The following is a 42,236-nucleotide window of genomic DNA, read 5'->3' on the forward strand; positions in this document are numbered from 1 at the left end:
GTCTGGGAAGGTTGCGCCGCGTTCTGCGCAGCGGTGACGGGCAACCTCAAGAAGGGCAACGGGAACGTCGGCCTCAGCTGGTCCGGCAACGCCTCGGACGCCGCCCGGGTCTACTTCGACGAGTTCGCCGGGAAGCTCGCCGAGATCCAGGAGACCTTCGACTCCCTGCGGACTTGCTACAAGCAGGCCGCGCAGATGGCCTTCCAGTTCGGCGAGTTCCTCAAGTCGTTCATGGTCATGTTCTGTGACGCCCTGGTCATCTGGCTGGTGAACCTGGCCGCCGCCCAGGCCGCCAACCTGATCCCGGTCGGCGGTCAGGTGGCGTCGGCCGCCATGTTCGCCCTGGCGGCGGCGCAGGCGCTGCGGATCATGGCGATGTGGGCCGAGGCGTCGAAGGCGTTCGACGCGATGGCCTCCGCCCTGAGCGCCATCGCCCTGACGCTGTCCACGGCGGTGAACGGCTTCTCCGCGGCGGACGGCTTCCCCGAGGTGGCCTCCAGCGGCTACGACCACCAAGCGGTCTAGGAAGGAGTGGTCCGCATGTTCCCGTACGACAACATCGACCACCTCGAGACGTTCCTGTCGAAGGTCCGCCTCGGAACCCTCATGACCGTCCCCGCGTACCTGGCGCTGCTGCTGTTCCTCACCAGTGAGGAGGGCTGGCACTGGAGCTTCCTCGTGTTCTGCGTGCTGCCGCCGCTGACGGCGTTCCTGGGCTTCACGGCCAAGCGGGACATCCGTCCGGGGCTCGGGATGGCGGCCCTCGCTCTGGCCGTCGCACCCCTGCCCCTGGTCGGCGCCGTCGAGCTCCTCTAGCCCCGGTACGCCGGCCCGTCACACCTCGACGCGCAGCTCCCGCAGCCCGCGGATGACGAACCCCGGCTTCCACTCCGGCTCCCCGGCCAGCCGCAGGCCCGGTGCGCGGCGCAGCAACTCGCTGAAGGACGAGGCCAGTTCGAGCCGGGCGAGCGGCGCGCCCAGGCAGTAGTGGATGCCCGCGCCCAGCGACACGTGCGGGTTGTCCGGCCGGGCGAGGTCGAACGCCTCGGGCCGGGCGAAGGCCGCCGGGTCCCGGTTCGCCGAACCGAACAGCAGCGCCACCTCCGAGCCGCGCGGGATGACCGTCCCGCCGACCTCGATGTCGTCCAGCACCCAGCGCTCGAAGAGCTGGAGCGGAGTGTCGTAACGGAGCAACTCCTCGACAGCGGTGGGGAGAAGACCGTGGTCGGCGCGCAGCGCCGCCAGCTGCTCCGGGTGGCGCAGCAGCGTCCACCAGCCGTTGGCCGTGGTGTTCACCGTCGCCTCGTGGCCCGCGTTCAGCAGCAGGACGCACGTCGAGATCATCTCCTGCTCGCTGAGCCGGTCGCCGCCCTCGTCGTGTGCGGCGATCAGCGCCGAGATCAGGTCCTGGCCCGGGTCGGCGCGGCGTACGGCGATCAACTCCCGCAGGTACGCCGAGAATTCCACGGAGGCGCGGACCGCGCGCCGCGCGGTCTCCTCCGGCGGGTTCAGCTCGTACATTCCGCAGATGTCCGCCGACCAGGGCCGCAGGAGCGCCCGGTCCGGCTCCGGGATGCCGAGCATCTCCGCGATGACCGCGACCGGGAGCGGCTCGGCGACGGCGGTCAGCAGGTCGCCGCCGCCCTCCGCGACGAACGCCCCGGCCAGTTCCGCCGCCAGCCGCCGCACCGTCGGCGCCAGCCGCTCGACGGTGCGCGGCGTGAACGCCTTGGAGACGAGCCGGCGGATGCGCGTGTGGTCCGGGGCTTCGAGGTCCAGCATGCCGTGGTCGTTCAGCACGTGGAACGGCTCGTGGCCCGGGGGCGGCGGCGTACGGCCGAACTCCTCGTGCGTGAAGCGGTGCAGGTACGTACGGCCGAGCCGGCGGTCGCGCAGCAGGGCGGAGACGTCGGCGTGGTGCGGGATCAGCCACTGCCTTGTGGGCTCGTACCAGTGGGCACGGCCCCCGGCGCGCAGCTCGGCGTAGGCGGGGTACGGGTCGGCGACGAAGGAGGGCGACCAGGGATCGAACGTCTCTGCCATGGGGAGACGCTAGCGGACGTGTCCAGGGCCCGTTCGGACCGGCTTCCCTCCCCGCTCGCCCGGTGAGTGACCGGTCACCCGGGCGTCACCAGCCGCGCCTCGTACGCGAAGACCGCCGCCTGGGTGCGGTCCCGCAGGCCGAGCTTGACCAGGACCCGGCTGACGTGCGTCTTGATCGTGGACTCGGCCACCACCAGGTGCGCGGCGATCTCCGCGTTGGACAGCCCCTGGGCGATGAGGACCAGCACCTCCGTCTCGCGTTCCGTCAGGTCGCCGACCTGGGCGAGCGCGGGCGGGCGCGGGGCCTCCGACAGCTTCGAGAACTCCGAGATCAGGCGCTTGGTGACGGTCGGGGCGAGCAGCGCCTCGCCGGACGCCACCACCCGTATGCCGTCGGCGAGCTGGCGCGCCGAGGCGTCCTTGAGCAGGAAGCCCGACGCGCCGGCCCGCAGCGCCTGGTAGACGTACTCGTCCAGGTCGAACGTCGTCAGGACCAGCACCTTGGCGTCCGCGTCGGCGGCCACGATCTCGCGGGTGGCGTCGATGCCGTTCAGCTCCGGCATGCGGATGTCCATCAGGACCACGTCCGGGCGCAGGGCCGCGACCTGCGCGATCGCCTCGCGGCCGTTCACCGCCTCGCCCACGACCTCGATCTCGGGCATCGCGTTGAGGAGGACCGTGAAGCCCTCGCGGACCATGATCTGGTCGTCGACGATCAGTACCCGGATGCTCATGACGCCGTCTCCGGGGCGACGGCGGGTTCGGCCGCCGGGACCGGGATGAACGCCACCACCTCGTAGCCGCCGTCGCCGGTCGCCTCGGCCGTCATCTCGCCGTTCAGCATCGAGACCCGCTCGCGCATCCCCGTGATCCCGTGCCCGGCCCCGGGCGACGGCTTGACCGGGCCCTGCGGCGCGCTGTTCACGATCCGCAGGCCCAGGCCGCCGAGCACGTACGACACCTCCACCTTGGCGGTGGAGCCCGGCGCGTGGCGCAGCGTGTTGCTCAGGGCCTCCTGGATGATCCGGTACGCCGAGAGCTCCACACCCTGCGGGAGTTCACGCACGGACCCCGTCACCGTCCGGTCCACCGTCAGGCCCGCGTCCCGGACGTTGGTGATCAGCCCGTCCAGATCGGCCAGCGTCGGCTGGGGCGCGTCGGGCGCCGCGTAGTCCTCGGCCCGTACGACGCCCAGCACGCGGCGCAGCTCCGTGAGCGCGGCCACCGCGTTCTCGCGGATCGTGACGAACGCCTGCTCCAGCTCGGGCGGCGGGTTCTCGACCCGGTACGGGGCGGCCTCCGCCTGGATGGCGACCACCGACATGTGGTGCGCGACGACGTCGTGCAGCTCGCGGGCGATGGTCGTCCGCTCCTCCAGCAGCGTGCGCCGGTCGCGCTCGACGGCGGTCACGGTCTTCTGGACGGTGACTTCCTCCTTCGCCTCCCGGCGGATGTGCAGCACCGTGACGATCAGCAGCGCGAAGAGGGACACGAAGGCCATCGCCCCGGTGTCGTCGGAGCCCCCGTAACCGTTGCTGGACAGCATGAGCCCGAAGACCAGCGTCAGAACCCACATCCAGGCCGCCGTGCGCGGCCTGGTCCTGGCCGCCACCACGACCATGACCACCAGGTGGCCCACGAAGGCGCTCTCGACCCACGGGTACGTGTCGCCGTAGCCACCCGCCAGACCGGCCGACAGCAGCGTGGCCACGATCGACAGCCACCACGCCAGGACCGGACGGAACAGCGTCATGACCACCGGCACGGCCGACAGGGCGCCCACCACCAGCAGCATGGCGCCGGAGAAGATCCCGCTCGCCCCCACGGTGGTGCCCGCCAGCACGGTGATCAGGGCGAAGCCCAGCACCGTGGCGTGCGGCGCCCACCCCGCGTACCGCCTCGCGCGGGCCGGAAGCTTGCGGGTGAAGACACCGTCCGTACGCATCCGCGGCAGGGGGCGGTAGGTCACCATCCCCTCGATCAGGTCCTTGCGCAGGCCACTCAGCGCCCCCATGGCCAGGCGTAGCTCGGGGCTGCGGTTCTCTGTTTCGGTCACGTCCGAAACGGTAGGCGAGGCGGCAGCCGCGGTCGTCAGCCGCGATGGGGATCCTCCCGCGTCCGTCGCAGGTACTACGCCGCCGCCCGGGTCAGCCGCGCGACCGGAAGACCTCCGCGTGCTCCGCCGCCCACTGGGCGAAGGTGCGCGCCGGGCGCCCGGTGACCCGCTCGACCGTGTCCACCACGGTCCGGCCGATCTCCGGGGTGTTCCCGTACACGTCCAGCAGGAAGTCGACGGTCTCCCGGCCCATGCCCGCGCCCTGCCACCGCTCGGTCGCCTGCGCCGGGGTCAGCTCGGTCAGGGCGATCTCGCGGCCGCGTGCCGCCGCCAGGGTCCGGACCTTGTCGCGCACGGTCAGCGTCCGGGGGCCGGTGAGCGTGTACGTACGCCCGGCGTGCCCGTCCTCCGTCAGCGCCACCGCCGCGACGGCGCCGATGTCGGCCTCGTGGACCATGGCGCTCAGCCGGTCCACGAAGGGTTCCTCGACCGTGTCGCGCGTACGGACGCCCTCGGCCCACTCCAGCGCGTTCGCCATGAACTCGACCGGCATCAGCAGCGTCCAGTCCACGTCACCGGCCTGCACCGCGTCCTGGACGTCGCTCGGCCCGCCGCCGTTGAGGACCGTGATGCGCCGCACCCCGGCCTTCGCCGCCAGGGCCACGATCTCGGCGCCGGTGGTCAGGGGAGCGAAGTACTCGCCCCCGAAGGTGATCAGGTGCAGGGCGCTCACACCGTCGAACGCGGGACCCAGCGTCGCGGGATCCGTCAGGTCTGCGCGCACGGTCTCGACGCCGGCCGGGAGTCCGGCCCTCGCCGGGTCCCGGGTCAGCGCCCGGACCCGCTCGCCCCTGCGGACCAGCTCGGCGACCACCTGACGTCCGACGGTTCCTGTCGCTCCGGTCACGAGAACGGTCATGTACGGGCTCCTTCGCTCGGCTTGTGCCACCACCGTAGGAACCCTTGCGGACAACCTCTGTCCGCGATGGAGCCGCTGCCGTACGAGGACCGGCGTTCAGTACGCGAGCTGTTCGATCTCCTGCGCGACCACCGCGCACGCGTCCGCCGCCGGGTCGATCAGGGGGAAGTGGCCGACGTCCTCAAGCAGCGTCAGCCAGACCGGCTCGCCGGCCTTCGCCGCCGCGTCGGTGTAGGACTCGGCGACCGCCTGCGGCACGACGATGTCGGTACGGCCCTGCACCAGGACGGTGGCGATACCCGTCGGCAGCAGCGCGGCCGGATCGGCGTACGGCCGGCGCTCGTCGAAGCGCTCCGCGCCGCCGAGCAGCTGGGCGGTCGCGCCCCCGCACACCCCCAGCTCGTCGGCGGCCGTGAAGTCCGCGATCGGCGCCAGCGCGACGACGCCGCGCAGCGCGGGCGCCGCCGGCAGGTGCCACGGAGCGTCCGGCGTCAGGACGTGCCGGGCGGCGGCCCACAGCGCGAGGTGGCCGCCGGCCGAGTGGCCGGTGAGGACGACGCGCCGCGTGTCCGCGCCCGGCAGCGCCTCCCGGGCGAGGCCGGGGAGCAGGTCCATCGCCGCGGCCACGTCGTCGAACGTCTCCGGCCACCGTCCCGCCACCGGATCCGTGCCCCGCTGCTGGGGCAGTTCACCGCCCCGCCGGTACTCGACGCTGGCGACGGCGAAGCCCCGGCGGGCCAGGAAGTCCGCGAAGGGCGAGATGTGCTGCCGGTCGTACGGGGCCCGCCAGGCGCCGCCGTGCAGCACGACGATCAGCGGGGCCCGGTCCCGGCCGTCGCGCGGCGCGAAGAAGTCGACCACCTGGTCGGGGTGTTCCCCGTACGCCGCGGTGGCGTCCGGTGCGACGGCCGGGTGAGAGAAGGCCGACTCCGCCTCGACAGCGTCCCGTTCGGCTGAGGGGTCCGGCATGCGGGGACCAACCCTTCGGTACGTACCGCCAATTGATCTAGCTGTCGGGACGCTACCAGCCCAGGGGCCGGCCGGGCCGCCGGGTCCGGCCCCGGCGGCCCGCCTCCGTGGCCCGCTCCGGACCTGCCTGGTTCCCGCTCAGCTCCCGGCCATGACGTCGCCCAGGACGCGCGCCGCCCGCTCCGCGTCCGCGAAGCCGACGTAGAGCGGGGTGAAGCCGAACCGGAGCACGTCGGGGCGGCGGAAGTCGCCCACCACACCGCGTGCGATCAGCTCCCGCATCACCGCGTCCGCGTCGTCCCCCGCCTCGCACCGCAGCGAGACCTGGCTGCCCCGCTCCGCGTGCGCGGCCGGGGTCACCGAGGTGACCCGGCCGGGGGCGACGTACGTCTCCACGCACTCCAGGAAGAAGTCCGTCAGGGCGAGTGACTTCTCGCGTACGTCTTCGATCCGGACCCCGTCCCACACGTCGAGCGCGGCTTCGAGCGCCAGCATCGACAGGATGTCGGGGGTGCCGACCCGGCCCCGCGCCGCGCCGTCGGCCGGCGCGTAGCCGGGCGTCATGCCGAAGGGGTCGCTGTGCGAGTTCCAGCCCGGCAGCGGGGAGTCGAAGGCTCCCTGGTGGCGTTCGGCGACGTACAGGTAGGCGGGCGAACCGGGGCCGCCGTTCAGGTACTTGTACGTGCAGCCGACGGCGAAGTCGACGCCGTGGTCGTCGAGCCCGACCGGCAGCGCGCCCGCGCTGTGGCACAGGTCCCAGACGGCCAGCGCCCCGGCCTCGTGGGCGGCGGCGGTGAGGCCGGGCAGGTCGTGCCGGCGGCCGGTGCGATAGTCGACGTGGTTGACGAGCGCCACGGCGGTACGCGGGCCGAGGGCGGCGCGCAGGTCTCCGGGGGCGACGGAGACGATCCGGCGGCCCGTCATCCGGGCGGCGGACTCGGCGATGTAACCGTCCGTCGGGAAGGTCGAGGCGTCGACGAGGATCTCGTCCCGGGACTCGGGCGCCAGCCGGGCCGCGCCCACGACCGCCTTGAACACGTTGACGCTGGTCGAGTCGCCCACCACGACCTGGCCCGGGGCGGCGCCCACGAGCGGGGCGATCCGGTCGCCGATCCGCTCCGGCGCGGTCCACCAGCCGCTCACGCCCCAGGAGCGGATGCGCAGCTCGCCCCACTGGCGGGTGACGACGTCGGCTATTCGCTCCGGTACGTGGCGGGGCAGGGCGCCGAGCGAGTTGCCGTCCAGGTACACGGTGTCGGCGTCGTCGAGCGCGAACAGGTCGCGGTGCTTGGCGAGCGCGTCGGCGGCGTCGAGCGCGGCGGCGCGGCGCTGCAGATCGTTCAGGACGTCAGACATGGCTGCGCGCCGTCCACAGCTCGGGGAAGACGTTCTTGGTGGCGCGCTTCTCCAGCCAGGCCACGCCGGCGGAGCCGCCGGTGCCGACCTTGGAGCCCATGGCGCGGCGGGTCGCGACGAGGTGGTCGTTGCGCCAGCGCCACACCAGCTCGCCGACGTCGGTCAGCAGCTCGCCCAGGCGCACGAGTTCAGCGTTCTGGTCGCCCTGGTACAGCTCGGTCCAGACCGCCTCGACCTCGGCGGAGGGCTCGTACTTCTGGGACAGGTCGCGGTCCAGCACGGACGCGGGCACCGGCAGGCCGCGCCGGGCGAGCAGCCGCAGCGTCTCGTCGTACAGGCTCGGCTCGTGCAGCGCCTTCTCCAGCTCGGCGTACACGCGCGGGGCGCCGCGGTGCGGGACGAGCATCGAGGCGGACTTGTCGCCGAGCAGGAACTCCATCCGCCGGTACATCGCGGACTGGAAGCCGGAGCCCTCGCCGAGCGCGCTGCGGTACGAGTTGAACTGGGCGGGGGTGAGGTGGGCGAGCGGCCGCCAGGAGGCGTTGAGCGCCTCCAGTTCGCGCAGGGAACGCTTGAGCGCGTCCGTCGCGACCGTCAGGTCGTCCTCGCGGAGCGCCTTCGCGGCGGTCTCCCACTCATGGACGATGACGGTGAACCACAGCTCCATGACCTGGGTCGTCACCAGGAACACCATCTCTCCCGGATCGTCCGAGAGGGTGTGCTGGAGGTGGGTGAGGACGTCCGCCTGGACGTAGTCCTCGTAGGGAGTGGTGCCCGCGAAGTCGAGGTTCGGGGTGTCCGAACCTGCACCGGGGGCATCGGGGTGTTGCGACATCGCTGTCTCCTCGACACGAGCTTGCAGGTAGCGGTCCGCCCCTTCCTTGTGGCTACGGAGCCCCGGTCCCTTCCCGGCATCATAAGAGGTCGTCGCGCGACGCGGGAGGCCCGTGCCGTGTGGCACGGGCCTCCCACCCCTGTGACCTGCGCCGGCTCAGCCGAGGGTGTCGGCCGCCGCGGGGGACGAGTCCCGCAGGAACGTCGAGCAGCGCTCGTACTCCTCCTGCTCGCCGATCGACTGCGCGGCGCGGGCGAGCGCGTGCAGCGCGCGCAGGAATCCGCGGTTCGGCTCGTGCTCCCACGGCACGGGGCCGTGGCCCTTCCAGCCTGCGCGGCGCAGAGCGTCCAGGCCGCGGTGGTAGCCGGTGCGGGCGTAGGCGTACGACTCGATCACCCGGCCGTTCTCGAACGCCTCGTCGGCGAGCTGGGCCCAGGCGAGCGAGGACGAGGGGTACTTCGCGGCGACGTCGGTCGGCGCGGTGCCGTGTCCGAGCAGCTCGCGCGGCTCCGGGTCGTCGGGCAGGTGGGTCGGGGGCGGTCCCCCGAGCAGGTCTTTGTGAATGGCCATGCCCCAAGTCTGCCCCCTCCCCGGGGTCCGGGCGGCACGTTGGGGCGGCACGCGGGGGGCGGGCGGCCCGGGGCGGGTGGTTCGGGGCGCCCGGGGGCGGGTGGTCCGGGCGCCCCGGGGGCCGGGTGGTCCGGGCGGCGCACCGGATGGCGAACCCCGAGCGGCCGGGGAGCGGGCCGGGTTCCCGGGACGCGGGGCTTCTCCGTCACGCCTCGCCGCGGGCCTTCCCGTACGCCTCCCCGCGGCCCTCCACCGGTTCCTCCAGCGGCGGCGCGGACAGCGGGCAGTTGACGCGGGACTGCGGGGCGCAGGCGTCGGGCCGGGGCGAGCGCACCGTCGCCCAGGCGATCACCGCGCCGAGCACCAGCACGCCCGCGCACATCGGCAGCGCCCGGCGGAACGTCGCCCCGAACTCCGCCGCCGACCGGTACGCTTCCGGGCCCATCCCCGCCAGCAGCGGCAACGCCGCCACCGCGACCAGGCCGGCCGCGCGCGCGGCCGCGTTGTTGATGCCGCTGGCCATCCCCGCCCGCCCGGTGTCCACGGACGCGAGGACCGTCGCCGTGAGCGGGGCGACCAGCGTCACCATGCCCGCGCCCATCACCAGCATCGCGGGCAGCACGTCGGCGACGTACGACGCTCCCTCCCCCACCCGCAGCATGAGCAGCGTCCCGGCCGCGCACAGCAGCGGCCCGACGGTGAGCGGCAGGCGCGGGCCGATCCGCCGGCCCAGTTCGCCGGACTTCGCGGACAGGAAGAGCATGAGCACGGTGGTGGGCAGCAGCGCCGTACCGGCCTGGAGGGCGGAGTAACCCACCACGACCTGCAACTGCAGGGCGGTGAGGAAGAAGAAGCCACTGAAGGCGGCGTAGACGCACAGCGTCACGGCGTTGACCGCGGTGAACTGCCGGGACGCGAACAGCGTCAGCGGCATCATCGGATCGGGCCGCCGCTTCTCGACGTACAGGAACAGCGCCCCGAGGACGACCCCGGCGACCGCGGAGCCGACCACCACCGCCGACGGGCCCTGCTCCGGCGCCGCGATCAGCGCGTACGTCACGAGCCCCAGGGCCGCCGCCGCGAGCACGGCGCCGAGCACGTCGAACCGGCCGTGCGCCCGCGGATCCCGCGACTCCGGTACGTGCCGCAGCGCGACGGGGACACAGAGCGCGGCCAGCGGCACGTTCAGCAGGAACACCCACCGCCAGCCCGGCCCGTCCACCAGCCAGCCGCCCAGGAAGGGCCCGGCGGCCGCGCCGACGCCGCCGAGCCCGGACCAGACCCCCACGGCCCGTGCCCGGTCGTCCGGGTGGAAGGACGCCTGGATGAGCGCGAGGGAGCCGGGCGTGAGGAGGGCCCCGCCGACGCCCTGGAGGGCGCGCGCGGCGATCAGGATCCCGGCGTTCGGCGCGAGACCGCACAGCAGCGAGGCCACCGCGAACCACACCACGCCGATCACGAAGACCTTCCGCCGCCCGAACCGGTCGCCGAGGGCGCCGCCGAGCAGAATCAGCCCGGCGAGCGTGAGCATGTAGGCGTTGACGATCCACTGCAGGGCCGCGAGGTCGGCGTCCAGGTCCTCCCCGATCCGCGGCAGGGCGACGTTGACGACGGTGGAGTCCAGCATCGCCATGGCGGACCCGAGCACGGTGGTGAGCACGACCCACCGGCCCCGGGCGGAGGACAGCCGAAGGTCCATGCGGGCATCCTCCCGGCTCGCGCCCCCGCGGGCTACTCGAGGAGGCGCGGGCGACCAGGCACCGCCCGGCCTGGCGGCGGAGCGCCGAGCCGGCCCCGCGGGCGGCCCACCGGGACGCGGCGGGCACGCGAAGGGCCCGCCACCGGATCCGGGGATCCGGCGGCGGGCCCTGGCGCGCGGTCCGGTGTTACTTGACCTTGGTGCCGGTCGAGCGCAGGTTCGCGCACGCCTCGGTCACGCGCTGGGCCATCGACGCCTCGGCCAGCTTGCCCCAGGTACGCGGGTCGTACGTCTTCTTCGAGCCGACCTCGCCGTCGACCTTCAGGACGCCGTCGTAGTTGCGGAACATGTGGTCCGCGATCGGGCGGGTGAAGGCGTACTGCGTGTCGGTGTCGAGGTTCATCTTCACGACGCCGTTCTCCAGCGCGGTGGCGATCTCCTCGGCCGTGGAGCCCGAGCCGCCGTGGAAGACGAAGTCGAACGGCGATGCCTTGCCGTACTTCTCGGCGACGCCCGCCTGGAGGTCCTTGAGCAGCTCGGGGCGGAGCACGACGTTGCCCGGCTTGTAGACGCCGTGCACGTTGCCGAACGAGGCGGCCAGCAGGTAGCGGCCCTTCTCGCCCAGGCCGAGGGCCTCGGCGGTGCGCAGCGCGTCGTCGACGGTCGTGTAGAGCTCGTCGTTGATCTCGTGCGAGACGCCGTCCTCCTCGCCGCCGGTGGGGGTGATCTCGACCTCGAGAATGATCTTCGCGGCGGCGGCCTTCGCGAGCAGCTCCTGGGCGATGGCCAGGTTGTCGGCGAGGGTCTCGGCCGAGCCGTCCCACATGTGGGACTGGAAGAGCGGGTTCTGACCCTTGGCGACGCGCTCGGCGGACACGTCGATCAGCGGACGTACGTACGTGTCCAGCTTGTCCTTGGGGCAGTGGTCCGTGTGCAGCGCGACGGTCACCGGGTACTTCTCGGCCACGATGTGGGCGAACTCCGCCAGGGCGACCGCGCCGGACACCATGTCCTTGGCGTACTGGCCACCGAGGAACTCGGCGCCGCCGGTGGAGATCTGGATGATGCCGTCGCTCTCGGCCTCCGCGAAACCGCGCAGTGCCGCGTGCAAGGTCTGGGTCGAGGTCACGTTGATGGCCGGGTAGGCGAACTTGCCTGCCTTCGCCCGGTCGAGCATCTCGTTGTAGACCTCGGGGGTTGCGATGGGCATCTGTCCGCTCCTTATGACGTGCGGGTGTGTGGTGCTGGGCCCTGACCTGGGGGCGACGTCATCGTCGCCCCCATCTTTCCAGATCCTCGCCGCGACTCCACAGGGCGCACGGCCCGTACCTGCGCGAAGGGCGGACTGTTTCACGTGAAACAGTCCGCCCTTGACGAAAGGCCCAGGTCAGCCCGGGTGCCCGCGCGTACTAGGCGAGGCCGAGCTCCTCCAGGGAGTAGGCATTGACGTACGTCAGCCCGGCCTCCGCGATCTTCGGAGCCGCGCCCCGCTCCACGATCACGGCGACGCCGACGACCTCGCCGCCCGCTTCACGGACCGCCTCGACGGCGGTCAGCGGCGAGCCGCCGGTGGTCGAGACATCCTCGACGACGAGGCAGCGGCGGCCCTTGACGTCGGCGCCCTCGATGCGGCGCTGCATGCCGTGCGCCTTGCCCGCCTTGCGTACGACGAAGGCGTCCAGCCGCTGACCCCGCGCGGCGGAGGCGTGCAGCATGGAGGTGGCCACCGGGTCGGCGCCCAGCGTCAGGCCGCCCACGCAGTCGTAGTCGAGATCGGCGGTGGCGTCGAGCATCACCTGGCCGACCATCGGCGCGGCCTCGCCGTCCAGCGTGATCCGGCGCAGGTCGATGTACCAGTCGGCCTCGATCCCCGAAGACAGGGTCACCTTGCCGTGCACCACGGCCTTGTCCTTGATCTGCTGGAGCAGCTCACCACGTACGTCAGTCATGCCATGAGCTTAAAGCCGCCGCCAGGTCCAGATGGTCTCGATCTCCAGCGGCTCGATGGGTGTCACGAACCGGGGCATCGTGTTGAGACCGTTGGGCGGCCCCGACTGCGGCTCCACGCACACCGCTTCGGCCTGCTCGTCGTACACCACGACCCACTCGGCGCGGCTGGTCACCTTCAGTTCGAGCTGCCCGGGCCAGGTGAGCGTGACGTCCACGCCGTCCGGCATCCCGAAGCAGTCGTCCCACGGGCCGGGGCGGGGAGGGACGCGCCGACCGGTCGGGAGGTGGTCGTCGCCCCGCTCCTCCTGCCAGGCCGGGACGAAGTCGATCACGACGTCCTGGTCGTCCGCGCCTCCGAGGTTGCGGAGGAACCAGGGGTGCCAGCCGGCCTGCGCGGGGAAGGAGTCGCCGTACGTCTCGATCCCCATTGTCAGGGTGAGGGAGTCCTCGGCGAGGCCGAACGCCTGGGTGACCCGGCCCGGGTACGGCCACGGGTCGGCGAGGTCGTACGTGAACGCGGCCTCGCTCTTCTCCACCCGTGCGGTGTGCCAGGCGGCGTCGCGGCCCGTGCCGTGGATGGCGTGGGGCGGCGAGTTGAGCGGCAGCTGATGCGTCGTCGCGCCGTTGAGGAACCTGCCGTGGTTCAGCCGGCCGCACCACGGCACCATCGGGAAGCAGCCGTACCGCTCCCCCTGACGCAGCAGTTCGGTGCCGCCGATGCTCAGGCCGGTGATGCGGCAGCCGTTGTCCTGGGCGATGGTCAGCTCGGCGTCGCCCGCCGCCAGACGTGTCTCTTGGGTGCTCACATGCCGACCCTACGGGTCCGCCGCCCGGCGGGGCGCGCACAAGGGGCGTCGCGGGGCGGGGACTCAGCGTCTGCGGCGCAGCACCCGGCCCACCACCACCGCCGACGCCAGCGCGAGCGCCGCCGCCGGGGCGATCCAGCGCAGCGTGTCGGTCGTCGACGTCGACTGCGGCGCGGGGACCGGGGCGTAACGCCCGCGCGGCGGCGCGTGATCGACCTCCTCTGCGCTGCGCCCGATCATCGTGCGCCGCGCGTGGGCCGCCTCGGCCGGCGGTTCCGTCGGCGAGGGCACCTCGGGCACGTCGGCCAGGTCGTCGGGGATCTCCGGCACCTCGGCCAGGGGGTCCAGCGACGGCGGCGGCACCTGCGTGTCGAAGACCGACTGCCGGGAGCCGTCAGCCGTTTCGGCCTCTTCGGCCCCGGCCTCGTCGTCCTCGGCCGCCGCGTCCGCCAGCCGGGTGGTGAAGCGCTCCAGCAGCCGCTGGGCCGCGGACAGCGTCGCCTGCGCGTCGAGCTCCGCGATGCGGCCCTCGCCGCTCGCCGTCCCCGTGTACGTCACCGTCGTACCGTCGTCGGTCTCCGTCAGGCGCACCGTCAGTGCCAGCTCCACCCCGCCGGAGCCGCGTGCCTCCGTGCTCTCGCCCGCCACGGCGAAGTCGCCGTCCGGCCGTCCGGTGATCCGGAGGGCGCCCCGGTAGGTGATGGTGTGACCGTCGATGCGGACCTTCAGCCGCCCGGCGAGCGGCCCGGACGCCTCGTCGGCATCCTGCTGGAGCCCGGGTACGCAGCGCGCCACCCGGGCGGGGTCCCCCAGCACGCGTCGGAGGGCCTCAGCCGGAACCGGAACGAACACCTCATGCTCCATGGGAACCGAGCCTACTCACGCACACCCGTCATGCACCCGTGTCTGCGAGGAATCGGCGCCGCGATCCGCCGCAGAATCTCAGGTGACGTCCGTCGGGGCGGGGTGCGCGGCGGGGCCGTCCCCGGGCTCAGTTCGTGTAGCGCGGATGCACCAGGGTCGACGGACGCACCCCCGCCAGCCGGGTCCCCTCCGCCGCCCGCTCGGCCGACCGCAGGACCGCCGGCGACAGGGACCGCAGCCGGGGCACGTCGGCCGCGAGCCCCAGACCGGGGAGCGCGTCCCGCGCGGCCAGTACGAAGCCCCAGTCGTGCGGCGCCCGGGACGCGCCCGACGCCCGGTCGGGCCCCGCCGTGAACCCGGAGAGGCGGCCCGTTGCACGGTAGGGACGCGTCCGCAGCCCCGCCGCCCGCAGCGTCGCCTCGACCGTCCAGTAGACCCTCGGCCGCGTCGCCTGCGGCCCCGCGTGTACGACCAGGCGCCCGCCGCCCGCGAGGACGCGCGAGGCCAGCCCGTAGAACTCCTGCGAGTACAGCTTGGTGCTCGGGGTGATGCCGGGGTCGGGCAGGTCCGAGATCACCACGTCGTACGGCCGCCCGCCCCGCCCCTGCTCGCGCAGCCAGGTGAACGCGTCGGCGGTGTCGACGCGCAGCCGGGGGTCGCGGTGCGCCCCGCCGTTGAGCGCCGTCAGGGCGGGGTCCGTACGGGCCAGCTCGACCACGGCCGGGTCCAGCTCGACCACCGTGACCGACTCCACCCCCGGATAGCGCAGCACCTCGCGGGCCGCGAGGCCGTCACCGCCGCCGAGGATCGCCACCCGCGCGTGGGGGCCGCGCATCGCGGGATGCACCAGCGCCTCGTGGTACCGGTGCTCGTCGCGGCCGCTCACCCGCAGCCGCCCGTCGAGGAAGAGATCGAGCGGACCGCCGGAAGCGCCGGTGACGACGATCTCCTGCAGGTCGGTCTGCACGGCGACCCGCACCCGCTCCCCGTACACCGCCCGCCGCGCCGCGCGCTCGAAGTCGCCGACGAGGGCGGTCGCGGTGGCGAGCAGCGCCAGCACCACCGCGTTCACCACCACCAGCAGCCACCGCTCGCGCCGGGTCAGCTCGCGCCGGAACAGCCACAGCACCAGCGCGCCGCCCGCCACCGCGTTGACCGCGCCGGTGAGCAGCGCACCCGTCAACTGGCCCAGCAGCGGCAGCAGGAGGAACGGGAACGCCAGCCCGCCGACCAGTGCCCCGACGTAGTCCGCGGCGAAGAGATCCGCCACGTCGCCGCTGGTGTCCCGGCGCTCCCCGCGCCGGGACACCCGCTGGATCAGCGTCATGAGCAGCGGGATCTCGGCGCCGATGAGCACGCCGATCGTCAGCGAGAAGCCGACCAGCGCGTACCGCGCGCCGCCGACCCAGGCGAACGTCGCGTAGAGCACCAGCGCCGAGCCGCCGCCCACCAGCGCCAGCGCGGCCTCCAGCAGGCCGAAACCCACGGCCGCGCGGCACCGCAGCCGCTTGGCGAGCAGCGACCCGAGACCCATCGCGAAGACCATCACGGACAGCACCACGGACGCCTGGGTGACCGAGTCGCCGATCAAGTACGAAGCGAGGGCGACCAGTTCCAGCTCGTACACGAGTCCGCACGCGGCGCAGACGAACACCACCCCGAGCACCAGGAACCGGCCGGTCCGCGGCCGCACGGGCAGGGCTGCCGGAGCTTCCGGAGCCGACAGCGACACAGGCGAATCGATCACCATGCGAACGCTACGTCACACAGGACGCACCATCCGTCACCCACACGGGTGCAACTAGCGGGCAACAGGCATACGCACGCCGACCCGTGATCGCGTAGCCACCAACTGCCCCTCCTGGGGGTACGCGTGCCAGGTGCGCCACCGCACCTGCCCCTCGCATCTCTGGGCCAGCATCGCGGTGAAGGCGTGCGGACTGCCCGGGAACGTTCCCGCCAGGCTGTTGGGGTGGTCGGCGACCAGGGCGAGCAGTTCCTGCGCCCGCCCAGCGAACTGGCCGCGCGTGAGCGTCTCGACCCGTGCGGCGAATTCGTACTCCCATTCGCCGAGCTTCTTCGCCACCCCGAGGGGCAGCGGCGTACTGCTCCCCGGCATACAGGCGACCGTCTCGGAGCAGAGGCTTTCACCCTCCTCGAGGAGCACTTGATGAGAGGCGCCGAGGAGCCTCAACTGGAGCGCGACACCGTCGAGTTGGAGATCGAGTACGGCCAGGGCCGGCAGCGGCTCGCGCCCCAGCGCCCAGGCGAGATCGGCGGCGCGCGTGTCGGTGTAGGCAGTCTTGATGGTCGTGAGCATGAGTGGGCTCCGCAGACAGGCGTTTGGAATGGTGGACCGGGGTCACCCGGGGGGTGGGGTCGAGGAGATTCGGGGACCGCCTGCTCGGGTCCACATGGGGGTACGAGGGCTGTTGTCTCGACAGCGAGGGAATCATGAAGCGCGCTGGACTCACAGCGTTTTTACCCAACTTGGAGTGGTTTCCATCCCCTCGGGGGCTGCACGGTTCACCTGTTCAACGACAATGCGCCCGACGGGAGTTAACCCGCCGGGCGCATGGTCCGGACGCGTGAAACGGTGCTGTTGTGACGCGCGGAAACGCGCCTCCCCGCGCGCCGCGCACCTACGGCGCCACTCTGCCGGGCGGGGGCGACTGCCCCGTGTCAGTCGCCCCCCCCGCCGCAGCCGCCACCGCCCCCGCAGGAGGAGCCGCCACCGCACGACGAGCCCGACGAGGAGGAAGAGCCGTGGTGGCTGCCCTCCCACCAGCTCCCCCCGCTCTTGCGGGTCCGCCGTCCGCCGCGGCTGCCCGCGAGCACCGTCAGCCCCACGATCACCAGTACCACCAGAGCGATCAGCACGAACGTCATGCCCCCCACCGTCCCTTTGTTCCCCCGAAGCGAGGTGCTCGCTTCTCGTGTGACTGGGGGATGCCCTCGGCCGTCGCAAACGAAAGCCGACTTGAGCAACTCCAGAGCTTCGGCCCAGGATGGCCGCCATGACGACGCCGCCAGAGCACGACGCCCCCGGCCGGGACGACCGCCCGGGCCCCGGCTCCCGCCCGCAGCCGCACCCCCGCCCCCTGCTCAACCGCAGGCTGGCGGAGTTCGGGACGACGATCTTCGCCGAGATGTCGGCGCTGGCCCAGAAGACCGGCGCGATCAACCTCGGGCAGGGCTTCCCCGACACCGACGGCCCCGAGGTGGTCAGGGAGGCGGCGGTCCGCGCGCTGCGCGACGGACGCGGCAACCAGTACCCGCCCGGCCCCGGCGTCCCCGAGCTGCGGACCGCCGTCGCCGAGCACCAGCTCGGCCGCTACGGCCTGTCGTACGACCCGGACACCGAGGTCCTCGTCACCGCCGGCGCCACCGAGTCGATCGCGGCGTCCCTCCTGGCCCTGCTGGAGCCCGGCGACGAGGTCGTCGCCCTGGAGCCGTACTACGACTCGTACGCCGCCTGCATCGCCCTCGCGGGCGGCACGCGCGTACCGGTGACGCTGCGCCCCCGCGCGGGCCGGTACGTGCTCGACCTCGACGAACTCCGCGCCGCCGTCACCCCTCGCACCCGCCTCATCCTCCTCAACACCCCGCACAACCCCACCGGCACCGTCCTCACCCGCGCGGAACTGGCCGCCGTCGCCGAGCTGGCGGTCGAGCGCGACCTGCTGGTCGTCACCGACGAGGTGTACGAGCACCTGGTCTTCGACGGCGAGCACCTGCCGCTCGCGTCGTTCCCGGGCATGCGGGAGCGCACGGTCACGATCTCCTCAGCGGGCAAGACGTTCTCCTTCACGGGGTGGAAGATCGGCTGGGTCACCGCGTCCCCCGCCCTGGTCACGGCCGTGCGCAGTGCGAAGCAGTACCTGACGTACGTGTCGGGCGGGCCCTTGCAGTACGCCGTCGCCGAGGCGCTGCGCCTGCCCGCCACGTACTTCACCGCCCTGCGCGAGGACCTGCGCGCCAAGCGGGACCTGCTGTCCGCGGGGCTCGCCGACGCCGGCTTCGAGGTCTACCGCCCGGCCGGCACGTACTTCGTCACCACGGACATCCGCCCGCTGGGCGAGAGCGACGGCTTCGCGTTCTGCCGCGCGCTGCCGGAGCGGTGCGGGGTGGTGGCCATCCCGAACGCGGTCTTCTACGACCACCGTGAGCAGGGAGCCCCGTTCGTCCGCTTCGCGTTCTGCAAGAGGACCGAGGTGCTTCAGGACGCGGCGGCCCGCCTCAAGGCTCTGGCCGGTGCGCGGTAGCGCCGAGCCGTACGGGGTGGCCCTCCGGGCCCGGGACGGCGATAGCCCGGCCGAGGACAGCGGTCGTGGTGACCGCCGCCCGGGCCGGGCTGTCGCCGGGCTGCGCGGCGTGTCCGGTGCCGGTCGCCCCGGTGCCGTGCTGACGCGCGGGGCTCAGGCCTCGCCGTCGTCCTCGCCCTCGGCGGAGTCGACGTCCTTCTCCAGGCCGAGCTGCTCGACGAGCCACTTGTCGAACTCGATCGAGGCGCGGACCCAGCCGACCGTCGAGGAGACGAAGTGTTCGAGGCTGACGCCGGTGCCGATCAGCATCTGCGCCTCACCGATGAGACGGACGGTGCCGTCGTCGTGGGTGTGGCTGTAGACCTTGGGCCACAGCGTGCGGCGGTTCCAGTCGTCGATCAGTTCGAGGAGCTGGACCTTCTCCTCGATCTGGTGCGGCCGGTCGTAGAAGGTCCGTACCGAGAAGACCTGCTGGTCGTCCTCGCCACGGAACATGAAGTACGTACGGAATTCCTCCCACGGTGCGGCGAGGTCGCCCTCGTCGTCGACGACGTACTTCAGCTCCATCTGCTCCAGCAGCTGCTTGACGAGGTCCTGGTCGGGGACGACGGGGCCGGCGGGCCCTTCGGGCTGCGGTTCGGGCTGGCCCCCGAAGTTCGGGATCGAGGACGGGTCGATAGACATTTTGGATACTCCTGGGTTTTCGCGTGTGGAATCTTCGCGTGGCTGCCTGACATCGACCCTAGTCGCGAAAGCGGGTGCGGGTCCTTCGCCCTGCGCTGAACCCGCACCAGACCGCCTACTCGGCGCGCCCCACGGTCAGACCGTCCTCGGACCGGTCCACCCGGACCGTGTCCCCGTCGGTGACCTCGCCCGCCAGGATCTCCTTGGCGAGCCGGTCGCCGATCGCCGTCTGGATGAGGCGGCGCAGCGGCCGGGCCCCGTACGCCGGGTCGTTGCCCTTGTCCGCCAGCCAGGCCAGCGCCTGCGGGGTGACGTCGAGGGTGAGGCGCCGGTCGGCGAGGCGCTGGGCCAGCCGGCCGATCTGGAGCTCGGCGATGTGCGCCAGCTCGTCCCCGGAGAGGGCCGAGAAGACGACCAGGTCGTCGAGGCGGTTGAGGAACTCGGGCTTGAAGGAGGCCCGCACGGTCTCCAGGACCTGCTCCTTCTTCACTTCCGCGCTGGTCAGCGGCTCGACGAGGTACTGGCTGCCGAGGTTCGACGTCAGGACGAGGATGGTGTTGCGGAAGTCGACCGTGCGCCCCTGGCCGTCCGTGAGGCGGCCGTCGTCGAGCACCTGGAGCAGGATGTCGAAGACCTCGGGGTGGGCCTTCTCGACCTCGTCGAGGAGTACGACGCTGTACGGGCGGCGGCGGACCGCCTCCGTGAGCTGGCCGCCCTCCTCGTAGCCGACGTAACCGGGCGGAGCGCCGACCAGCCGCGCGACGCTGTGCTTCTCGCCGTACTCGCTCATGTCGATGCGGACCATGGCCCGCTCGTCGTCGAAGAGGAAGTCGGCGAGCGCCTTCGCCAGCTCGGTCTTGCCGACGCCGGTCGGGCCGAGGAAGAGGAACGAGCCGGTCGGGCGGTCGGGGTCGGCGATGCCCGCGCGGGTGCGGCGTACGGCGTCCGAGACCGCGCGCACCGCCTCGTGCTGGCCGATCAGCCGCCTGCCGAGCTCGTCCTCCATGCGCAGCAGCTTCTGCGTCTCGCCCTCCAGGAGGCGTCCGGCGGGGATGCCGGTCCAGGCGCCCACCACGTCGGCGATGTCGTCGGGCCCGACCTCCTCCTTGACCATGGTGTCGGTACGGACCTCGGCCTCGGCCGCCGCGGCCTCCTCCAGCTCGCGCTCCAGGCCGGGGATCTCGCCGTACAGCAGCTTGGAGGCGGTGTCGAAGTCGCCGTCGCGCTGGGCGCGCTCCGCCTGGCCGCGCAGGTCGTCGAGTTTCTCCTTCAGCTCACCGACGCGGTTGAGGCCCTGCTTCTCCTTCTCCCAGCGGGCGTTGAGGCCGCGCAGCTCCTCCTCCTTGTCGGCGAGGTCGCGCCGGAGCTTCTCCAGGCGCTGTTTGCTCGCCGGGTCGGACTCGTTCTTGAGCGCGAGCTCCTCCATCTTCAGCCGGTCGACGGCACGCTGGAGTTCGTCGATCTCCAGCGGCGAGGAGTCGATCTCCATGCGCAACCGCGAGGCCGCCTCGTCGACGAGGTCGATGGCCTTGTCGGGCAGGAAGCGGGAGGTGATGTACCGGTCGGAGAGGGCCGCGGCGGCCACCAGCGCGGAGTCCGCGATCTGCACCTTGTGGTGGGCCTCGTACCGCCCCTTGAGGCCGCGGAGGATCGCGATGGTGTCCTCGACGGTCGGCTCGGCGACCAGCACCTGCTGGAAGCGGCGCTCCAGGGCGGGGTCCTTCTCGATCCGCTCCCGGTACTCGTCGAGGGTCGTCGCGCCGACCATGCGCAGCTCGCCACGGGCCAGCATGGGCTTGAGCATGTTGCCCGCGTCCATGGCGGAGTCGCCGCCGGCGCCGGTGCCGACGACGGTGTGCAGCTCGTCGATGAAGGTGATGATCTGCCCGTCGCTCTCCTTGATCTCGGAGAGGACGGTCTTCAGCCGCTCCTCGAACTCGCCGCGGTACTTGGCGCCCGCCACCATCGCGCCGAGGTCGAGCGCGACGAGCCGCTTGTTCTTCAGGCTCTCCGGGACGTCGCCCTTGACGATGCGCTGGGCGAGGCCCTCGACGACGGCGGTCTTGCCGACGCCGGGCTCGCCGATGAGCACGGGGTTGTTCTTCGTACGCCGCGACAGGACCTGCACGACGCGCCGGATCTCCTGGTCACGGCCGATGACCGGGTCCAGCTTGCCGTCGCGCGCGGCCGCCGTGAAGTCGGTGCCGAACTTCTCCAGGGCCTTGTACTGGCCCTCCGGGTCGGCGGTGGTCACCCGGCGTCCTCCCCTGATCTTCTCGAACGTCTCCAGCAGTTTCGCGGCGCTCGCGCCCTCCTGCGACAGTACGTCGCCGGCCTTGCCGCCCTTGGCCGCGATGCCGATGAGCAGGTGCTCGGTGGAGAGGTAGTCGTCGCCCAGCTCCTTCGCCCGCTGCGAGGCGTCGGCGATGACCGCGAGCATCTCGCGGTTGGGCTGCGGTGGGGCGACGGTGGACCCCGTCACGCTGGGGAGCGCGGCGAGTACGCGTTCGGTCCCGGCGCGCACGGCCGCCTGGTCCGCGTCCACGGCGGCCAGCAGGTCGGTGATGTTGGCGTTGTCCTCGCCCGCGAGCAGGGCCAGCAGCAGGTGGGCGGGGGTGAGATCCGCGTGCCCGTCCTTGACGGCCCGGTTGCTCGCCGACTGGATGGCGTCCCGGCTCTTGTTGGTCAGCTCTGCGTCCACTGCGCTCGTTCCTCCTCGGCGGGCGTACTGCTTCCTCAGCCATGACTTGTTCAGCATACGCAAAGTTGAGTCTATTCCACTCAAGGCAAGAAAAGACAGCGCGGTTACCCTGGCGCCATGGCCAACGACCTCGACGTACGGAATCCCAGCCCGGACTACCTCGCCTTCTGGCGCGAGTACCACCTGTGCACGCTGACAACCCTGCGCCCGGACGGTTCGCCGCACGTGGTACCGGTCGGCGTGACGTACGACCCCGAGGCGGGGATCGCCCGCGTGATCACCAACAAGAGCAGCACGAAGGTCGCCAACGTGCTGGCCGCGGGAGAGCAGGGCGCCCGGGTCGCCGTCTGCCAGGTGAAGGGCGGCCACTGGGCGACGCTCGAAGGGCGCGCGACCGTCCGCACGGAACCGGAGCTGATCGCGGAGGCGGTGCGCCGCTACGCCGAGCGGTACGGGCGCACGCCGGCGCCGAACCCGAACCGCGTCCTGATCGAGATCACGCTGGAGCGCGCGATGGGCCGCGCCCCGAGCACGGCCTGACCGGCCGGGGCCCGGGCCGCCCGGGGGCCCGCGGGTCCGGACGCAGCACAGCGGCGCCATCGTGTTCAGGTCCACGATGGCGCCGCTGTGTGGGGGAGCGCCTGGGCGATTGGAACGACGGGGGAATCGCGTCAGGCGCTGCGGGGGGTGGCGGTGCTGGTTTCGGGCTCGATCAGCTGGTGGTCACGCTGGTCGAGATTGACGAAGACCATGCCGTAGCGCACGGCACAGCGAACAGGTTGCGGGGCGCCCCGGGGCTTGCGCAGGCACCGGTAGGCACGGACGTCCTCATCCTCTTCACGCGCGACCAGGATCGGCTCGCCGAACAGGGTGACCATCAGCGAGTCGCCACGGTGGGGAATGGCCGTGACCAGATCGATGAAGTGCCAGCCCGAGCGGTAGGCGGTGGCCATTTCGCGCCTGAAGGTGCGGTCGTCCGGTGGAACGGTCATACGTCCGACTTGGCCGGCGCGGCGTCCCAGCCGAGGTCTGGCGGCGCTTCGGACTGCGCGCCGACCACGCCGCCTCCCGCCGGCTTGCTGTCCCAGGCGAGGTCCATGGTCGTCGCAGCGCCGAGGGCCAGCCCGGCTGTGAAAGCAGTGGCAAGCACCGAGCGAAGCATTCTCTTGTACATGGTCGGCTTCGTCCTCACTTGAAGGGTTTCTTCTCTCCCCGCACCAAGACCATGGCCTATTCGGCCACGTCAACACCACTGGGTCGATGCATCATGTTCCTGCACGTTCAGGACCCTGGGGGGTGGAGTTATGGCCGCAAGTGACTCAAATCAGGCACATCCCCATGCTGTCACCGATTTTTGTGACGAGGGAAGGCGCCTCTACGCCGGTGCGCTGCGCACCGGCCGCATCGCGCGCACCGAGGTGGCACCGGCCCCCTGCCTCATCGAATTCGCCCTGCTGCACCCGGACCCGGACGACGCCAACTGGCTGCGCCCGGTTCCGCCGTCCGCGGCACTGGCGCAGCGGCTGCACCCGATCGAACGCGAAATCCGCGAGCGGCGGCACTTCTCCATCGAACTCACCGATTCTTTTGAGCCGTTCCTGGCCATCAGCGCACAGGACCCTCCGACCACCCACGCGATCACCGTGCTGGAGGGGATCAACCGCATCAATGCGGCCATAGACCTCGCCACGGCCGAGTGCCACACCGAAGTGCTCACCGTCCAGCCGGGCGGCGGACGCAGCGAACACGCCCTCAACGCGGCGCTGGAGCGCGGCCAGGCGCTCATCAACCGCGGCATCAGCATGCGCACGCTGTACCAGCACACCGTCCGGCACAGCCAGGGCACGCTCGCGTACGCGGAGCGCATGGCCGAGGGCAAGGTCGAGATCCGCACCCTGGAGCAGCTCATCGAGCGGCTCATGATCTTCGATCGTACGGTCGCCTTCATCCCCGCGCGGGACGACCGCCAAGTCGCCCTGGAGCTGCGCCACCCCGGCCTGGTCGAGTACCTCGCCACCGTCTTCGAGCAGTTCTGGCAGCGCGGCGTCCCCCTCCAGGAGCGGGTCTCCTACGACCACACGCCCGACGGAATATCCGGCGTCCAGCGCTCGATAGCCAAGCTCCTCGTCGAGGGGTACGTCGACGAGGCCATCGCCCGCCGGCTCGGCATGAACGTGCGGACCGCCCGTGCCCACATCGCCAAGCTCGCCGCCACCCTCGGCAGCGGAAGCCGCGCCCAACTCGGCTACCTCATCGCCCAGTCGGGCATCCTGGACCAGGACCACTGACCGGCCGGCCCCGGGTGCCCCCGGTCCGCTCCGCAGCCGTCGGCTCCGCCGGACCGAGCCTGTCGCAAGTTGGCCTGAAGGTCACGTAGGTCCGTACGAGGCACCGGTACAGTCTGCGCCTTCCCCCATGCCTGCGACTCTCTTCCCCCACCGCCGACCGGGGCTCCGCGGCGCGCCGGAGCGCCCGGGGACGGCGGAAGGCCCGGCGCCCCGCTCACGGGATGCCGGGCCTTCGCGTGCCGAACGGAGCTACTCCGAGGACCTCTTCGGCCGCCAGACGACCAGCGCGCTCGCCTGCTGCACGTCCTCGTACCGGACGAGGTCGCGCCGGTACGACGCGTGGACCTGGGCCTCGCGCTGCTGAAGCGCGGCCGCCGCGCCCTCCACCGCCGTGGAGAGTTCGGCCACGCGCTGCTGGAGCGCGGTCACCTGGTTCTCCAGCTCGATGATCCTCTTGATGCCGGCCAGGTTGATGCCCTCGTCCTGCGACAACTGCTGCACCTGGCGCAGCAGCTGGATGTCGCGGGCCGAGTAGCGCCGGCCGCGCCCGGCCGTGCGGTCGGGAGAGACCAGGCCGAGACGGTCGTACTGCCGCAGGGTCTGCGGGTGCAGACCCGAGAGCTGGGCCGCTACCGAGATGACGTACACAGGCGTCTCGTCGGTCAGCTGGTACGGGTTACGACGCATGCGTGGGTCCATCTCATGCTCCCTTCGCGGCCTGGAACAGCTCCGCCCGCGGGTCCTCCCCGGCGGTCGCCTCACGGTAGGACTCCAGCGCCTCGCGGGCCTTGTCGTCAAGGTCCTTGGGCACCTCGACCTCCACGGTGACCAGCAGGTCGCCGCGGGTGCCGTCCTTGCGGACCGCGCCCTTGCCCCGGGCGCGCATGGTGCGGCCGCCCGGCGTGCCGGCCGGCAGCTTGAGGGTGACGGGCGGGCCGCCCAGCGTGGGGACCTTCACCTCGCCGCCGAGCGCCGCCTCCACGAAGGTGACGGGCACGGTGACGGTGAGGTTGTCGCCCTTGCGGCCGAAGACCGGGTGGGCGTCCACGTGGACCACGACGTACAGGTCGCCCGCCGGGCCGCCCCGTTCGCCGGCTGTGCCCTTGCCGCGCAGCCGGATCCGCTGGCCGTCGGAGACGCCCGCCGGGATCCGGACCTGCATGGTCCGCGACGACTTGGCACGGCCGCTGCCCTTGCACACCTCGCAGGGGTCCTGGGCGATGAGCCCGCGGCCCCGGCAGTCGACGCACGGGTCGGTGAGCGAGAAGCCGCCACCGCCGCCGCGCGACACCTGTCCCGTACCGACGCAGGTCGGGCACACGCGGGGTGTGCCGTTCTTGTCGCCCGTGCCGGAACACGCCTTGCAGGGCGCCTGGCTGGACATCCGCAGCGGGACCGTGGCCCCGTCGACCGCCTCGGTGAAGCTGAGCGTCACCTCGGACTCGATGTCCTGGCCGCGGCGCGGCTGCGTACCCGTACGCGCGCCCGGGTCGGCGCCCCGGTTGAACAGGCCCCCGAACACGTCCCCGAGGCCGCCGCCGAACCCGCCGGCGCCGCCGGTCTGGGCCCCGCCCTGGGCGCCTCCGAAGAGGTCGCCCAGGTCGAAGTTGAAGGTGCCGCCACCGGCGCCCGGGCCCGGCCTGAAGCCGCCGTTCCCGAACAGAGCACGCGCTTCGTCGTACTCCTTGCGCCGCTTGGGGTCACCGAGGACGTCGTTCGCCTCGGAGATCTCCTTGAAGCGGTCCTCCGCCTTGGCGTCGCCCTTGTTGGCGTCCGGGTGGAACTCGCGGGCGAGCTTCCGGTACGCCTTCTTGATCTCGGCCTCGGTGGCGTCCTTCGGGACGCCGAGAACCTTGTAGTAGTCCTTCTCGACGAAGTCCTTCGTGCTCATCCCCGACGTCCCTCCTTCCTGCTGTTCCGTGTACTGCTCCTGGTCACGTCAGCCCTCGTCCGGGCCACCGCTCTCCTCGTCCGGAGCCTTGGCCTCGGGCTCGTCCGCCTTGGCGGGCGTGGCGCCGGGCTGGGGCTCTGCCACCGCGACCCGCGCCGGACGGATGGTCCGCTCGCCGATCCGGTATCCGGGCTGGAGGATCGCGACGCACGTGGTCTCGTCGACGTCCGGCGCGTACGAGTGCATCAGCGCCTCGTGGATCGTCGGGTCGAAGGGCTCGCCCTCCTTGCCGAACTGCTGCAGGCCCATCTTGGCGGCGACCGTCTCCAGCGATTCGGCCACCGACTTGAACCCGCCCACCAGCTCGCCGTGCTCCCGTGCGCGGCCGATGTCGTCGAGGGTCGGGAGGAGTTCGCTCAGGAGGTTCGCCACAGCGATCTCCTTGACCGTGACCCGGTCCCGCTCCACGCGGCGACGGTAGTTCTGGTACTCCGCCTGGAGCCGCTGGAGGTCCGCGGTGCGCTCGTTGAGCGCCATGCGGGCCTGGTCCAGCTGCGCCGTCAGAGCGACGTCCTGTACGTCCCCGGCCGGGGCCGCCGGGCCCGACTCCGCGACGGAGTCGGTCCCCGCCGTTTCGGGCGCGGCGGCCTTCGGTTCGGCGTCTTCGGGAGTGGCGCCGGAAGGGACGTCGGGCTTCTCCTCGAAGCCCGGAGTCTCCTCCGTCATGCGGCGCCTCCCTGACGGCCGGCGTCCTTCTCGTCGTCGACGATCTCGGCGTCGACCACGTCGTCGTCCGCCTTGGCCTGCTCGGCGCCGGGAGCGTCGCCGCCCGCGGCCTGAGCGCCCTCGGCGTTGGCGTACATGGCCTGGCCGAGCTTCTGCGAGACGGCCGCGACCTTCTCGGTGGCCGTGCGGATCTCGGCGGTGTCCTCACCGGCGAGCTTTTCCTTCAGCTCGGCGACGGCGGTCTCCACCTCGGTCTTCACGTCGCCCGGGACCTTGTCCTCGTTGTCCTTGAGGAACTTCTCCGTCTGGTAGACGAGCTGCTCGGCCTGGTTGCGCGTCTCGGCGGCCTCGCGGCGCTTGTGGTCCTCGTCCGCGTACTTCTCGGCCTCTTCGCGCATCCGGTTGACCTCGTCCTTCGGGAGCGAGGAGCCACCGGTGACGGTCATCTTCTGCTCCTTGCCGGTGCCGAGGTCCTTGGCGGCGACGTGCATGATGCCGTTGGCGTCGATGTCGAAGGCGACCTCGATCTGCGGGACGCCGCGCGGGGCCGGCGGCAGGCCCGTCAGCTCGAACATGCCGAGCTTCTTGTTGTACGCCGCGATCTCGCGCTCGCCCTGGTAGACCTGGATCTGCACGGACGGCTGGTTGTCCTCGGCCGTCGTGAAGATCTCGGAGCGCTTGGTCGGGATCGTCGTGTTGCGCTCGATGAGCTTCGTCATGATGCCGCCCTTGGTCTCGATACCCAGAGACAGGGGCGTGACGTCGAGGAGCAGGACGTCCTTGACCTCACCCTTGAGGACACCGGCCTGGAGCGAGGCGCCGATGGCGACGACCTCGTCCGGGTTCACACCCTTGTTGGCGTCCTGGCCGCCCGTGAGCTCCTTGACGAGCTCGGCGACGGCCGGCATACGGGTCGAGCCACCGACGAGAACGACGTGGTCGATCTCGGAGAGCTGGATGCCCGCGTCCTTGATGACGTTGTGGAACGGCGTCTTGCAGCGCTCCAGCAGGTCGGCGGTCAGCTGCTGGAACTGCGAGCGCGTGAGCTTCTCGTCCAGGTGCAGCGGGCCCTCGGCCGACGCGGTGATGTAGGGGAGGTTGATCGACGTCTCGGTGGAGGACGACAGCTCGATCTTCGCCTTCTCCGCGGCCTCGCGGAGACGCTGGAGAGCCATCTTGTCCTTGGAGAGGTCCACACCGTGGCCGGAGTGGAACTGCTTCACGAGGTAGTCGACGACGCGCTGGTCCCAGTCGTCACCACCGAGGTGGTTGTCACCGTTGGTGGCCTTCACCTCGACGACGCCGTCGCCGATCTCCAGGAGCGACACGTCGAAGGTGCCGCCACCGAGGTCGAAGACGAGGATCGTCTGGTCGTCCTTGTCGAGGCCGTACGCCAGGGCGGCGGCGGTCGGCTCGTTGACGATGCGCAGGACGTTGAGGCCCGCGATCTCGCCGGCCTCCTTCGTCGCCTGACGCTCGGAGTCGTTGAAGTACGCCGGAACGGTGATGACCGCGTCGGCCACCTTCTCGCCCAGGTACGCCTCGGCGTCGCGCTTGAGCTTCTGCAGGATGAAGGCGCTCATCTGCTGCGGGTTGAACTTCTTGCCGTCGAGCTCGATGTTCCAGTCGGTGCCCATGTGGCGCTTGACCGACCGGATCGTCCTGTCGACGTTGGTGACCGCCTGGCGCTTGGCAACCTCGCCTACCAGCACCTCACCGTTCTTCGCGAAAGCGACGACGGACGGCGTGGTCCTGGCGCCTTCGGCGTTGGTGATGACGGTGGGCTCGCCGCCCTCCAGAACGCTGACGACGGAGTTAGTGGTGCCCAGGTCGATGCCGACCGCACGTGCCATTTCGATTCCTCCAGCTGACTTGAGTGGAACAGACTCAAGGATGCATGACGGATGCCATCGCGTCAACAGACCTGAGTGCGGTCGACTCAACTCTTATGCGGCCCTTATCGGCATGAGCACGGCACGCCCAGTCCGGGCAGAGCCGCATTTCATACTGAAACCCATGAAATGGTACGCGCATGCTCGCCAAGCGGATCTTCGATCTGGCGGTCACGTCCGCCCTGCTGCCCGTCGCCGCCCCTCTGTTCCTGCTCACCGCCGCGGCCGCCGCCGCGACGTCGCCGGGCCCGCTGCTCGTACGGACCACCCGCGCGGGCCTGGCCGGGCGCCCCTTCGCGATGCTGACGCTGCGCACCGACCCCCGCACCGCGGCCGGCCGGCTGCTGCGCCGGTGCCGGCTGGACGTACTGCCGCGGCTGCTGCACGTACTGCGCGGGGAGATGTCGCTGGTCGGGCCGTGCGCACTGCCGCCCGGTCATCCTTCGGCCACCCGAGCGAGACTGGTGGTGCGGCCCGGCCTCACCGGGCTGTGGCAGGTCGGCGGGCGTTCCGGGCTGCCGTGGGAGGAGATGGACGTACTCGACATGCACTACATCGAGCGGCACTGGCTCGGCCTCGATCTCGCCGTCCTGGCCCGCACCGTGCCCGCCGCCCTCGCCGCCCGGCGCTGAGGGCAGCCTTACGCGACACAGATCACCGCCGGCCCAACTACAGTGCGGCGGCATAAATGGGTACGCTCAGCACGGGCTGAATAAGTTACCGCTTAGTAATCCCACCCAGATGCTCAGCCGTCCCCCCGAATTTCTCACCTCGCAGGCCCGAGGAGCCCCCAATGCAACTCGCCGCGATCATCGTGTCGCTGGTCCTGACCGTGGTCGGCGTTGCGCTCATCGCCCGAGCCGTCGCGCAGATCTACCGGTTCGTCAAGCTGGGCCAGCCCGTTCCCGCGGGCAGCCGCACCGGCAATCCGAAGCAGCGCACGATCACCCTCGCCAAGGAGTTCCTCGGCCACAGCCGGATGAACCGGTGGGGCATCGTCGGCGTCGCGCACTGGTTCGTCGCGATCGGCTTCCTGACGCTGCCGCCGACCCTCGCCCAGGCGTACGGCCAGCTCTTCCAGGCGGACTGGGTGCTGCCGGTCATCGGCGGCTTCCTGCCGTTCGAGATGTACATCGAGTTCATCGGTCTGATGACGGTCGTCGGCATCGTCGTCCTGATGGCGATCCGCCTGCTCAACCTGCCCTCGCGGGCCGGCCGCAAGTCGCGCTTCGCCGGCTCGAAGGCCTGGCAGGCGTACTTCGTCGAGTACATCATCCTGACGATCGGCCTGGCGATCCTGGTGCTGCGCGGCCTCGAAGGCGCGATCCACCACGTGGACGGCTACGACGCCGCGTACTTCGTCTCGTACCCGCTCGTCCTGGCCTTCGACGGGCTGAGCGTCTCCACGCTCCAGACGCTGATCTACTTCACCGCGATGATCAAGATCGGCACGTCGCTGATCTGGATGATCACGGTCTCGCTGAACACCAACATGGGTGTGGCGTGGCACCGCTTCCTCGGCTTCCCGAACATCTGGTTCAAGCGCGAGGACGACGGCTCCACGGCCCTGGGCGCGCTCCAGCCGATGACCAGCGGCGGCAAGGAGATCGACTGGGAGGACCCGGCCGAGGACGCGGTCTTCGGCGTCAGCCAGGTCGAGCAGTTCAGCTGGAAGGGCATCCTCGACTTCTCCACCTGCACCGAGTGCGGCCGCTGCCAGTCGCAGTGCCCCGCCTGGAACACCGGCAAGCCGCTGTCCCCGAAGCTGCTGATCATGTCGCTGCGCGACCACGCCCACGCCAAGGCGCCGTACCTGCTCGCGGGCGGCGGCAAGACCATGGAGGGCGACGAGAAGGCCACCGAGGAGCAGCTGAAGGACGTTCCCGCGTCGGCTCTCGCGGAGGCCGAGCGTCCGCTGATCGGCACGCTGGAGGAGAACGGCGTCATCGACCCGGACGTGCTGTGGTCCTGCACCACGTGCGGCGCCTGCGTCGAGCAGTGCCCGGTCGACATCGAGCACATCGACCACATCGTCGACATGCGCCGCTACCAGGTGATGATCGAGTCCGCCTTCCCGTCGGAGGCCGGCACGATGCTCAAGAACCTGGAGAAGAAGGGCAACCCCTGGGGTCTGGCCAAGAAGCAGCGCGTCGAGTGGACGAAGGAAGTCGACTTCGAGGTCCCGATCGTCGGCAAGGACATCGAGGACCTGTCCGAGGTCGAGTACCTCTACTGGGTCGGCTGCGCCGGCGCCCTGGAGGACCGGGCGAAGAAGACCACGAAGGCCTTCGCCGAGCTGCTGCACATCGCGGGCGTCAAGTTCGCGATCATGGGCGGCGACGAGAAGTGCACCGGTGACTCCGCCCGCCGCCTGGGCAACGAGCCGCTGTTCCAGCAGCTCGGCCAGGAGAACGTGGCGATGCTGAACATGGCGTACGGCGAGGACGAGGACGAGCCCTCCACCAAGAAGCCCAAGGCCTCGAAGAAGATCGTCGCCACCTGCCCGCACTGCTTCAACACGATCGCGAACGAGTACCCGCAGCTGGGCGGCGAGTTCGAGGTCATCCACCACACGCAGCTGCTCCAGCACCTCATCGACGAGGGCAAGCTGATCCCGGTGACCCCGGTCGAGGGCCTCATCACGTACCACGACCCGTGCTACCTGGGCCGTCACAACAAGGTCTACACGCCGCCGCGCGAGATCATGTCGGCCGTCCCGGGCCTGCGCCAGCAGGAGATGCACCGCCACAAGGAGCGCGGCTTCTGCTGCGGCGCCGGCGGCGCGCGCATGTGGATGGAGGAGCGCATCGGCAAGCGCATCAACACCGAGCGCGTGGACGAGGCGCTGTCCCTCAACCCGGACATCGTCTCCACCGCCTGCCCCTTCTGCCTCGTCATGCTCACCGACTCGGTGAACGGCAAGAAGAACGACGGCAAGGCGAAGGAGTCCCTCCAGGTCGTGGACGTGGCGCAGCTGCTCCTCGACTCGGTGAAGACCCCGGCCGAGCCCGAGGACGAGACCGCGGCCGAGGACGCGCCGGAGCCCGAACCGGCGCAGTAGCACGTACGCGGAGAACGAAGCGGCCGGATCTGCCTCGGGGGCAGGTCCGGCCGCTTTCGTACGCAACCGCTTAACTCTGCGGTCAAAAAAGAGCATCATGTGGCAACTGAAACCAGCGATGCGGGCGGGGTGGGTCGTGCGAAGAGCGATCGCAGCGGCGGCGGTGAGCTGCGCGGTACTGCTGTCGGGCTGCGGACCCTCCGGCGGCGACGACGCCCCGGCGGCCGGGGCCCGGGCCGACGCCTCCCCGACCACGCTGGCGGCCAGGGCCGCCGCGCCCGTCCGCCCGGTGCCGCACGGCGGGGGCAGCCGCGTCGCCGAGGACTTCAACGGCGACGGACACCGCGACCTCGTGCTCAACGACCTGGTCAAGGGCCCCGAGGAGCGCCTGGGCGACGACGCTGGCATCGGCATCGTGTACGGCGCCGCGCCCCCGCGCGTCGTCGACCCGTCCGTACGCCAGCTCCTCACGCCCGCCCGCAACGCGGCCCGCACCGAGGGCGTGCTCCCCGCCGCCTTCGACGCTGAGACCGCCTGCGACCTCGACAAGGACGGCTACGCCGACCTCGTGGTCACCACCGACCCGCCGTTCAACGGCACGGGAAGGCCGCCCGTACCGCTCCAGATCCTCTTCGGCGGTGAGAGCGGCCTCACCGGCAAGGCGGTCAAGCTCCGCATCCCCGAGCGCGCCCGCTTCGGCAACGAGTGGCCCGACCACCCCGTCTGCGGCGACTTCGACGGCGACGGCGCCAAGGACCTGGCCGTGACGGCGAGCGGCGGCCGCCTCAGCTTCCTGCGGGGCCCGTTCAGCCGCGCCGGCGCCCCGCGCGCGGCCGGTGGCGCGATCCCGGGCGCCGGGCCCGTCCTCCTGTCCCCCGACCTCGCGCCCGACGTAGACGCGGACGGGTACGACGACCTGGTCTCCGCCACCCGCCCGCACCAGCCCGGCACCGCCGCGCGCGCGACGCTGCTGCTCGGCGGCCCGGCCGGACCCGGGCGGCCCGGCGGCACGTACACCTTCAAGGCGGTGAAAGCGCGGCCGGGCGAGCTGCCGGCCGGGGAGGAGACGGCCGTCACCAGCGTCCTGCGCCACGCCGACTTCGACGGCGACAAGAAGCCCGACACGGCGGTGCGCACGCAGCGGGGCGAGACGACGGACGTCATCACCCTGCGGTCGTCGGCCTCCGGGAGGACCACCACCTTCTCCACGGCGGTCTTCGCCGCCGCACGGCGCTGAGCCGACCGGCCGCCGCCGATTTCCCGTCGCACCGGCCGCCGATTTCCCGTCACAACAGTCGTACAACCATCCGCGCCCCTCGGCGGTCTCCTGTGCGCTGATCACCACGTGCGCGGCACGTGCCCTGAGGCCGGATCCCGGCCGACGCGGTGATCGGCGCCCCATTGACCCGGACGCGCCCCGCGCGTCCCGGCATGCCGCAGGAGAACTCCGCATGCACAGCAGCCTCCGCACCACCCTCGCCGTCGCGACCGCCGCCGCCCTCACCGGCGGTCTGCTCGTCGCCGGAGCCAGCGCGGCCGCCGCAGCGCCCTCCGGCCTGCAGGGCGACTTCAACGGCGACGGCTACCGCGACCTCGCGGTCTCCGCCTCGGGGGCCACCGTCAAGGGCTACAGCGGCGCGGGCGCCGTCTCGGTCCTGTACGGCTCCCCCGCCGGCGCCGGCGCGCAGAAGATCCAGACGATCACCCAGGAGACGGCGGGCGTCCCCGGTTCCGCCGAGAAGCAGGACCGTTTCGGCGGCCACACCGCCGCCGGCGACTTCAACGGCGACGGGTACGCGGACCTCGCCATCGGCGCCCTGCTCGAAGACGTCGGGTCCGACATCGACGGCGGCACGGTCGTGGTCGTGTTCGGCGGCGCGACCGGTCTGACCGGCGGCGTCACCATCGCCGACCCGACGCCCACCAAACACGACCACTTCGGATCGGGCGTGGCGGCGGGCGACTTCAACGGCGACGGCAGGACGGACCTCGCCGCCAAGTCCGACAACAACAAGGTCGACGTCTATCGCGGCGGGATCAGCAAGTCGGGGACCACGGGCGGCCGTTACTCGGTCACCACCCCGGTGCTGGCCGTCGAGGGCCACGACATCTTCAACATCACCGCGGGCAACGTGAACAACGACGGCCGCACCGACCTGGTCGTCGACGGCTACGAGGGCGACTCCACCGGCGAGTACTCGTACAACGCCAACTACTACCTCCCCGGCAGCTCGTCCGGCGTCACCGCCACCAACGCCAAGAAGCTCCCGGCGGGCATCATCACCGACATCGGCGACACCAACGGCGACGGATTCGGTGACATCGTCATCGGCAACACCTGGGACGAGAAGCCGGGCGTCTCCGTGGGCGGCGCCGTCCACGTCGTCTACGGCACGGCGAGCGGCCCGACCGGCGGCAAGGACACCATCACCCAGGACAGCCCCGGCGTCCCCGGCGGCTCCGAGAAGGGCGACCTGTTCGGCGGGGAACTGTCCCTCGGCGACATCAACGGCGACGGCCTCCAGGACCTGGCCGTCGGCGCGCCCTACGAGGACATCGGCGGCACAGCCGACACCGGCATGGTCACCGTCGTCTACGGCACCCCGAACGGCTTCTCCGCCTCGGGCGCGCAGGCGATCGAGCAGGACACCCCCGGCGTCCCCGGCGCGAGCGAGAAGCTCGACGGCTTCGGCGGCGAGGTCTTCCTCTCCGACACGACCGGCGACGGCAAGGCGGACCTGACGGTCGGCGTGCCGTGGGAGAACGCGGAGAACGGCTACGTCGTGGCGTTCCGCTCCGACGGCATGAAGATCTCGACGAGCGGCCGGGGCATCGGCATGACCGCCACCGGCATCTCGACGGCGGGCGCACCGGTGCTCGGCCTGAACATCTCGGGCTGACGCCCTCCCCCCGGGACCCGGCGCGAACTCCGACCGTGATCCACCGGCCACCGACGGCCCGCCCGGCGGGGGCCGGACCGGGCAACTGACCACCCGGCCCGCGGAGTCCCGACTGAGGACGACCCGGAGGGGGACCCCAGGGGGACAACCCGTCCGGGACCCCCTAGGGGATGTCACAGCTCGGCCGCAAAGCCGGGCCTGTTGCGGCAGGCCCGGCATACGGCCCATCCGGACCAGGTACGTTCGATTACGTGGCTGGATTCAGGATCGGACGCGGCCGGGACAACCGCACCCCGCAACAACAACCGCAGCGGCAACAGCGGCAACAGCGGCAACAGCCGTACGGGCAGCAGGCGTCATCGCCTCAGCCCCCGTACGGCCAGCAGCAGTGGCCGCAGGCACCGCAGTACGGCGGACAGCACGGCGAGCCCGAATACTTCGGCGAGCCGCACCCCCACCAGGGCCAGGCCCACGGCGGGCACGGCGGTTACGGAGGCCAGGGCGGGCACGGCGGCCCCGGAGGCGGTGACCCGTACGCCGCGAACAACAACCCGGGCCACACCACCGCCTTCAGCATCGGCGACGACCCGTACGGCGACGGCAGCACCTACCACGCCGGCGACAGCCCTGCCCCGCCGTCCGGCCCCCGCCTGCACTGGAAGCAGCTGCTGAGCGGCATCGTGCTGCGCCCGGGCCCGACGTTCTGGCAGATGCGCGACTACCCGGTCTGGGGACCGGCCCTGGTCGTCACCTTCCTCTACGGCCTGCTGGCGGTCTTCGGCTTCGACAAGGCGCGCGAAGAGGCGATCAACGCGACCCTGTCGAACGCCATCCCGTACGTCCTGACCACCGGCGTGGCGGTGATCATCTGCGGCCTGATCCTCGGCGCGGTGACGCACACACTGGCCCGCCAGCTCGGCGGCGACGGCTCCTGGCAGCCGACCGTCGGCCTCTCGATGCTGATCATGTCGATGACCGACGCCCCGCGCCTGGTCTTCGCGATCTTCCTGGGCGGCGAGAACGGCCTGGTCCAGGTCCTGGGCTGGGCGACCTGGCTGGCAGCGGGAGCGCTGTTCACCTCGATGGTGAGCAAGTCGCACGACCTGCCGTGGCAGAAGGCGCTGGGCGCGTCGGCGATCCAGCTGGTGGCGCTGCTGTCCCTGATCAAGCTGGGCACGATCTGACCCGGGCACGACCCCACGACGGAGCCCCGGCGCGCTGTCCGCGCCGGGGCTCCGTCATTGCTTCTGCGTACGCCGCTCGCCTGCGCCGCTCGCCCGTCGGCAGTCGGCGTGCGCCTCCTGCTCAGGCGTCCAGAACCTGCCCGCTGCGCCGCACGACGGGCTTCTGCACGCTCCAGGGGAAGTTGATCCACTCGTCGGTGCGCTTCCACACGTACTCGCACTTCACGAGCGAGTGGGACTTCTCGTAGACGACGGCGCTGCGGACCTCCGCCACATGATCGAGGCAGAAGTCGTGCACGAGCTTGAGCGTCTTGCCGGTGTCGGCGACGTCGTCCGTGATCAGGACCTTCTTGTTGCTGAAGTCGATCGCGTCCGGCACCGGCGCCAGCATGACCGGCATCTCCAGCGTGGTCCCGACGCCGGTGTAGAACTCGACGTTCACCAGGTGGATGTTCTTGACGTCGAGCGCGTACGCCAGGCCGCCGGCGACGAAGACCCCGCCGCGCGCGATGCTCAGCACGATGTCGGGCTCGTACCCGTCGTCGGCGATGCTCTGCGCGAGCTCGCGCACGGCGACGCCGAACCCCTCGTACGTCAGATTCTCCCGTACAGCACTCATACCCATGCACCCATACCCGGCATCACACCTGCGTCCGATGGAAATTGAGGAAGGACCGCGAGGCCGTCGGCCCGCGCTGGCCCTGGTAACGCGACCCGTACCGCTCGGAACCGTACGGGAACTCCGTGGGCGAGCTCAGCTGGAACATGCACAGCTGCCCGATCTTCATGCCGGGCCAGAGCTTGATCGGCAGCGTGGCCAGGTTCGACAGCTCCAGCGTCACGTGCCCGGAGAAGCCGGGGTCGATGAACCCGGCGGTCGAATGCGTCACGAGCCCCAGCCGGCCGAGCGAGCTCTTGCCCTCCAGCCGGGACGCGAGATTGTCCGGCAGCGTGATCGTCTCGTACGTCGACGCCAGCACGAACTCACCCGGGTGCAGGATGAACGCCTCGTCCCCCTCCGGCTCCACCAGCCGCGTCAGATCCGCCTGCTCGACGGCGGGGTCGATGTGGGGGTAGCGGTGGTTCTCGAACACCCGGAAGTAGCGGTCCAGCCGCACGTCGATGCTCGAGGGCTGCACCATGGATTCGTCGTACGGATCAATGCGCACGCGTCCGGCGTCGATCTCGGCCCGGATGTCCTTGTCTGAGAGAAGCACCTACCGAGGATACGCAGAGCGCGCGGGCCCGCCCCAATCGGACGACCCCGCGCGCCTCACTCTCCGGCCCCCGGCCGGCCTGCGGCCGGTCTCGTGGGCTCTCGGGCCGGCCTTCTACCGGTTTCCGGCCGGTCTCTAGCGCTGTTCCAGCACCACCGGCACGGCGTGCCGGAGCCGCGCACAGCGCGGACAGCGGATGAGCCGCCCCGGACCGATACGTCCGGCTCCGAGCTGCTGCAGCGGGAACGATGTGGTGCTGAACACGTGCCCCTCGGCACAACGGACGACGGTGGGCTCCATCAAGTCCATCAAGTCCCTTCCCCAACCAAGCGTGGACGAGAAGGCCACATTAGGGGATGAACAGGACGCCACTCCAGGCGGCACTCCGCCCCCAAAGGTACGCCCACCCGACACCACGAAAACCCACCCCGTGCCCACGCCGCACCCCCACGCCGCGCACACCGGAGCGGGACCTGGGGTACACTGTCCGACGAAGCGGCGCCACCCAACGGCCCGCTGCGCGGGTGTAGTTTAATGGTAGAACATGAGCTTCCCAAGCTCAGAGCGCGAGTTCGATTCTCGTCACCCGCTCCAAAGAAAAAGGCCCAGGCCAGGGACACGATCCCCGACCTGGGCCATTGTGTTGTCTAGACCCATTCAGGCGTCGCGCACCACCTGCGCACCACCTGTCCCCTCTTCCGGCTGGTCAGAGGGCTTCTTCCGGGCGGCGCGGACCATCTTGTCCAGTCCGCTCGCGACCTCTTTCTGACGCTCTCGGTCCGAGTGCTGGTAGATGAGCGCCGCTTTCTCGGACGATTGCCCGGCCCGAACCATCGTGTCCTTGAGCGTGGCGCCGGACCGCGTCGACAGCGTGTGCCCGGTGTGACGAAGATCGTAGAACCGGAAGCCGTCCGGCACTCCCACCTTCGCGCGAGCCTTCCGCCACTTGCGACCGAAGGAGGTACGTCGGAAGGGTGCGCCCTTCTCCCCCACGAAGAGGAGACCGTTCGGGCCCTTCTCCGCGTACCACTCCAGATGGCGCCACAAGTCCGTGTGCAGGAAGTCCGGCAGGACGATGTAACGCTTACCCGCCTCCGACTTCGTGTTGCCCTCAGCGCGCTTTCCCGTGGTGAGTTCCGGCGCGGCCTTCCTGACCCGAATCGTCATGGCATCCAAGTCCACATCCTTGCGCCTCAACTCGGCTTGCTCCTCCGGGCGCATCGGGCCGTACGCTCCGAGGTAGACCATCAGGCGCCAACGGATGCCGACCGCTTCGGCGAGCGCGTCCACTTGCTCCACAGTGGCGATCTCGCGTTCCGCCGCAGACTCTTTCCCCGCGCCTCTGATCCGGCACGGATTCCGGCGGATCAGTTCGTCATCAGCCGCGGTCTCCAAAATGGCTTTCAGCAGCCGGTACGACTTGGCCACTGTGGTGGAGCCCGTGGTGGCGAGCCGCTCGGCTCGCCACTCACGCACCCGTGGCGGGGTGATCTGATCCAAGTCGTACGCCTCGAAGGCCGGGAGGATGTGTAGCCGTAGAAGGCGCCTGTACAGCTCATCCGTGGTCGGCATTACCCCGCGCTCATCCACCCACTTCAAGGCATAGACCTTGAAGTTGACGGCGCCGGCGTCCGGGTCGCGCCATTGCCCGCGGGTGAGGTCCGCCTCGATCTGCGAGAGCCAGACTTCCGCGTCGGCCTTGGTCTCGAACGTCTCTGGGGCTCGCCTCCGCTGACCGGCCAGGTCCAGGTAGGAAGCCGTCCAGCGGCCGGAGCGGTACTGGCGTACCGCTCCGAAGCGACGCATGCTCTTACCTGTCTTCGGTCCCCACTTAGGCACTAGGCGGCCCTCCTGCGCCGCGTCTGGCTGAGCGCAGGGACGGTACGCGCGGCCAGGTACTCAGCCACGATGCTCTCTGCGATGAGGATGCGGCGCTTGTCCTTGACGAACGTGATGCGTCGTTCGGCGATGAGGCGTCGTACGTAGCGTTCTCCCCCGAGGAATACCGCTGCTTCGGGGACGGACAGATGGCGTTCAAGCAAGGCGCTCACCTCCGATTTCAGGAGCGGAGTCGGACAGCCCGGACAACTCCAGTTCTGACTGTCCGGGTCGTTCCTGCTGATCAGGTGGGGTAACCGGACAGTCGGACGGCTCGGACACCTGCGGGGTGCCTTGTGTCCTGGTCTCGGTGTCCGGGTAATACCGGCCGCCGCCGTCCTTGCTGAGCTGTCCGTCCGCGGCCATGCGCGAGCAGGTACGGCGCACGGTGTCCGCGTCGGCCTGCGGGAGTGCGTCAGCAATGTCCTTGGGCTTGGCGCCGGGGTTGGCCCGGACGTACCGCAGGATTGCGGCGCGGGTGTCGCCGACGGTGTGGTCGGAGACGGGTCCGTCCAGCAGGTGCCAGGCTCCGGAGGCGGCTTGGAACGAGAGCGCGTACTCGGCTTCGTCCACGTCGCGACCGGTCACGTGCAGGATGCTGTCGGCCTGCCCGCGGGCTCGCTTGAGGACGAGGGTGGCGTCGGCGGCGCCAGCGATGCCGTTGGTTCCGGATACCTCGGCAAGAAAGTCCTCGGAGGCCATCTTGCGGACGTGGTGGACCAGGACGACGGCGATGCCGTAGTGGTCCGCGAGCCGCTTCGCGTATCCGACCGCGACGTAGTCAGCGTCGTACGCCGATGCCCCTTGCGGTGAGGCGCCGCGCATCTTGGCGAACACGTCGATGACAACCATGCGGGCATCGGGGTTACGGTCCAGCCACCCGGCGATCGCTTCCACTCCGCCCTGGGGGAAGGGCGGGCATTCGGTCACGAGGGTCAGACCGGCCGGCGCGCGCTCACCTCCGAGCAACTTGCCCATGCGGGTCTGGAGACGACGCGGGGTGTCCTCCAAGGCGAGGTAGAGCACCGGTCCGCCCTTGACCGGCACGGAGTCGAACGCCTGCCCTCCGGCCGCGACTGCGAGAGCGAGGCCGAGGGAGAGCCAGGACTTGCCGACCTTGGGCGGTCCGGCGAGCAGGCTGACGCCTTCCGCGAGGATGCCGGGCACGGCCCACTTCGGCTCGGGGAACTGAGCGTCCATGAGCTGATCGGCAGTCCACGCAGTCCGGGGCCGCTCCCGCTTCGGCGGCGCCACGGCCGCGGCCGGGTTGTCGCTGGGGACGGAGTACAGGTGCAGCGGGGGGATCGGGTTGGCGCTCATGCTGCGACCGTCCTGGGACGCTTGGCCCCGGCTTTGAGGCCGGAGGCGATGGTGCGCTGTGCCTCACGAGTGGGCTGTCCGACCTGGAGCCCGGCGGCGGTGAGCCATGCGGTCACTTCGGTCTCACTCAGCTCTCCCCCGGCGACGAGCTGGCCCAGGGCGACAGCGGCAAGGTAGAGCGCGTTGTTGTGCTGGTCGTTCCCCGAGGATGTGACGCGCTCCAACTCCCCGTTGACCGCTGCGCGGAGCCACTTGCCGCGCCGGTCGGAGGCGAGCGCCACGGTCACGGGCTTCTGCGGGGGTAGCGGCGCCGGGCGAAGCAGCTCCGTCAGCCAGTCCGGCAAAGCCGCCGGCGCCTCGTCGCGGACGATTTCGTACGAGCGTCCGCCGACGATGCTTCCTGCGCCGACGACGTATCCGCCGACGGCTCGGGTGTCGAACTTCCACCCGTGCTTGCCGACGGTGTTCCGTACCTCGGTGCCGTCAGGAGCTGTGAAATACAGATGCGTCCCGTCGGCGCGGGTCCGCACGGTGAACGTCTGGTTCGGGAACGGCTCGCCGTGGCGCTCACAGATCAACGCCAGTACGTCCATGCCATCGGTAATGCCGGGCAGCGCCCATTCCTCGTCCGGGGTGTCGTCCGCGTCCTTGGGGGTGTCCAGGTCGATGACGACCAGACCGGACGGGCCGGTGGCGATGCCGATGTTGTACGGCGCGTGTGACCAGCACCGGGCGATGCGCTCCGGGTCCGTGGTGGCTCGCTCCTGCCAGTCTCGGATGGCCGGCGGCTTGTCGCCGGGGACGAGCGGGAAGATGTGCCAGCCGCGGGCGGCGGCATCCTGCGCGGCCTGGAGCAGCGCGAGGCGGTCGGCTTGAGGCATTCTGGGGGTCTCCTGTTCTGTCTTCGGACGGGCCAGGGAGAACCGCGGCGGCGGGCGACCTTTGCTGGGGAGTCCCGCCGCCGCGGCGTTGCTACTGGTTCTTGCTCTTGGCCCACTGGGCGTACTGCTGACGGATGTAGGGGCGCACGTCGCAGGTCGTGCAGACTGCGGCGTCCATGTCCATCACCCGCTGACCTGCCTGCCGTGCCAGAGCGCACGCGTCGCCGTGGATGCCGTCGCTCTCGTCCTGGAGCGCGATGCGGTCCAGGGCGGCGGCTTTGCGGAGCCAAAACTCCCGCCCGATCTCGTGGCCGAACGGCTTGTCAGTGGCAGCGCGGGCGGTCCAGCCGATTTCGCTGATGATGCTCGGGGCGGTGGCGTACGCCTCTTGCGGTGTCGGCCACGACTGCGGTCGGTGGTCGGCGGTCATGTACAGCCGGTCCTTCTCCGCGCCGCGTGAGGGGTAGCGGCGTACGGTGCCGGTGTCGAACAGGCCGTTCAGGGTGGTCGTGATGCGCTCACTGTCGGCGGGGTCGCAGATGACGCGGATTTCGAACATGGATCAGATCTCCTTGGAGTTCTCGATGGCGGGCAGTTCGGGCAGACCCGCTTCCGTGAGGGCCTGCGGGTCGAAGCCGGGCAGTGCGGCGCGGGTGATGAGCGCGTTCGCGAGCTGCTCGGCGTAGGCGGCGCCGGAACGCGCGACCTCGATCTGTGCCCCGGCCCGTAGGGCTTCGACGCGCTCGGTGTGAGCGTGTTCCTCGCGCCGCTGGGTGGTGTGCCGCTCGTGCGCGAGGCTCTCGCGGCGGTCGGTACGCCAGTAGCGGGCAGCGATGCCGTACGCGACTGCGGTGGTCAGTGCCCACAGCAGCAGCGGCAGCGGCAGGCCATCGGCGTACCCGGCCACGCCCGCAAGGGCGAGCGCGCCGCAGCTGGCGAACGCGGTACCGGCGATCACCGGATCACCCGCGCGGCCAGCCGAAGCGAAGGCGCCGGCGGTCGCGGCCCCGGCGGCCAGGACGACCATCAAGGCCGCGTTGCCGGTGGAGTGTTCCGCGCCATTGGCGTTCCAAATCCGCCCCAGGATCAGCACCGTGGACGTAGCCACGGCGGGGGCCGCTTTCGGGGCGGCGAGGGTGAGCCAGTGGCGGGCGACGATCGGTTCGTTCATCAGGGCCCCCTCTACAGGTCGCTGAGGGCGTTGACGACGGCGGTGGTGAGGTCGTTCATCGGCTCGGACGCTCCGGTGGAGGCGAGGTAGAAGCCGAACATCATGGCGAC

43 protein-coding genes and 1 tRNA gene (1 of these 44 running past the window's edge) are annotated in these 42,236 nt (G+C 71.1%); 11 read left to right on the forward strand and 33 right to left on the reverse strand.

What is annotated here, in order from left to right; all coding sequences use genetic code 11:
- Window positions 1–525, forward strand: the 3' portion of a protein-coding gene (locus AC07FK_RS15675; RefSeq protein ID WP_479105410.1) for a hypothetical protein. Its footprint begins 603 nt before the window's first position; 525 of the gene's 1,128 nt are visible here — the last part of the coding sequence; its start codon lies beyond the left edge, outside the window; the stop codon is at window positions 523–525.
- A gap of 15 nt (window positions 526–540) precedes the next feature.
- Entirely contained in the window at window positions 541–816 is a 276-nt protein-coding gene (locus tag AC07FK_RS15680) for a hypothetical protein (RefSeq protein WP_479105411.1), read from the forward strand.
- Between the two features lie 18 nt (window positions 817–834).
- On the opposite strand, the gene AC07FK_RS15685 is transcribed toward AC07FK_RS15680, so the two are convergent.
- The 16 genes from AC07FK_RS15685 to AC07FK_RS15760 form a co-directional block, all read right to left on the reverse strand.
- A complete protein-coding gene (locus AC07FK_RS15685; RefSeq protein ID WP_479105412.1) occupies window positions 835–2,043 on the reverse strand; it encodes a cytochrome P450 in 1,209 nt (402 codons plus the stop codon).
- Between the two features lie 74 nt (window positions 2,044–2,117).
- Window positions 2,118–2,777 carry a response regulator gene (locus AC07FK_RS15690; protein ID WP_479105413.1) on the reverse strand — a complete coding sequence of 220 codons (660 nt, stop codon included), beginning with the start codon at window positions 2,775–2,777 and terminating at the stop codon, window positions 2,118–2,120.
- The gene (locus tag AC07FK_RS15695; protein ID WP_479105472.1) at window positions 2,774–4,057 is read right to left on the reverse strand and encodes a sensor histidine kinase; all 1,284 of its coding nucleotides are present in this window, start codon (window positions 4,055–4,057) and stop codon (window positions 2,774–2,776) included. Before AC07FK_RS15695 ends, AC07FK_RS15690 begins: the two co-directional genes overlap by 4 nt.
- Before the next feature lie 133 nt (window positions 4,058–4,190).
- Window positions 4,191–5,018 carry an SDR family oxidoreductase gene (locus tag AC07FK_RS15700; RefSeq protein ID WP_479105414.1) on the reverse strand — a complete coding sequence of 276 codons (828 nt, stop codon included), beginning with the start codon at window positions 5,016–5,018 and terminating at the stop codon, window positions 4,191–4,193.
- A 96-nt stretch (window positions 5,019–5,114) separates the two neighbouring features.
- A complete protein-coding gene (locus AC07FK_RS15705; RefSeq protein WP_479105415.1) occupies window positions 5,115–5,987 on the reverse strand; it encodes an alpha/beta hydrolase in 873 nt (290 codons plus the stop codon).
- 138 nt (window positions 5,988–6,125) lie between these two features.
- Entirely contained in the window at window positions 6,126–7,343 is a 1,218-nt protein-coding gene (gene kynU, locus AC07FK_RS15710; RefSeq protein ID WP_479105416.1) for a kynureninase, read from the reverse strand.
- Window positions 7,336–8,178 (reverse strand): tryptophan 2,3-dioxygenase family protein, encoded by an 843-nt coding sequence (locus tag AC07FK_RS15715; RefSeq protein WP_479105417.1) that lies wholly within the window; start codon window positions 8,176–8,178, stop codon window positions 7,336–7,338. The genes kynU and AC07FK_RS15715 overlap by 8 nt, the downstream gene beginning before the upstream one ends.
- A gap of 156 nt (window positions 8,179–8,334) precedes the next feature.
- A complete protein-coding gene (locus AC07FK_RS15720; RefSeq protein WP_479105418.1) occupies window positions 8,335–8,748 on the reverse strand; it encodes a DUF3151 domain-containing protein in 414 nt (137 codons plus the stop codon).
- 205 nt (window positions 8,749–8,953) lie between these two features.
- Entirely contained in the window at window positions 8,954–10,447 is a 1,494-nt protein-coding gene (locus AC07FK_RS15725; protein WP_479105419.1) for an MFS transporter, read from the reverse strand.
- Window positions 10,448–10,634: 187 nt separating this feature from the next.
- Entirely contained in the window at window positions 10,635–11,657 is a 1,023-nt protein-coding gene (gene fbaA / locus AC07FK_RS15730) for a class II fructose-bisphosphate aldolase (RefSeq protein ID WP_479105420.1), read from the reverse strand.
- Between the two features lie 199 nt (window positions 11,658–11,856).
- Window positions 11,857–12,396, reverse strand: a complete 540-nt coding sequence (pyrE, locus tag AC07FK_RS15735) for an orotate phosphoribosyltransferase (protein ID WP_479105421.1) — start codon at window positions 12,394–12,396, stop codon at window positions 11,857–11,859.
- A gap of 9 nt (window positions 12,397–12,405) precedes the next feature.
- Complete coding sequence (locus AC07FK_RS15740; RefSeq protein ID WP_479105422.1) at window positions 12,406–13,203, reverse strand: aldose epimerase family protein; 798 nt, start codon at window positions 13,201–13,203, stop codon at window positions 12,406–12,408.
- 63 nt (window positions 13,204–13,266) lie between these two features.
- Window positions 13,267–14,067 carry an SRPBCC domain-containing protein gene (locus AC07FK_RS15745; protein WP_479105423.1) on the reverse strand — a complete coding sequence of 267 codons (801 nt, stop codon included), beginning with the start codon at window positions 14,065–14,067 and terminating at the stop codon, window positions 13,267–13,269.
- 127 nt (window positions 14,068–14,194) lie between these two features.
- A complete protein-coding gene (locus tag AC07FK_RS15750) occupies window positions 14,195–15,814 on the reverse strand; it encodes a polyamine aminopropyltransferase (protein WP_479105424.1) in 1,620 nt (539 codons plus the stop codon).
- A gap of 54 nt (window positions 15,815–15,868) precedes the next feature.
- On the reverse strand, window positions 15,869–16,387 hold the full coding sequence (locus AC07FK_RS15755; protein ID WP_479105425.1) for a DUF2617 family protein: 519 nt from the start codon (window positions 16,385–16,387) through the stop codon (window positions 15,869–15,871).
- A 362-nt stretch (window positions 16,388–16,749) separates the two neighbouring features.
- Window positions 16,750–16,956, reverse strand: coding sequence for a hypothetical protein (locus AC07FK_RS15760; protein ID WP_479105426.1), 207 nt, complete (start codon window positions 16,954–16,956; stop codon window positions 16,750–16,752).
- Between the two features lie 119 nt (window positions 16,957–17,075).
- Here AC07FK_RS15760 and AC07FK_RS15765 point away from each other — a divergent pair, with 119 nt between their 5' ends.
- The gene (locus tag AC07FK_RS15765) at window positions 17,076–18,332 is read left to right on the forward strand and encodes a pyridoxal phosphate-dependent aminotransferase (protein ID WP_479105427.1); all 1,257 of its coding nucleotides are present in this window, start codon (window positions 17,076–17,078) and stop codon (window positions 18,330–18,332) included.
- A gap of 153 nt (window positions 18,333–18,485) precedes the next feature.
- Here AC07FK_RS15765 and AC07FK_RS15770 read toward each other — a convergent pair whose 3' ends face one another.
- Window positions 18,486–19,016, reverse strand: coding sequence for a type III secretion system chaperone family protein (locus AC07FK_RS15770; protein ID WP_479105428.1), 531 nt, complete (start codon window positions 19,014–19,016; stop codon window positions 18,486–18,488).
- Between the two features lie 115 nt (window positions 19,017–19,131).
- Window positions 19,132–21,717 (reverse strand): ATP-dependent chaperone ClpB, encoded by a 2,586-nt coding sequence (gene clpB / locus AC07FK_RS15775; RefSeq protein ID WP_479105429.1) that lies wholly within the window; start codon window positions 21,715–21,717, stop codon window positions 19,132–19,134.
- A 117-nt stretch (window positions 21,718–21,834) separates the two neighbouring features.
- Here clpB and AC07FK_RS15780 point away from each other — a divergent pair, with 117 nt between their 5' ends.
- The gene (locus tag AC07FK_RS15780; RefSeq protein WP_479105430.1) at window positions 21,835–22,257 is read left to right on the forward strand and encodes a pyridoxamine 5'-phosphate oxidase family protein; all 423 of its coding nucleotides are present in this window, start codon (window positions 21,835–21,837) and stop codon (window positions 22,255–22,257) included.
- A gap of 131 nt (window positions 22,258–22,388) precedes the next feature.
- On the opposite strand, the gene AC07FK_RS15785 is transcribed toward AC07FK_RS15780, so the two are convergent.
- Window positions 22,389–22,709 (reverse strand): Rieske (2Fe-2S) protein, encoded by a 321-nt coding sequence (locus AC07FK_RS15785; protein ID WP_214909602.1) that lies wholly within the window; start codon window positions 22,707–22,709, stop codon window positions 22,389–22,391.
- Window positions 22,706–22,867, reverse strand: coding sequence for a hypothetical protein (locus tag AC07FK_RS15790; RefSeq protein ID WP_479105431.1), 162 nt, complete (start codon window positions 22,865–22,867; stop codon window positions 22,706–22,708). The genes AC07FK_RS15785 and AC07FK_RS15790 overlap by 4 nt, the downstream gene beginning before the upstream one ends.
- Window positions 22,868–23,021: 154 nt before the next feature.
- Between AC07FK_RS15790 and AC07FK_RS15795 the strand changes: the two genes are divergently transcribed.
- On the forward strand, window positions 23,022–24,005 hold the full coding sequence (locus AC07FK_RS15795) for a helix-turn-helix transcriptional regulator (protein WP_479105432.1): 984 nt from the start codon (window positions 23,022–23,024) through the stop codon (window positions 24,003–24,005).
- Window positions 24,006–24,254: 249 nt separating this feature from the next.
- Here AC07FK_RS15795 and AC07FK_RS15800 read toward each other — a convergent pair whose 3' ends face one another.
- From AC07FK_RS15800 to dnaK, 4 genes are read right to left on the reverse strand one after another with little or no spacing between them, the layout of a single operon-like run.
- Window positions 24,255–24,704, reverse strand: a complete 450-nt coding sequence (locus AC07FK_RS15800; protein ID WP_479105433.1) for a heat shock protein transcriptional repressor HspR — start codon at window positions 24,702–24,704, stop codon at window positions 24,255–24,257.
- 1 nt (window position 24,705) lies between these two features.
- Window positions 24,706–25,896 carry a molecular chaperone DnaJ gene (dnaJ, locus tag AC07FK_RS15805; RefSeq protein WP_479105434.1) on the reverse strand — a complete coding sequence of 397 codons (1,191 nt, stop codon included), beginning with the start codon at window positions 25,894–25,896 and terminating at the stop codon, window positions 24,706–24,708.
- Between the two features lie 48 nt (window positions 25,897–25,944).
- Window positions 25,945–26,622, reverse strand: coding sequence for a nucleotide exchange factor GrpE (gene grpE / locus AC07FK_RS15810; RefSeq protein WP_479105435.1), 678 nt, complete (start codon window positions 26,620–26,622; stop codon window positions 25,945–25,947).
- Window positions 26,619–28,475 (reverse strand): molecular chaperone DnaK, encoded by a 1,857-nt coding sequence (gene dnaK, locus AC07FK_RS15815; protein WP_479105436.1) that lies wholly within the window; start codon window positions 28,473–28,475, stop codon window positions 26,619–26,621. Before dnaK ends, grpE begins: the two co-directional genes overlap by 4 nt.
- A 179-nt stretch (window positions 28,476–28,654) precedes the next feature.
- Here dnaK and AC07FK_RS15820 point away from each other — a divergent pair, with 179 nt between their 5' ends.
- The 5 genes from AC07FK_RS15820 to AC07FK_RS15840 all read left to right on the forward strand — a co-directional run bounded on the left by AC07FK_RS15820 (window position 28,655) and on the right by AC07FK_RS15840 (window position 35,659).
- Window positions 28,655–29,146, forward strand: coding sequence for a sugar transferase (locus tag AC07FK_RS15820; RefSeq protein ID WP_479105437.1), 492 nt, complete (start codon window positions 28,655–28,657; stop codon window positions 29,144–29,146).
- 161 nt (window positions 29,147–29,307) lie between these two features.
- Window positions 29,308–31,575, forward strand: a complete 2,268-nt coding sequence (locus AC07FK_RS15825) for a (Fe-S)-binding protein (RefSeq protein WP_479105438.1) — start codon at window positions 29,308–29,310, stop codon at window positions 31,573–31,575.
- Window positions 31,576–31,693: 118 nt separating this feature from the next.
- On the forward strand, window positions 31,694–32,812 hold the full coding sequence (locus tag AC07FK_RS15830; protein WP_479105473.1) for an FG-GAP repeat domain-containing protein: 1,119 nt from the start codon (window positions 31,694–31,696) through the stop codon (window positions 32,810–32,812).
- A gap of 214 nt (window positions 32,813–33,026) precedes the next feature.
- Window positions 33,027–34,475: an FG-GAP-like repeat-containing protein gene (locus AC07FK_RS15835; protein WP_479105439.1), complete on the forward strand. Its 1,449-nt coding sequence runs from the start codon at window positions 33,027–33,029 to the stop codon at window positions 34,473–34,475.
- A 251-nt stretch (window positions 34,476–34,726) separates the two neighbouring features.
- Window positions 34,727–35,659 carry a Yip1 family protein gene (locus AC07FK_RS15840; protein WP_479105440.1) on the forward strand — a complete coding sequence of 311 codons (933 nt, stop codon included), beginning with the start codon at window positions 34,727–34,729 and terminating at the stop codon, window positions 35,657–35,659.
- A gap of 121 nt (window positions 35,660–35,780) precedes the next feature.
- Here AC07FK_RS15840 and AC07FK_RS15845 read toward each other — a convergent pair whose 3' ends face one another.
- From AC07FK_RS15845 to AC07FK_RS15855, 3 genes are all read right to left on the reverse strand, one after another.
- Window positions 35,781–36,278, reverse strand: a complete 498-nt coding sequence (locus tag AC07FK_RS15845; protein ID WP_453404933.1) for a phosphoribosyltransferase — start codon at window positions 36,276–36,278, stop codon at window positions 35,781–35,783.
- A 22-nt stretch (window positions 36,279–36,300) separates the two neighbouring features.
- Window positions 36,301–36,876, reverse strand: a complete 576-nt coding sequence (gene dcd, locus AC07FK_RS15850) for a dCTP deaminase (RefSeq protein WP_028810513.1) — start codon at window positions 36,874–36,876, stop codon at window positions 36,301–36,303.
- A 135-nt stretch (window positions 36,877–37,011) separates the two neighbouring features.
- Window positions 37,012–37,185, reverse strand: a complete 174-nt coding sequence (locus AC07FK_RS15855) for a hypothetical protein (protein ID WP_167368023.1) — start codon at window positions 37,183–37,185, stop codon at window positions 37,012–37,014.
- Window positions 37,186–37,396: 211 nt separating this feature from the next.
- On the opposite strand from AC07FK_RS15855, the gene AC07FK_RS15860 reads away from it, so the two are divergent.
- A tRNA-Gly gene (locus AC07FK_RS15860) sits at window positions 37,397–37,470 on the forward strand.
- A 63-nt stretch (window positions 37,471–37,533) separates the two neighbouring features.
- On the opposite strand, the gene AC07FK_RS15865 is transcribed toward AC07FK_RS15860, so the two are convergent.
- The 6 genes from AC07FK_RS15865 to AC07FK_RS15890 form a co-directional block, all read right to left on the reverse strand.
- Window positions 37,534–38,682 (reverse strand): tyrosine-type recombinase/integrase, encoded by a 1,149-nt coding sequence (locus AC07FK_RS15865; RefSeq protein ID WP_479105441.1) that lies wholly within the window; start codon window positions 38,680–38,682, stop codon window positions 37,534–37,536.
- A gap of 32 nt (window positions 38,683–38,714) precedes the next feature.
- A complete protein-coding gene (locus tag AC07FK_RS15870) occupies window positions 38,715–38,927 on the reverse strand; it encodes a helix-turn-helix domain-containing protein (protein ID WP_479105442.1) in 213 nt (70 codons plus the stop codon).
- Complete coding sequence (locus AC07FK_RS15875; RefSeq protein WP_479105443.1) at window positions 38,911–40,074, reverse strand: AAA family ATPase; 1,164 nt, start codon at window positions 40,072–40,074, stop codon at window positions 38,911–38,913. Before AC07FK_RS15875 ends, AC07FK_RS15870 begins: the two co-directional genes overlap by 17 nt.
- Window positions 40,071–40,955 carry a bifunctional DNA primase/polymerase gene (locus tag AC07FK_RS15880; RefSeq protein WP_479105444.1) on the reverse strand — a complete coding sequence of 295 codons (885 nt, stop codon included), beginning with the start codon at window positions 40,953–40,955 and terminating at the stop codon, window positions 40,071–40,073. The genes AC07FK_RS15875 and AC07FK_RS15880 overlap by 4 nt, the downstream gene beginning before the upstream one ends.
- A 91-nt stretch (window positions 40,956–41,046) precedes the next feature.
- Entirely contained in the window at window positions 41,047–41,514 is a 468-nt protein-coding gene (locus AC07FK_RS15885; RefSeq protein WP_479105445.1) for a hypothetical protein, read from the reverse strand.
- A 3-nt stretch (window positions 41,515–41,517) separates the two neighbouring features.
- Entirely contained in the window at window positions 41,518–42,126 is a 609-nt protein-coding gene (locus tag AC07FK_RS15890) for a hypothetical protein (RefSeq protein ID WP_479105446.1), read from the reverse strand.
- Between the last annotated feature and the right edge of the window lie 110 nt (window positions 42,127–42,236).

Source organism: Streptomyces sp. NPDC046122 (assembly GCF_056429965.1).

Excerpts from the sequence above, each read along its gene's own strand:
- AC07FK_RS15795 (WP_479105432.1), top strand. The coding sequence starts at position 23,022 with ATGGCCGCAAGTGACTCAAATCAGGCACATCCCCATGCTGTCACCGAT.
- AC07FK_RS15755 (WP_479105425.1), bottom strand. The coding sequence starts at position 16,387 with ATGCTCACGACCATCAAGACTGCCTACACCGACACGCGCGCCGCCGAT.
- AC07FK_RS15700 (WP_479105414.1), bottom strand. The coding sequence starts at position 5,018 with ATGACCGTTCTCGTGACCGGAGCGACAGGAACCGTCGGACGTCAGGTG.
- AC07FK_RS15725 (WP_479105419.1), bottom strand. The coding sequence starts at position 10,447 with ATGGACCTTCGGCTGTCCTCCGCCCGGGGCCGGTGGGTCGTGCTCACC.
- AC07FK_RS15720 (WP_479105418.1), bottom strand. The coding sequence starts at position 8,748 with ATGGCCATTCACAAAGACCTGCTCGGGGGACCGCCCCCGACCCACCTG.
- AC07FK_RS15855 (WP_167368023.1), bottom strand. The coding sequence starts at position 37,185 with ATGGACTTGATGGAGCCCACCGTCGTCCGTTGTGCCGAGGGGCACGTG.
- AC07FK_RS15825 (WP_479105438.1), top strand. The coding sequence starts at position 29,308 with ATGCAACTCGCCGCGATCATCGTGTCGCTGGTCCTGACCGTGGTCGGC.
- AC07FK_RS15770 (WP_479105428.1), bottom strand. The coding sequence starts at position 19,016 with ATGTCTATCGACCCGTCCTCGATCCCGAACTTCGGGGGCCAGCCCGAA.
- AC07FK_RS15875 (WP_479105443.1), bottom strand. The coding sequence starts at position 40,074 with ATGAGCGCCAACCCGATCCCCCCGCTGCACCTGTACTCCGTCCCCAGC.
- AC07FK_RS15765 (WP_479105427.1), top strand. The coding sequence starts at position 17,076 with ATGGCCGCCATGACGACGCCGCCAGAGCACGACGCCCCCGGCCGGGAC.
- AC07FK_RS15890 (WP_479105446.1), bottom strand. The coding sequence starts at position 42,126 with ATGAACGAACCGATCGTCGCCCGCCACTGGCTCACCCTCGCCGCCCCG.
- AC07FK_RS15680 (WP_479105411.1), top strand. The coding sequence starts at position 541 with ATGTTCCCGTACGACAACATCGACCACCTCGAGACGTTCCTGTCGAAG.
- AC07FK_RS15715 (WP_479105417.1), bottom strand. The coding sequence starts at position 8,178 with ATGTCGCAACACCCCGATGCCCCCGGTGCAGGTTCGGACACCCCGAAC.
- AC07FK_RS15880 (WP_479105444.1), bottom strand. The coding sequence starts at position 40,955 with ATGCCTCAAGCCGACCGCCTCGCGCTGCTCCAGGCCGCGCAGGATGCC.
- pyrE (WP_479105421.1), bottom strand. The coding sequence starts at position 12,396 with ATGACTGACGTACGTGGTGAGCTGCTCCAGCAGATCAAGGACAAGGCC.
- AC07FK_RS15745 (WP_479105423.1), bottom strand. The coding sequence starts at position 14,067 with ATGGAGCATGAGGTGTTCGTTCCGGTTCCGGCTGAGGCCCTCCGACGC.
- AC07FK_RS15820 (WP_479105437.1), top strand. The coding sequence starts at position 28,655 with ATGCTCGCCAAGCGGATCTTCGATCTGGCGGTCACGTCCGCCCTGCTG.
- AC07FK_RS15685 (WP_479105412.1), bottom strand. The coding sequence starts at position 2,043 with ATGGCAGAGACGTTCGATCCCTGGTCGCCCTCCTTCGTCGCCGACCCG.
- fbaA (WP_479105420.1), bottom strand. The coding sequence starts at position 11,657 with ATGCCCATCGCAACCCCCGAGGTCTACAACGAGATGCTCGACCGGGCG.
- AC07FK_RS15835 (WP_479105439.1), top strand. The coding sequence starts at position 33,027 with ATGCACAGCAGCCTCCGCACCACCCTCGCCGTCGCGACCGCCGCCGCC.
- AC07FK_RS15800 (WP_479105433.1), bottom strand. The coding sequence starts at position 24,704 with ATGGACCCACGCATGCGTCGTAACCCGTACCAGCTGACCGACGAGACG.
- grpE (WP_479105435.1), bottom strand. The coding sequence starts at position 26,622 with ATGACGGAGGAGACTCCGGGCTTCGAGGAGAAGCCCGACGTCCCTTCC.
- AC07FK_RS15865 (WP_479105441.1), bottom strand. The coding sequence starts at position 38,682 with ATGCGTCGCTTCGGAGCGGTACGCCAGTACCGCTCCGGCCGCTGGACG.
- AC07FK_RS15695 (WP_479105472.1), bottom strand. The coding sequence starts at position 4,057 with ATGGGGGCGCTGAGTGGCCTGCGCAAGGACCTGATCGAGGGGATGGTG.
- dnaJ (WP_479105434.1), bottom strand. The coding sequence starts at position 25,896 with ATGAGCACGAAGGACTTCGTCGAGAAGGACTACTACAAGGTTCTCGGC.
- AC07FK_RS15705 (WP_479105415.1), bottom strand. The coding sequence starts at position 5,987 with ATGCCGGACCCCTCAGCCGAACGGGACGCTGTCGAGGCGGAGTCGGCC.
- kynU (WP_479105416.1), bottom strand. The coding sequence starts at position 7,343 with ATGTCTGACGTCCTGAACGATCTGCAGCGCCGCGCCGCCGCGCTCGAC.
- AC07FK_RS15760 (WP_479105426.1), bottom strand. The coding sequence starts at position 16,956 with ATGACGTTCGTGCTGATCGCTCTGGTGGTACTGGTGATCGTGGGGCTG.
- AC07FK_RS15785 (WP_214909602.1), bottom strand. The coding sequence starts at position 22,709 with ATGACCGTTCCACCGGACGACCGCACCTTCAGGCGCGAAATGGCCACC.
- dnaK (WP_479105436.1), bottom strand. The coding sequence starts at position 28,475 with ATGGCACGTGCGGTCGGCATCGACCTGGGCACCACTAACTCCGTCGTC.
- AC07FK_RS15845 (WP_453404933.1), bottom strand. The coding sequence starts at position 36,278 with ATGAGTGCTGTACGGGAGAATCTGACGTACGAGGGGTTCGGCGTCGCC.
- AC07FK_RS15885 (WP_479105445.1), bottom strand. The coding sequence starts at position 41,514 with ATGTTCGAAATCCGCGTCATCTGCGACCCCGCCGACAGTGAGCGCATC.
- AC07FK_RS15780 (WP_479105430.1), top strand. The coding sequence starts at position 21,835 with ATGGCCAACGACCTCGACGTACGGAATCCCAGCCCGGACTACCTCGCC.
- AC07FK_RS15690 (WP_479105413.1), bottom strand. The coding sequence starts at position 2,777 with ATGAGCATCCGGGTACTGATCGTCGACGACCAGATCATGGTCCGCGAG.
- AC07FK_RS15830 (WP_479105473.1), top strand. The coding sequence starts at position 31,694 with ATGCGGGCGGGGTGGGTCGTGCGAAGAGCGATCGCAGCGGCGGCGGTG.